Origin of the sequence: Halosubterraneus shenae (genome assembly GCF_050510935.1) — an archaeon.
In the GTDB taxonomy this organism is placed as follows: domain Archaea; phylum Halobacteriota; class Halobacteria; order Halobacteriales; family Haloferacaceae; genus JBDGPU01.
In genome coordinates, this window is the sequence record NZ_JBNLVO010000004.1 from 109,411 (window position 1) to 164,176 (window position 54,766).

Below are 54,766 nucleotides of genomic sequence, written 5' to 3' on the forward strand. Positions count from 1 at the left end.
GACGGTAGCCACGACACCACGCTCTCCTCGAGGCTGTCGAGCGCTTCCTCGACGCTGAGCGCCTCGGTGTCGAGCTCGAGGTCGGCGTGCGGGCGCTCGAACTCCGACTGGATCGAGTAGACGCCGCGTTCGGAGATGGGGTCCTGCCGCTGCCGATTCCGGCGGAGGCAGGTGTCGTTGGACGCCTTCACCCACACCTCGAACACGCGGTCGAGCCGGTAGAACTGGTTGCGCCACTCCCGCTTATAAAAGGTCCCGTCGAGGATCCAGTCGCCGCCGGCGTCCGCGACGTGTTCATACAGCTGCTCGTAGGTACGCCGCGAGAAGTCGTCGGAGTGGAGCAGGTCCACGGTCAGGTCCCGCGCCGCGAGTCGCCGCTGGAGGCCCGTCGCGAGCGTCGTCTTCCCCGACCCGGGGAGGCCACAGAGGATGACGATCACTGGCTGAACGATTTCCGCAAGCCAGTAAAGATGTTGTGCCCGTCGAGTCCGCGTGCCCGGGGCCACCACGAGCACAGCGACCTCGGCCGTCCACCTACGACCGAGTCGCCTCGTGCTGCTGGTCGAGGGGGTCCTCGATCTCGCCCATGACGCTCTCGAGCGCGTCGGTCGCGGTGATAAGCCCGACGACCTCGCCTTCCGAGAACACCAGCGCCAGCTCCTGGCGCTCCGCCTGGAACTGGTCGATGGCGTCGCTGACGGTCGTGTCCGCCGAGATCGTCATCGGCGGCGCGGCGATCTCCGCGAACGTGGTTTCGCCGCTCCGGAGCGCGTCGATCTCGTCGAGCACCGCCGGGACGTAGACGATGCCCTCGAACTCCGACGGCTCCTCGCCGACGAGCGGATAGCGCGTGTGCGGTGCCGACGAGAGCCGACCGAGGTTCTCCTCGACGGACTCCTCGGTCGAGAGGAATACCACGTCGTCGACGTCGACCATCACCTCGTCGACAGTCTGGCTTCCCGCGGTCAGCGCGCTCAGCACCTCGCCGTGGCGCTCCTCCGAGAGCTCGCCCTGTTCGAGGACCGAACTCAGGCGATGCCGGAGCTGCGCCCGCGACTCGATGACCTCCTCCTCCGTCTCGAGCCAGGCGCCGGTCATCTCGATGCCGAACAGCCCTAGCGTCCACTTCGCGACGGAGTCGCCGACGGACATGATCGGACGGATGAGCCACGCGAACCAGTACAGCGGCGTCGCGCCGTACCGACAGACCATCTTCGTGCGCTCGACGCCGAGGTACGTCGGCGTCTGCTCGCCGTGGGTCAGGTGGACCAGGTTGATGATCGCGAAGCCGATCAGCCCGCCGGCCCCGACCGCCGCCAGGGCCGTGTTCGCGAACAGCGGTTCGATGAGCGCCGCGAGCGCGGGCTCCGCGACGATACCGACCGCGATACTCGACGCAGTGATGCCGACCTGACAGCTCGTCAGGTAGATCTCCAGCTCGTCGGTCATCTCCCAGGCGCGACGGAGCCCTGGCTCGTCGAACTCGGCCTCGGGATACTGGCGTACCCGCGTCAGTGCGAACTCGATCGCGACGAAGAACCCGTTCGCGAGGATGAGGAGGATCCCGGCCAACAGCCGGAACGCGATATCGATTGGCGTCATCATGGAGCGGTTTCACGAGGCAGAGGGAAGATTCCTGTGGCGATCGGGGCAACAGGGACACCTCCGGGAACTGCAATCGCTCGCCGCAGGTCCCGCCAGACGGTATCGAAGCTTACGCCCGTTTTCGGTAAGCTATCGGAAACGTGTGACAGCGGCCCTCAGTCGTCGGCGCTCGGCGCGACCGGCTCGTCACCGGACTCGTCGACCGCGTCGTCGGCTCGCGGGAAGTTGCCGATGGTCTCGGCGCGGAACGCCGCCTCGTCGAACGTGTACTCGTCGTCGAGGAACTCCATGAGGGTGTGGGTGTCCCGCATCGCGTTCTTCAGGCACGTCGACGCGCCCGGCGAGGGCGTGATGTTGAACACGATGTCCTCGCCCGTGAGCTTCGCCTCGCCCATGTCGAGGGACTTCTCGCTCGTGTCGACGATCTGCGGGCGGACGCCGCCGTACCCCTCGGCGCGCTCGATGTCGTCGAGGGTCGCGCTCGGCACGACCTTCTGGACGTGCGGGAGGAACGCGCGGGTGCCGACCTCCGGCACGTCGTACACGAGGTTCCGGAGGACGTACGGGAGCAGCACCCGGTCCGAGAGGATGTTCGCGTAGCTCAGGAACGAGGCCGCGTTGAGCCCGAAGACGTCGAGGAAGTCGGTGACGGTCGAGATGCGGCCGCGCTCCAGCGTCGGGACGAGCTTCGCGGTCGGCCCGAAGCGCGTGATCGAATCGTCGTGGACGTCGGCGTCGCCGTGGACGGCCGCGAACGGGAGCTTCTTCATCTGGAGGGTGTACACCTTCCCGTTCAGGAAGTCCTCGGCGAGGAAGAAGCTCCCCGCGACGGGCAGGAGCACGAGGTCCTCGCCGTAGCCGAGCTCCTTGGCGATCTGGAGGCTGTGCGAGCCCGCGGCGACGACGGCCGCGTCACAGCTGTACGGGCCGTCCTCCGTCGTGATCGTGTAGCCGTCCGGGGCCCGCGTCACGTCTTCGACGCCCGCGCCCGTGTACACGTCGACGCCGGCCTCCTCGCGCGCCTGCTCGACGAACGTCTGCGCGACCCGGCCGTAGTCGACGACGTAACCGTCGGGCGTCTGGAGCGCGCGCAGCTCCACGTCGGGGTCGCGGCCCTCGACGACCTTCGGCTCGATCTCCGCGATCTCCTCGCGGTCGATGAGCTCCAGCTTGGGGAAGAGGTCGCCGAAGCCCTCCTCGTGGTAGCGGGCTTCCAGCTGCTCGACCTCCTCCTCGCCGACGGCGAGCACCATCTTACTACGACGATCGTGGAACGACCGGTCTGGGTCCTCGTTCTCGAGGAAGCCGGCGAGTAGCTCCGCGCCCTCCTTCACCTCCTCGGCCTTCTCGAGGGTATAGTTCGTCTCGATGTCGCCGAAGTGGAGCGTCTGGGAGTTGTTCGTGTGGTCGGAGTTGATCGCCGCGATCTCCTCCTCCTTCTCGAACAGCGCGACGCTCTCGACGTCGGTGAACTTCGAGACGGTGTACAACAACGATGCGCCACTGATGCCGCCGCCAACGATGATAAGGTCGTATTCTTCCGCCATGTTTGTCTCTCAGGGGGTTCGCGAGGGGAACTTCTTCCTGAGAAACGCGTGACTCAGCGTATAAAGGTGCTACTATCTGCCCCGGATCTGGACCGTGATTACCACGATCGTCGAACTTCCTCGGGCTATCTCGCCGACGGTGGACCGTCGTGCGTTCACCGGGATTCGGGCCCGAGTTCGTCCCGCAGCAGCGTTCGGTGACACCGCTTCTCGTCGGTGTTCTCGTAGCAGACCAGCACGACGTCGTCGCCGGCGGCCAGTCGCTCCCGCAGGTCGTCCATCGCCTCCCGAGCGTCGGGCGACGTCGCGAGGTGCCGGCGATAGCGGGCGTCGAAGTCGACCGCGTCCCACGCCTCGTTGTGGGCCGCCCGGTCCGATCGGCCCTCGTCTTCCAGCGTCGACGCGTGCGCCTTGAACTCGTCGAGGAGATCTTCCGGCGGGGCCAGCGCCGGTCGGTTCTCGTCGACCTGCCCGTGGAACCACGAGTGCGGTCGGCGGACGACGCCGACGAGCTGCTCGTCGCCCGCGAGGTCGACCTTGTCGTGCTGGATGGCGGCGACGTAGGTGTCGCGCACCCGGCCGCGTTCGGTCATGGGTGGCGTTGGGACTGGCGGGTCATCGGGTTTTGGGTGAAAACGGCCTCGGCACTCATAGGGCTCGTCGTCACCGGTGCCGAGCCGGCTCGGAGCGGTGCTTCGTCATCGGCCACGCGGGCCTACGCCGCGCGGCTTTTTAAACGCTCAGACCTCGCGCCGCCTAGCGCACGACCTGGTTCTCCCCATCGGTCGTGTTCGGGAGACGCTTCGTCGCTGTCGTGTCGAACGGCGACGGCGACGCCGCCACAGCCTCCGCCGCGGTAAGCGAGCCCACCGTCGTCTCCGGCGTCGCGTCCGCCACGGCGGGATGGGCCTCGGCGGTCGCGTCGGTGAAGTCGTCGCGCGCGGCGGTGCTATCGGTGGCTGTCGCGTGTGTGGACATCTGAGAGGTCGGTGTATCGGTCAGCGAACGCTGCTTGCGGGAGTCGGCGTCACTCTTGTACTACGGGTGCCTTCACAGTACCACCACCGGCCGAGAACGTCATAAAAGTTCATGTCGAACGGCTTCTTGCCACCGTGCCTGTCGCTACCGTGGGTATTTCTATTGTGGCCGCGTAGTTTTAGAATAGCACATGTCCAGACCGGAACTCGAGGCCGCGAGCGACGCGCTGCGAGAGGCTGCCGACGTCGCGTCGCCGGTGCTGGCCGACGACCTCGTCGAGAAAGCCGAAACGGTCGCCGACCTCGCGACCCGGAACGAGGAGCCGGACCACGGTCGGCTCGCCCGACTGGAGCACGCGCTGCGCGGATTCGTGGATGAGGGATCGGACGAAGTAGCCGAACGCGTCGAGCAGGCGCTCGACCACGTCAGGGAATACCGGAAGACGGTCGAGGGCGTCTGACTGCGAGGCCGCTGGCGACGACGACCGACCGACAACGACCGACCGACGACCGACCGACCCACGACGCCCGGCACGACACCCGGGCTAGCGAGTCGCCGTTGCTTCCGGCGGCAGCGCGTACGGCTGGCCACAGCCGTGGATCTCGAGGGTGCAGTCGGGGCAGGCGGTGTGCTTCCGGCGTCGGTGCGCGACCGACTGGCGCTGTCTGCCGCCGTCGGCCTCCAGCCGCTCCCGGACGTCGTCAGGCAGTTCGGTGAACGGGACGAGCTCGCCGCCGCACGATGGGCAGTCCATAGCACGTCCTTCGGCGGCAACGTCAAAAGCTCTCGGAGACGGTGCAAGCCTGTCCGCTCGCCGGGTGCGAAGGAAATCTACTTTACGCCTATCGCGCAAGACGGAGGTAGATGACCCCGCTCCCGCGCGACGGCCCCGGAGGTGCTCGCCGGCGTGAGTCGTGACGAGTCGACACCGACCGACGGACGGACGCCGCGTCCCGGCTCCGCCGCCGCGGACGGGGATCCCGCGGGTGCGATCCCCGACCCCCAGCTCGTCGTGGTTTGCGGGCTGCCGGGCGTCGGGAAGACGACCGTCGCGGCCAGGGCGGCCGAGCTGATCGGCGGCGACGTCCTCCGCACGGACGCCGTCCGCAAGGACCTCTTCCCGGACCCCGACTACACCGAGGCGGAGAGTCGCGCGGTCTACGGGGAACTGCTCTCGCGCGCAGCAGCGCGACTCGGCGACGGGGAGTCGGTCGTTCTCGACGCGACGTTCAAGCGCCGTCGCTCGCGACGGAACGCGCGGGGGCTCGCACGGGCTGCGGGCGTCCCGCTCCGAACGATCAAGGTCGAATGCGACGTGTCCGTCGTCGAGATCCGGATCGAGAACCGCGATGGGCTCAGCGACGCCGACTTCGAGATCCATCGCAAGTTCCGGCGTGAGTACGAGCCCCTGCAGATCGACCACAGCGTCGTCGACAACTCCGGGAGCGAGGCCGCGACGCTCGAGCAGGTGGACGCGCTTCTGGAGCCCGGCCGTGACGGGAACCTCTGACGGTTACGACAGCTCGACGCGCTCGCGGGCGGCGGCGACGAGCATCGGGAGCATGACCGTCGCGTCGCCGTAGACGGAGGCGTTGCGCGCATCTTTCTCCAGTTTCCCCCACGAGCGCGCTTCCTCCAGCGTCGCGCCCGAGAGGCCGCCGGTGGCTTCCGGATCCATCGTCACCTGCACGGCGTAGTCGTAGGCCCGCGGCGTGACGAGCATCGTCTGGAGCGTGAAGTTCTTCGGGACGCCGCCGCCGACGAGGAGGCAGCCGGCGTCGTCGGCGTCGAACGCCAGATCCGTCAGCGGCGTCATGTCCGCCAGGGCGTCGAGCGTGAACTCGCCCGTCTGGCTGTACATCCACGCCTGCAGGCCCAGCACGGAGTCCTGCACGGCGGGACAGTAGATCGGCACGTCGTGCTCGTAGGCCGCCGCGGCGATGCCGGGCGCCTCGTCGACGTCCTTCGCCGCGTTGACCTCGCTGTTGGCACGCCCGAGCTCCTCGCAGAGGCGGGCGATGGAGACGGTCCCCTCCTCGTCGAGGGCCGGGAACACCTCGTCGCGGAGGTGCGCCTCGAACAGCGCGAAGTGCTCCTGGGGGAGGTAGACGTTGTAGATGCGGTCGACCTCCTCGTCACGGAGCTGCTCGTCGTGCTCGCGGAGGGTTTTTTCAGGGTCGCGGTCGCGCCCGTGATGGTGTTTCCCGCCGATGGCCTCGATGGCGTCGTGCGTGAGGTTCGCGCCGGTCGTGACCAGCGCGTCGACGTAGCCGTCGCGGATGAGATCGGCGACGATGCGGCGCATGCCCGCGGGCACCATCGCGCCCGCCAGCGAGAGGAAGACCGTGCAGTCGTCGTCGCCGAACATCTCCGCGAGCACGTCGCCCGCCTCGTGGACCGATTCGGCACCGATGCCGGCGTGGCCGTACTGCTCGACCAGCTCGCTCACGGTCATCCCCGCGCGCGCCTCGGCGTGTGCGAGGGGGTCCTCGGAGAACTCCTCGCGGTGAGGGTCGTGGGGCGTCGCACTCGCGTCGCCCTCGCCGCTACCGTCGACCTCGTCCGGGTCGTGGTCGTCGCTCATACTCCAACCTGTTCCGGCACGCGTTTGAAAAGTCCGGTTCCGTCGCTGTCGTGGTCTCGGTGCGCGAGCGACGGCGACGAGCGAACCCTATCCGCCGCTGACCGGCGGGAACAGCGCGAGCTCGTCGCCGTCGGTCAGTTCGGTGTCGAGGCCCCCCTGGTGCAGGACGTTGTCGCCGTTGCGCAGGACGTTGACGTGGTCGGCGACCTCGCCGTCCTCCATGACGCGCGCTTCGAGGTCGGGACGATCGGCCAGCAGGGCGTCGAGGGCGTCGCCGACGGTGTCTCCGGGTTCGACGTCGACGTCGATCGTCCGGTCCCCGGCGACTTCCCTGAGGTCGGCGAACAGCTTCCACTCCATGCCCGAACATCCCGCTGCCGCGCCTAAGAGGATTGCGTCCCGCTCGCGTCTTGCCGGTCGATCCACGTTCGCGAGCGCCCGCGAGTGGTCGGTGCACAGCCTACGGTACGGTATCTGTGGAGCCGGAGGCCCGGTCTTCCGCACCCGGCTCTTCGGACGCCCCGTCGCCCGCCGACGGCGACGATTCCGGAGCCGCGGCCCCGGCCTCGAACCGCCTGAGTGCGTCCGGGCGGCCGACGAGGTAGACGAGGTCGCCCGCGGCGAACGTGTAGCTGCGGGACGGGATCGCGCGGATGGCGCCGTCCGCCGGTTTCACGGCGGCGACGACGGCCGACACGTCGTCGACGGTCGCTCCCTCGGCCTCGCTGCCCGCGGCGACCGTGATGGCCGTCATCGTCTCGTCGGCGTTCCGCAGCAGGGACGCGAACTCCCGGTCGGCTTGCGGCTCCGCGGGCAGCGTCACGAGCCGATAGGTCGTGGTCTCGTCGAGGTCGGCCGCGTCCGCCTCGTCGACCGCGAGCGTCGCCACGTCGCCGACGGTCGCGCGCAGCTCGGCGTTCGCGACGCGCTCGGGCGACTCCCCGGCCTCCCAGACCTGGACCACGTCACCCGGCGTCGCGCTGTTCGCGGGGTCCGCCTGGACGGCGACCGCCGCGGACCCGGGCGCGAGCGTCGGCCCGATGCCGGCCGCCCGCGACCCGACGGCGAAGTACTCGACCTCGCCCGATTCCGTCAGGTCGACGTCGACGTAGCCGACGCCGTAATCCTCCTTCAGCCGGGTGACGAGTCGGTCGCGCAGCTCCGCGACCGTGAGCCGGTTCGGGAACAGTAGCGTCTTCCCGGCCATCTCCGTCTTCTTGACCGGCGCGACCGGGTCGTATCCCTCCATGTCCTCGATCGCGTCTACGGCGGGGAGGGTGACCGCCGTGACGCGACCCACCGTCCGGACGACGCGGCTGACCTCGCCCTCCAGCTGCTTGACGCCGGTCAGCGCGAAGAGGTTCCGGCCCATGGAGTCACCGAGCCGACGGCCGACCGTGGCGACCGACCCGGCGAGCGCCAGCGCGACGACGTTGAAAAGCATCGTGTCGAGGTCGTACAGGGCGATCTCCTCGCCGCCGATCACGGCGCCCAGCGACGCCGTGTTGAGGTACAGGGCGACGACCGCGCCGCCGAGGATGATCGCGACGCCCTCGGGGACGACGTCGCGGAAGTACCACCGGTAGACGACCGCGCTCGCCGCCGCCGTGGCGACGGAGAGGATCGCGAACACCGCAAGGTAGACCCCGACCTCGACGAGCGAGGAGTTGAACGTCACCCCCGGGCCGCCGGCCTGCGCGATCCCGTCGAATGCGCTCACGACGACCGACGGCAGGGCGATCGGCGCCGCGCTCATCGTGCGGCCTCCGTGAACCGGTCCAGCGCCGCCGACGTGCCGACGACGAACAGCTCGTCACCCGCCGACAGCGCCATGCTCCCTCGTGGGGCGATCTGCCACTCCTCGTGGCGCGCGGCCACGATGACGACGTCGTACGCCTCCCGGACGTTGACCTCGCCGATGGTGGCGCCGTCGAGGGGGCCGTCGGGCACGACGGCCACCTTCCGGAACCGCTTGCCGGCCCGCCGAAGCAGCGACACGAGCTCGAACTCGCGGCGCGTCCCGCGCGAGAGCACCAGCGTGCGCCCGCGGTCGGCTTGCAGGAGTGCGCTCGCCGCGGACCGCTCGACGGCGACGGTGATGCGTCCCTCTCCGCCCGTCGTCGCGCCAGCTCGCAGCGCCGCGGTCGTCTCGGTCGCCTCGCCCGACGCCGCCGACGCACCGCCGTCCGTCCGGAGGTCCTCGTCCTCCTCGACTTCGGCCCCGGTCGCCGCTGGCGACGGCACGGCCGGTTTCTCCCCCGGCTTCCCGGTTGACTTCGCGGACAGCACGGTGCCCTCCACGGTGGTCGAGGGAGTAACGATACGCACGACCTCGCCGCGCGCGACGCCCGTAGGCAGCAGCGCGGAGACCGACACCGCTCGCTTCCCGGCCGGCACGCGTTTCGAGAGGCCGCCCATCGGCGGCGCGGCGTTGACCGTGGCGTGCGCGCGCTCGTCCAGCGTGACGCTCACGTCCGCGAGGCCGAGCTCCGTCTTCAGTCGGTCCTCGAACCGCGTCTCGATCTCCGGGAGCGGGAGGTCCGCGGGGAACGTCCACTCACCCTCGAGGATCGACTGGCGCGTCTCGGCGGGCAGCGCCGGGTAGCCCTCCATGTCGCCGACGTCGCCGGCGACGGTGACGCGGACCTGCCCGCGCCCCCCGACGCGCTCGATGACGTCGGCCGACAGCGTCCGGTCGCGGAGCTTCCGGAGCGAGAGGCGGCGCGGGACCGAGGCGCCCAGCTTGTCGCCCTGGGCGTGCGCGTACAGCGAGAGCATCAACACGACCATGATCGACGTCAGGATGGCCGGCGCGCGCTCCGAGGAGCGCACTGTCGGGTCGTTGAGCGCGAGCAGCCCGCCGTTGACCCCCGCGATCGCCAGCGCGAGGACGACGACACCGAACCCGGGGATCGTCACCCCGGTGAAGTATTTAAATACGAACCCGAGGATCCCAGCCACGAGCGCCGGGATGATCCCCGTCAGAACCCCGAGGTAGATCCCGAAGAGGATCTCGACCGGTAATGCCATACCAACGTCTCACGCGGGTGGGATAAACCAGTAACGACCACGGCGGGCTACTCCACGACGGCGACCCCGTGGACCACAGCGACCCCGTGGACCACGGCGGCCCACTCGACCACGGCCGCGGCGCACGACCCGAACGCGCCGCCGCGCGTATCGCCAGCCGGCAGCACCGTCCTTTTAAGTCGGTCCTCGCCGGAAGAGGTGGCATGGAGTTCAACCGGGAATGGATCACCGTCCGGGCTTCCATCGCGCTGACGTTCTTCGTCGCGCTGCTGTCGATCCTGGTCGGCCTGCTCCACATCGCCGGCGTCAGCGTCGCCGGCCCGCTCTCGCCGTTCATTCCCGACCTCGTGAAGCAGGCGGTCGGGTTCACCGGGACGCTCACCGGGTTCGCCATGCTCGCCAGCGGCTACGCCCTCAAGAGGGGATACCGGATCGGCTGGTACGCGACGGCCGTTTTGCTCCCGCTGACGGCGCTGCAGGGGCTCCTGCAGGTGTCGGTCGTCTCGCTCCCGCTGGTCCTGCTCTCGCTGCTCTCGCTGCCGGCGCTGGCGGTCAACCGCGGTCGGTTCACTCGGGTGGCCCGCCCCTCGCCGACGCAGCTCGGAGCCGGCCTCGCGCTGGCGACCGCCGTCGCGTACGGGACCCTCGGCTCCTTCGCGCTCCGCAGCGAGTTCAACGACATCGAGACGATTACGGACGCCTTCTACTACACCGTCGTCACGGCCTCGACCGTCGGCTACGGCGACATCGCTCCCGTCACCGGCATCGGGCGGATGTTCGGGCTCTCCGTGCTCGTCATCAACGTCGCCGCCTTCGCGGTGGCGCTCGGTGTCCTGCTGACGCCCGCCATCGAGGCGCAGTTCTCGAAAGCACTTGGAAAAATGACTGAGAAACAGTTCGACCTGCTCGAGGACCACGTCCTCGTGTTGGGCTACGGCGACCTGACGGAACCGATTCTCGACGACCTCGACGGCCGCGAAGTCGACTACGTCGTCGTCACCGACGACGAGGCGGCCGCGCGCGACCTCGACGACCGCGACGTGTCGGTCCTGGCGGCGGACCCGAGCGACGTCGACCCACTCGAACGGGTCCAGATCGCGGAGGCCCGCGCGGTCGTCGTCGCCACGGACGACGACGCCGCCGACGCGCTGGCGATCCTGACCGCCCGCCAGCTCAACCCCGACGTGCGGATCGTCGCCGCAGTAACCCAGCGCGAGAACGTCGACAAGCTGCGCCGCGCCGGCGCCGACCACGTCATCTCGCCGTCGACGCTCGGCGGCCACCTCCTCGTCGACTCCGCGTTCGGCGAGAACTCCGAGGCCATCGCGGACTCCATCGTCGGCGAGGAAGAGTAACGAGCGGCCCGCTGGCTACCACTCGCCGTGGGGCGCTCCGCGTCCTACCGAAGCGGCCCGCGCTCGACGATGCCGAGGTCGCAGTCGACCTCGGCGAGCGTCTCGAGGTCAGCCGGCGAGAACACGGACAGTAACGGCCCGTCGCCACGCGTCGCGCCGACGAGGATCAGGTCGTAGAACCCGGCCGCTGACGCACAGAACTCCCCCGGCGACGACTCGATCACGCGCGTTTCGATGGGCGTGGTCTCGGTTTCGGCCACCCGCGCCAGCTTCTCCTCCGCCCGGCGACGTTCCCGCTCGCTGTCGATGCAGGTGCAGACGCTCACTCGGCCGCCCTCGCCCGCCAGTCGGTCGGCGAAGTCCACCATCGCATGGGCGGTGTCGCCCGGGCGGGCGATCATCACGAGGACGCGGCGCCACGACTCGTGGCCGTCGGCAGCCCGGAGCGCGACCGCGTCGACGTCGCTCTCGAACACCTGCTGCACGAAGGGCTCGGTCGCGTCCGAGAACGGCGGCACGACGAGATCACAGTTCGCCTCGCGGGCCGTGCGGCGCGTCGCCTGGAAGGGGTCGCCCGACGCGACGGCGACCTCGCAGGCGACGTCGAACTCGCGACGGAGCCGGTCCGCGGTCGCCTCCAGTTCCGTCACTCGTTGGCGGACGCCGCTCGGTAGTGACTCCGTCGCCTTGGCCCCGGGATCGGCCGCAGCCGACTCGCCCGTGTCCGACCCGGACGATTCCCTCGTGTCCGACCCGGACGATTCCCCCGTGTCCAACCCGGACGATCCCTCCCCGGCGACGGCGGCCCGTTCCGCGGCCGCCACTTCCTGCTCCGAGACGACGTCGAGGAGAACGACCTTGCCCGCGTCGTGAGCGGCGGCGAGACGCCCGCCAAAGGCCGCAAGCGCGTCGTCGACGCCCTCGACCAGGGGAACGAGCACGTGGTCGTCCGCGCGAACGGTGCCGTAGAGGAACGTCGCCCGCTGCTGGTAGACGCGGCGACGCCAGACCGAGAACGCGACGGCGACGACCGCGCCGAAGACGGTGACGCTGACGACGTACGCCCGCGGACTCGCCTGCTCGGTGACGAGGACCAGCAGCGCCGTGGAGAAGGCGGCCGGCTCCTCGACATCGAACGCCCACGTCACGACCCCGACGAGGAAGATTGCCAGCCCGGCGCTGGTCGGGGAGATCACGCCGGTCGGCGACCCGCTGACCAGGAGCGCGGCCCACCCCGAGAGCGCGCCGAGCGTCAGCCCGGCGACGAAGCGACCCGGGGAGGCGTACTCGCCCTCCGGGTTCGCGAACAGCGTGTACGCGCCCGACGCGAGCGGGGGGAACAGCAGGAAGGAGAGCTCGGCGAGCGCGTTCGAGAGCCCCGTGACGACCGCGACGAGCAGGGGGACGAACACCAGCACCGAGACGTGGAGGAGGTTCTCGGTGTTCTCCAGCCAGCGACTGGCGGCCGCGAGGCGACGCTGGTAGGACCGCCGGAGGTGCCGGCGCTGGGCCGCGAGCCAGCCCGTGGCCAGCTCCGGGTCGAACCAGGGGATCCTGTCCGTCGGTGGTTCGGCGTCGGTGCCGGACGAGTCGCCTGCGGAGTCGGACACGCGTTAGAGGTTGGTGACGGCCTCGAGCGTCAGTCGGATCGCGCGCTCGACGTTGTTCTTCGCCTTGGCGGGCAGCTCCTGTCCCTCCTCGGTCTCGCCCTTCTGGGTCCCCTCGACGAGGTTCCCGTCGACGGTACAGATGGCGCCCGCGCGGAGCCCCTTCCGACGAGCCAGCGAGAACACCGTGGCGGCCTCCATCTCGACAGCGAGCAGATTGGCGGCCTCCCAGTCGTCGACGAAGTCCTCGCTCTCGTTGTAGAACGCGTCGTCGGAGACGATTGGGCCGACGTGGACGTCCTCGCCGTGGGCCTCCGCCGCATCGACGAGCTCGGTGAGAGCCTCGTAATCCGGCACGGCCGGGTACTCGACGGACTCGTAGCGCTTGGAGGTGCCTTCCTCCTTGGCTGCGCCGGACGCGACGATCATGTCGCCGATCTCGACGTCGGACTGGAGCGCCCCACAGGTGCCGCATCGCAGGAACGTGTCGACGCCGACGCGTGAAAGCTCCTCGACGGCGATCGCCGCCGAGGGGCAGCCGATCCCGGTCGAGCAGATGGTGAGCGGCACGCCCTCGTACTCGGCGTTGACGATCTTGTACTCGCGGTTCTCGGAGACGGTTTCCGCGTCGTCACAGAGGTCGGCGATCCGGTCCACGCGGCCCGGGTCGCCGGGAATGATCGCGATATCGTGGACGTCGCCCTCCTCGACGAGCAGGTGCGGCTGTTTTGCCATATCCTATGGCTCCCCGGCACGGGCCAAAAACGGTACGATACCGGCGCTGGGAACGCCGAGCTTCCGACCGACCCTTTTTCCCAGCTTCGGGGGGAGCGAACGAGCATGGACGAACGAGATGCGGACGAACCGGACTTCGACCTCGACGAGGCGGGCGGCCCCCTCGCGATCGGCGTCGTCGCGGTCCTCGCGGGGCTCTTCGTCGCGATCCTGGGAGTTCCATTGCTCGGCCTCGCGTGGAGGCAGGCCCTCGTCGTCGGCGTGGCTGGGGGCGTCGTCGCGGCCGTCGCGGCTGCGGTCGGGTCTCGCCACGCGACGCCGGAGTGATCAGGGGACTACTGGGACGGTCACGGGACCACGGTGACGATCACGGGACCACGGTGACGATCACGGGACCACAGTGACGATCGCGGGGACGCCGACCAGCAGGACCGCGCCGAAGAGCGCGGCGGCGCGGAGCCACTGCCCGTGAATCGCCGTCGCGCGGTCCTCGTAGACACTGTCGTCGACGCGGGGGAGGACGACCGCGGTAAAAAGGAAGTAGACGAATCCGACGACGATCAGCACGGCGAGCGCGTGCGGGATGGTTCGGACGCCGCCGACCAGCCACTCGGTCGGGACGAGCGCCGCGAAGGCGAACGAGAGGACGCTGTAGAGCCCGCCGACGAGGCCGCTAGCGACGTGGTGGGCCACGACCGCGTCGCGGAAGGGTACCTCGACCGGGGACCGGCCGGTGAGGACGGCGACCCCGACTCGCGCCGGCGCGAAGCCGTCCTCCTGCTGGGTCAGGAGCAGGTCCATCACGACGCCCCCGACGAGGCCCGCCGCGACACCGACGACGACCCACCCGCCCAGCCCCGAAGCGACCATGAGTATCTTTCACCGTTTCACCCGGGGTACTTAAAACCAGTCCGCACATGTGAGCGAGACGATCGGTAGGTGTGTCCGGGGGAGCCGCACGCTTCCGGGGCCTGCCTTACCCGGCGACAGTGAACAGCAGCAGGTTGTGAACGCCCGGCCCGAGCCCCACGGCGGCGATCAGCGCGAGGAAGAGGTAGCCCTCCGTCGGGTCCTCCTCGACGTAGTCCGCGAAGAGGACGACGACCACGCCAGCGATGGCGAGTTTGACCAGGACGAACAGCCAGCCGACGCCGAGGAGCTCGGCCGTCGGCAGCGTCCCGGCGAAGTGCATGATCGCGGCCGACAGCGGCGTCTGCTCCCCGAAGCCGAGCACGTCGATCCCGACCGCCGTCGAGATCCCGTCCAGCGCGTGGGCGAACACCGCGAGCAGCCCGGCGTGCCCGGTGACGGCGACTCGCGGCACGAGGCGTTTCAGGACCCCCCACGTCGCCAGCGCGCCCGGGATCGAGATCGCCATCGCGACGCCCGGCCAGAACGGTGTCAGCGTCCCCTCCCGTGCGCCCCACCGGAGCGCGGCGAGGACCACCGGCGTGAACGCAAGAATGCCCGACGCCGCAAGGACGGTCGGTAACCGGTCGCGCGTGGCCGCCGACGCGTCGGCGCCGATCCAGATCGCGCCGACGACGGCCGCGACCGTCAGGTACACCGACGGCGTGCCGGCCAGCGGGCGGACCGGCGCCGGGAGCGCGCCGACGGAGTAGAGGACGTAGAGCCCGGACCCGACGGTCATCCACGGTGCCAGCGCGACCACGTGCCGACTGGTTACCTCCAGCGACCGCCGGGAGAGCCCGTACGCGACCCCGGCCAGCGCCACGGCCAGTACCGCGAGATACGGGAGCGGCGGCAACGCGAACCCCTCGGGCAGAATCATTACTACCCCGAAAGAGGTTCCGACTCAAAGCGTTTTGGAACAGCGACCCGCTTTTTGGATCGATCGGTGCTCCTTGATCGCGATAGCACCCAGTATTCTTTAAAAGCCCATACCGCTGCGACGGTCGTATTTATAAATAAATTCGACCATCGCTGCTTTCGACATCACTCGGTACGCCTTGAAACCCCTAGCCGCTGACCGATCGTGTTTATAAGTAAATCGGTTATCGTCGTGAGCGACACCACTCGGCATACCCAGAAAGCCCCAGCCGCTGAGGCGGTCGCGCTGCTCGCTGCGCTCCTCACCCGGCTCGCTCACTCCGTTCGCTCGCCGGGGTTCCGGTGCTTACGTCGCAGGGCGTCCCGCTCAGCGGCTGCCCCTTTCAGTCCCGCCCGGGAGTGGTGGCCGGGCGTCGCTGGCGGCGGCTGGTTTGCCGATGGCGTGCGCCGGCTTTCCGGTGTGCGGTGCAGGGCGGCCGGCGCGCCCCGACCGAGGCTGGGGAGGACTGAGGTATTGCGGTGCTGTCACGGTCGCGGTGCTGTGCGGTTGCGGTGCCGTCGCTGTCCTGGCGGACTGAAAGGGCGACGGCCGGTCGCGCCGGAGGGGAGTCGCTGAGCAGGATATCTGCGCTCTCCGCACCGCCCGCGCAGATAGGGCCTCCTCAGCGACCGCGAGCGGCCGAGGGCTTTCTGGGTGTTTGCGGTGCTGGCAAGTGTAGCAACGTCTGCACCTGTTCATCCGGGTTATAATCAAGAGCGGCCGAGAGCTTTCAAAACGTCCGCGATACTATCGAGCGCGGCAGCCGATACAGCTTCAAGACAATTTCAAAGGAACCAGCCCCACCACACACATCAAACATGTGATATAAAGCGCAGTCTTGTCGCGTATCTTCAAGGCTTTACGTGCGGCCGTCAAGACCCCTGTATGAGCCGCAATATCCTTCTGCTCGGTGCCCCCGGTGCAGGGAAGGGTACCCAGAGCAAGAAGCTGGCCGAAGAGTACGACCTCGAACACGTGACGACGGGCGACGCGCTCCGCGCGAACAAGGACATGGAAACGGAGTACGGTACGCCGCGCTCGTTCATGGAGGCCGGCGAACTCGTTCCGGACCCGGTCGTCAACGAGATCGTCAAGGTCGCCCTCGAGGAGGCCGACGGCTACGTCCTCGACGGCTACCCGCGCAACCTCGACCAGGCCGAGTACCTCGACGAGATCACCGACCTCGACGCCGTCATCTACCTCGACGTCAGCGAGGAGGAGCTGGTCGACCGCCTCACCGGCCGCCGCGTCTGCGACGAGTGCGGCGCCAACTACCACGTCGAGTTCCAGCCGCCCGAGGAGGAGGGCGTCTGCGACGAGTGCGGCGGCGAGCTCATCCAGCGCGAGGACGACACCGAGGAGACCGTTCGCGAACGGCTGCAGGTCTTCTACGACAACACGGAGCCGGTCATCGAGCACTTCCGCGAGCAGGGCGACCTCATCGAGATCGACGGCGAGGCGACGCCGGACGAGGTCTTCAACCGGATCACGGACGCGATCGAGAACTGAGCTGCTGGCGAACGACCGCCGGCAGCCGACCGCCGGCTTTTCGCGTTTCCCGATTCGCGTCCCGAACAGCCGCAGCGCCGGTCGATCGCGGGAGCAGTAACCTAAAAGGTTCTTAACGGGTGGTCGCTTACTGGCTTCCAATGAGTAAGGTCGAACGGAAAGTCCGCGCCCTCGTCGCCGACGACGAGGAGATGCGGGACGCAATCGAGGTCGTCCTCGACAACGCCGGCGACGGCGAGGTCAAGTGGGTCGACGTCCGCGACGAGATCACCAGCGGACAGTGGGGCCGCCTCATCGAGAAAGGGGTCCTCGTCGACGGCGAGTCCGGGTTTGCGATTCCGGACCGCGAGGCCGTCGAGGCGGGCCTCGAATCGCCCGCAGCCGGCAGCGAGAGCGCGGGCGGCGACGAGGACGTGCCCGAGGGTAACGACTGGACGAAGTGGGACAAGATGGCCGGGCTCGTCACGGTCAGTTTCTTCGTCGGCTACGCCTACGGGCCCGTCCGGAACGTCATCGCGGGCATCGTCGACGTGTTCTTCGGGCCGCTCATCGAGATGGTCCCGTTCTACGTCGTCGTGATGGTCGTCGCGCTCGCGACGGGACTCTACTCGACGCTGCTGCGTGCCGGCCTGATGGACATGGAGACGATGGGGAAGTATCAGGACCGGATGAAGGACATCCAGGAGCGCCGGAAGGCCGCCAAGGAGCGTGACGACCAGGAGGCCCTCGACCAGATCCAGGAGGAGCAGATGGAGGCGATGGGCGACCAGCTCGGCATGTTCAAAGAGCAGTTCCGGCCGATGGTCTGGATCATGTTCCTCACCATCCCGGCCTTCCTCTGGATGTACTGGGCGGTCGGCTTCCGCGGGAGCACGGCCCACTACGAGCTGGGCCGGCTCGTCGTCCCGCTCGCCGGCGAGGTGAGCTGGACGGCCGGCATCGTCGGGCCCATGCAGATGTGGATCGTCTGGTACTTCCTCTGCTCGATGGCGTTCACGCAGATCATCCAGAAGAGCCTCAACATCGAGATGTCGCCCTCGTGAACCGCCCTGGGGTCAAGCCCCGAGGCTTCCCGTTTCGACGACGCGACTTGCAGGAACCGACGAAGACTGGCCTCCGTCAGTCCCCACAGCGGTCGCAGTCTCCACGGGCGTGACTTCGGTCTGTCCCAGACCTAACTCCTGAAGACCGCGAGTAAGAACGTTATACGACGCATTTGCGTCTCTGTCTGCTTCAAACTCACAACTCGGACAACTGTGTTCCCGCACCCACAACGGCTTCTCCGTCTCAACTCCACACTCAGCACACTCTTTTGTCGTCCCCGCAGGATCTACTTGGACGACGTGCGTCCCATACAGGTCGCCCTTGTACTGCAGCATCTCGATGAAGCCGCGCCACGCGGCGTCTTGCTTGTTCCGAGCGTTTCCACGCTGTTGAAGCATCCCTGAGACGTTCAAATCCTCCACGAACACGGCGTCATACGTCTTGACGAGCCATGTCGTGAGTTTGTGCTGGAAGTCCTCGACCTTTCGCTTGATTCTGCGCTTGATTTTGGCGGCTTCCCGGCGTTGTTTTTCCCAGTTGTTGCTACCGTGTTCCTTGCGGGAGAGACTGCGCTGTTCACGACGCAAGCGGTCGTACTCGTCGGAGAGATTGAGCCAGTCCACGCTATCGCCGTCATTCGTGTAGATGTAGTTCTGGATGCCAAGGTCGATACCAACGCAGTCCCCAGCATCCAAGTCATTCACGTCGGGTTTCTCTGGGAGTGTGGCGTCCTCGACTTCCAGGCCGAACGTGACGTACCACTCACCCGTCGTCTCCTTTTTCAGCGTGACTTCTTTGATAATGGCGTTGTCGGGAATTTCGCGGTGGTAGCGGATGGGGATGTCACCGATTTTGGAGAGCCATAGTGTCGCGTGTCGGTCACTCGTGTTTTTGAGTTCGAAGCCGGACTGCGAGTACGTCATGCTCTGGTATTCCCTTGGCGACTTCCACTTGAGCCATCCGACGTTGTGACCGTTCTGCTTCTTCTCAGAGAGGTTCGAGAGGTTGTCGTAGAAGCGTTCGACGGTCTTCTGCAACGCCTTCGAGTGGACTTCAGAGAACACGGGCCACTCGTCCTTCCACTCGGTAAGCCGTTTCTGATGTTGGTACACCGACCCGATGTTGTCTTCGTCGATGTCTAGGGCGGTGTATTCGGAGCGGGTATGGTTGTAGGCTTGGCGGTGGATGTCGATGTGGCGTTCCACTTCCGCAGCCACACCTGTTCGGTCGGGATAGGCGCGGAAGCGGTAGTCGTACCACATCTCAGTACCGTTATTATCGGCGTGTTTCTACTTAATAGTTAATGTCATCAACTTTCGGATTCAACCCCAGGGTCAAGCCCCCGGGCATTTTCCTTGCACTTCGATAAATCGGCGACCGATTCTTTCTCGTTCTTTTTAAATCCGCAGGCAAGGAGCGCCGGCTACGCTTCCGCTTCGGCGTCGCCGTCGGCGTCCGGCACCGCGTCCGCCGGCACGCGCTCGGGAACGTGCTCGCGGATCATCGACAGGACGCCCTCGACGCCGACGAAGCCGTCGGCGATCCGGTCGACCTCCTCGCCGTCGACGAAGAGGATGAGCGTCGGCACGCTCCGGATGTCGTGTTCGTCGACGAGCTCGATGTCGTTGCCGGGGTTCAGCGTCGCGACCTGCACGTCGGCGACGCGCGCGACGTTGCCGACGACCGGCTCCAGCGCGTCACACAGCGAGCAGCCCTTGGTCCAGAAGTCGACGAGGGCGACGTCCTCCTCTTCGAGCAGCGCCGCGAGATCGTCGCCGTCCTCGAGCGTTACGGGGCGCTCGTCGGTTGTTTCAGTCATACGCTCACTACGCGGTCGACACTGAAAAGTGGACACCTCCGACCCCCGAGGACTACCGAACTGCGAACCGCGAACCCGCGGCAGTTGCCGGGTTACTCCGCGAACTCGTACTTGCGCTCGTTCATGCGGCCCCAGCCGGTGAAGACGAACTCGCCGTCGGGCGCCGTGAACTCCTCGACCTCGACGTCCTTGTCGTAGTCGTGGACGTTGTGGACCTGCTCGTACTCGTCGAAGGTGAGGTCGTAGCGGGACTCGAGCTGCTCGTCGATGTTCAGCGCCTCGACCTCCTCGCGCCAGCCGTCGGCGACGACCTCCGAGTGGATCTCGGCCTGCGCGCCGGAGCCGTAGGAGGCGACGAGGAGCTTCTCGCCGGCGAGGTCCCGGTCCGTCTCCGCGGCGTGCCGGAGCGCGCTCGCGCGGGCGATGTGGACGGAGCCGGTGTACCAGTTGCCGACGTTCCGCGAGAGCTCGAGCGTGGGCTCGACGGTCCCCGCGTACCAGTTCTGGTAGAGGTCCGTCGCCTTCAGCTCGTCCATGTACTCGCTGATGGCCTCCTCGTAGGCGTCGCGGTCCTCGTAATCCTGCTCGCGGGGCTGCCGACCGATGGTCTCCGCGAGGTCGTCCTCGACGGGCGTGTTCCGGACGAGGCGCCGATACGCGAACAGGCCGGCCTTCCGGACCATCCCCGGGAAGGGGGTGTGGAACGGGCTGTACGCGAAGTCGTCGGGCTCGATCTGGCCCGCGATCGACTCGTAATCCTCCCAGGCCTCGCGCATGCGGGCGAGGTACACCTGCATCGAGCGCTTGCCGTCGACGGACGGGAACTGCTGGTTCGGCTTCAGGAAGTCCGTCTCGTCCATGCTGCCGTACCCCTGGTCGCCCGTCAGCTCGAGGACGTCCGGGTCCTCGTCGATGAGCAGGGCGACCGCGCCCGCACCCTGGGTCGCCTCACCGGGGTCGCCGCGCTCGTACAGCGCGGTATCGGTGGCGACGACGAGGGCGGCCTTGTCGCGGTTGCGGCCCGCCTTGATCCAGTTGTACGCGTCGTCGATAGCCTGCGTGCCGGCGACGCAGGCGAACTTGCGCTCGCCCTTGTTGGCGTGCCGGAAGTCGCCGTCGTACACCTGCTCGAGGCAGCCGGCGATGTACGTCGACACCGGCTTCGAGTGGTCGAACGCGGACTCCGTCGCCACGTCGATCCGGCCGACGTCCTCCGGCGAGAGGTCCTTCCGGTCCATCAGCCGCTTGGCCGCGTTCGCGCCCATCGTCACGATGTCCTCGTAGACGTCCGGGAACGAGGACTTCTCGAGGCCCAGCCCCTTCGTGTACTTCTCCGGATCGTCGCCCTTCACGGGCGCGAACGTGTTCGGCAGGTCGAGTTGCAGCTTCCCCGTCCAGATCTCCATGGCGTCGATGCCGACAGCTGTCATACACGGTTGTTCACGAAGGGGGCTTATGGGCTTGTCGATGAGATGGTACGTCGATCGTCGAAGCCCCGTTTCCGCCCCTGTCACCGGACGAAATCGGGGCGGTCCCGATCAGCCCGCGACGACCGTCCCGCGATAGACGACGCTGTTGCTCGGATCGTGGACGAGAACGACCGTGACCTTCTCGTCCGGGTTCGGGTCGATCCCGAGCGTGGTCCAGGCCGCCGTCCATCGGTCGGCGACGGTGAAGTCCCCGGTCGAAATGGAGCCGTCGGCGAACGCCGCGCGTCCCTCGTCGGTTCCGTTGCGAACGACGAGCCGGAGTTCGTCGACGGCGATCGGTTCGCCGGCCACGTGAGTCAGTTCAAGCGTTGTCGCATTGGCGGTCGCGTTGACCTCCGCGGTCGGCTTCGCGGGCTGGTCGAAGCTCAGGAAGAGGACGGAGCCGATGGTGCTAACGCCGATAACGACGATGGCGACGAGGAGGATGGTCCCGACGATCTCCGATTGCGCCCGCTCGGTCTGCACGGACGAACGGTCGCGGGCCGGCTACAAAAATCACCGCCCGGAGAAATCACCGCCCGCAGAAATCGCCAGCCGAGTAAATCGGCGGCCGAGTTCCCGCCGGAGCCGTCGGTGCGGGGTCGAAACGCGGGCAAGACCTTTTAGCGCCCGCTGGCCATCTACCGACAATGGACTTCCGCGGCGACGACCGAGCGCAGGCGCTGCAGGTCGGCGCAATACTGCTGTTCGGGTTCCTCATCCTCGGCCTCTCGCTCTATCAGGCGACCATCGTGCCTAACCAGAACCGCGGCGTCGAGTTCAACGCGTATCAGGATGCAGCGTCGGACCTGACGGAACTCAGGAACGACGTGATCGCCGCGGCGAGCAAGGACACGACGACCGGAACCAACGTCCGCACGGGGGCGGCGTACCCCTCCCGGTCGGTGTTCATCAACCCGCCACCGCCGATCGGGGAGTTGCGCACGACCGAACCCCGGAACGTCACCCTCGAGAACGTCACCGCCGTCGACGGCGAGTCGGCCAACACGGAACTGTACGTCGAGAACGCGATGGCAGGGCGCAACTACAGCACGCGCGACGTGCGCTTCACGCCCGACTACAACGTCTTCGACGGCCAGCCGATGGTCGTCACCGGCCAGGGGGCGTACCGCTACACCTCGGACGACGGCGGCCAGTTCCTCCCCATGACGGGGCAGACGCTCCTTCAGGGCGACCAGCTGAACCTCGTGTTCATCGATGGCGACCTCAGCGCGCAGGGGTCGACGACGACGGTCACGACGGAGCCGGTGAGCGCGTCGACGCGAACGGTCACGATCACCGGCGACGGCAGCGACATCACGCTCCGCCTCGGGACGCCGCCGGGAATCACCGCAGAGACCTGGGTCAACCGAACCGGCGAGCGACTGAACGCATCGAACCCCCGCGTACTCGACGTCGAGCCCGAGGGCAACCGGATCCGAATCGTTCTCGACGGGAGCGAGACGTACAAGCTCAAACTGGCCAAGGTCGAGGTTCGCGAGGAGAACGACGTGAGCGTCGTCGGCGACACGACCGCGGAGTACGTCGTCACCGACTCGCCCGCGACCCAGACCATCCAGCGCGGCAGTCGCACCGAACTGACCGTCGAGGTCCGCGACGAGTTCAACAACCCCGTCGCCGGCGAGCAGGTGACGTTCACGCGCGACCGCGGCGAGTTCGTCCTCGACGACGGGACGAAAACGAGTACGACGACCGTCACGACGAACAGCGAAGGGAAGGCGACCGTGGTCTACTCCGCGACGAACGGCGACGACGCCATCGAGGCCGGGAGCGTTACCGTCGACGCGAGCATCGGCGGCGCGAGCTATCAGACCGCGACGTTCGACATCGGTGTGACGGACTCGGGCGGTGGGTCCAGTTTGAACTTCGGAAACCTACAGGTTCTCAGCGGTGTTCCAGGCGGCCCGGATAGTGGTGACACGGGAGTCGTGCTCGACATCCGCAACAGCGGTACAGAAAATATCAATATCACTGGCATATCTATAAATAAAACAGACCATGGTGCCGTCCAACTCGCGGAAAGCAATGATACGACGGAGGGTCGCTGGAACCGAGAAGTATTCATCAACGTCAATAATACCGACCCGGACACGAAGGAACCAGACGATGGCTACTACGAGGATCCGGATAATGAACTTCCGTTCGGAACGAAAGCCGAGTTAAGTTCGGGTGCTGGAGAGAATGCAACAGTAGGGGCCGGCGAATCGGGGACGATTTACCTGTTCGAATTTGAGGGAACCGACGAAAAAGGAAAGGACATTAAAGCGCTCTCGATGGACGGCCACTACCTCAAACTCACAATTTATTATGAGGTCGGCGGCGAGCAGAAGTCGCTTACGACGACCGTCTTCGTCTTCTAACCGCTCTACTCCTCTTCTTCGACGACTTCCGGGTCCTCCATCGCAGACTGGAGGGAGTCGAGGCCGTTGACCCACTCGGAGACGAGGCCGTACTCGAGCTCGTCGACGAGGTCGATGTCGAGCTTCGCGCCGTCGATGATGCGCGTGCCGGCCTGCACGAGGTAGCCGAGCGCCGCGTCGAGGTCCTCACCCTCCTCGGCGTCGGCGGCCGCGCGGACGAACTCGTCCACGTCGCCCTCGGAGACGCCGCCGACAATGTACTCCTCCGCGGAGTAGAAGACGGGCACGAGCGACGTCTGGACGCCGTCGATGAGCATGAGCTTGTCCTCGTTCTCGAAGTCGACCTCGGCGAGGACGATGTCGCGGACCTTCTCCAGCTCGTCGAGTGCGCGGTCCTCGTCGATGGTGCCGTCGTCGTAGGCCGCGATGATCTTCGCGACCGCGATGGCGGCGTCGTCCTGCAGATTCAGGAGCAGGCGCGCGGACTCCTCGTTCTCGGGATCGAGCTCTTCCTCCTCGACGCGGTCGAGCCAGTTCTGCCAGCGTTCCTCGGTGTAGAACGTCTCGACGGCCTCGTCCTCAGTCATGTGCAAAACGTCTCCCGGCCTACTCAAATGCCTTTCCTATCCGCGAGCGCCGAGAGAGTGGCTCGCACCCCCGGAGGCGACGACCACATACGCCAGCGCGCACGCCCGGATTGCTCACTCGTCGAGGGTCGCTTCCGTGTCGATCCCGTAGACGTCGCGGGGGGTCTCGACGTGGGCCCTCCGGACGGCGTCCTCGTACCCCTCCTCTAAGAGCCAGCGCACGCGACGCGGGACCGTCTTCGGCCCCAGCACGGCGCCCGGCTTGTCCGGGTCGTCGACGAAGTCCGTCTCCATGAGGAACGGCTCGTCGCGCTCGGCCGCGCGCTCGAGCCGGTCCTTCTCGCTCATCACGCTCGGCGTCGGGCCCGCGAGCTTGCCGGCGGCGTAGTGCTTGACGACCTGCGTGCGCGAGAGCCCCCGTTCCTCCGCCCACTCCGCGATCTCGGTCAGGTCCTCGCTCGCCTCGGTGTGAAGCTGGACCGCGCAGTCGTGGTCCGCGCCGAGCGCGAAGGCGTGGCGCATGACCTCGTTCGAGGCCGCCCAGACCGCGTCCGTGACCTCGTAGTGCGGGCGCCCGGACTTGAGCGCGAGCGCGCGCCCGTCCGCGACGTACTCGGCGGCAACCTCCAGGCCGCCCTGCATCAGGTCGCGCGCTTCCTCGGGAGCGAAGCCGCGCTCGTCGACGAGGCGGCTGACGAGCCCGGGATGGACGCCGAGGACGGGCCACGCACGACCGGGGAGAACCTCGGTGGCGTCCGCGACGGCCGCGATGGTTTCCTCGAAGACGACCCGGAAGTCCTCGGGCTCGTCGGCCTCGACGCCGAGGTGCCAGGAGGGTTTGTTGACGACAAGCAGGTGCGTCCCGCCGACGCGGGCGAAGTCCTTCACCGCCTCGATCCCGCGACCGTGCCGCGGGTCGAGGTGCAGGTGGTTGTCCAGCACCGGGGTCGGAAGCGTGCCGTCGCTCATGCGTCCTCGGTAGCGTCGCGATCGGCAAAGGAGACGCGGACTGCGGTCGCCGGTTCCGATTCGTCGGCTTCGCCGCCTTCGCCGGCTTCGTCGACCGCACAGTCGAGCCCGCGGAACGACTCGTGCAGGCGGTCGTACGTGCGCGCGACGGCCTCGACGATCACCTTCGTGTCGCTGATGACGGGCATGAAGTTCGTGTCGCCGCCCCAGCGCGGGACGACGTGCGTGTGGACGTGGTCGTCGACGGAACCGCCGGCCGCGCTGCCGCCGAGGTTCATCCCGGTGTTGAACCCTTCGGGGCCCATCGCGCCGCGCATCGCCTCCATCGTCGCGGCCTTCAGCTGGCCATGTTCGAGCATCGTCGCGTCGTCGAGCGCACCCCACTCGCCAGTATGGTCGTACGGGATGACCATCGCGTGACCTGGGTTGTACGGATAGTTGTTCAGGAGGACGAAGTTGTGCTCGCCGCGCGCGACGATGCGGGAGTCGACGTCGGCGTCGCGGTCGGGAAGCACACAGAACGGGCAGCCCTCGACCGGCTCCTCCTCGCGTTCGACCCAGTCGATCCGCCACGGTGCGAACAGCTCGTCCATGTCCATACTGGCCGCCGGCTCGTCTTGAATCCCGCCCTTGCGGGCTCCGACCGGGAACAACTATTGATCGTATAAATGGGTATTCCCAGAGGGCCGCGACTAGCTATGGACATCCAGAGGAATACTGATCGGATCGGCGGAAAAGGCGTAGAAAGTCGACTGACGAACCAAAACTGTCGGGTTAGTTATGCGAGTCTTTATCGCCGCATTGGGTGTATCGTGCTATATGGCAACGCAGCCCACAGACTCTGACAGCATCCGGGAGCAGTGCCCCAGCTGTGGTGGGAACACTCCGCACGAGGTCCGGGTGGAGATCCGGACCGAGAGCAGGAAGGACGAAAACGTGGCGTTCTCGCGGGAGCCGTACCGCATCGCGGTGTGTGAGGAGTGCGGCGCGGAGACGGCGACGCGGATGAACAACGCGTAGGTGCGCAACAACGACAGCCTACCGGCCGCCAGCGTGGACTGCCGGCCGCCAGGGTGAACTGCCGAGCAGCTCGAGTCGCGGCCGAACTGAACGCCGGCTCGTCTGGAGCCTTGCTCGGCTGGAGCCTTGCCCGGCTGGACCTACCCCGGCTGGGCACCGCCATGCTCGGCGGTCGAACCGATCAGTCGAAGTCGTGGATGCCGGCCGTCGTGACCTCCACACCGTCCTCCGTTACGAGCAACGTGTGCTCTGCCTGGCTCACGAGCGTCCCGCTGTCCTCCTTCAGCACCGGGTAGCCCTTGACGACGTTCTGGCGCTTCAGGCGTCGCAGTGCCATGTCGGCGCCGTCGACGTCGAGCCAGCGCGCCGCGAACGGGAGTCCCTCGAACTCCTCGATCTGTTCGAGCGCCTGGCGCGCGCGGCGGTCGCGGACGCTCTTCTCGCGCTGGAGCTCGTAGATCTCCTCGGTCGTCCCCTCGCCGACCTTCCCGTTCCCGTCCGTCGCGAACGGCTCGATGGCGACCGCGTCGCCGACTTCCAGCTCGACGGAGCGGTCGACGCCGCGGTTCGGGACGTTCGGCCCCGTGTGCGCGTCGTACTGCTCGACGCCGTGCCCGGAGAGGTTGAGCACGGGCGTGTAGCCGTAGCCGCGGATGACGTCCTCGATCGCTTCGCCGATGGTGCCGACCTCGACGCCCGGCCCGGCCTCGTCCAGCGCGGCCTCGAGCGCCTGCTCCGACGCCTCCGCGAGTTCGGTGTTGCCGGTGAAGTCCACGGTGACGGCGGCATCGGCGATGTAGCCGTCGACGTGGACACCGATGTCGAGACAGACCATGTCCTCGCCGAACTCCGTGTCGTCGTCGACGCCGGGGGTCGCGTGTGAGGCCTCCTCGTCGATGCTGATGTTGACCGGGAACGCCAGCCCGGCGTCCTGCTCGCGGACGTAGTCCTCCGCCCACTCGGCGACCTCGAGGTGGGTCACGCCCGGCTCGATCATCTCGCGCGCCTCGTTCATCGTCTCCACGAGGATCTCTCCCGCCTCCCGATAGCTCTCGACCGCGTGGTCGTCGAGGGAACCGTCACTCATGCGCGCTGGTTGGCGGACGGTTCGGAAAGAGGTTGCGGGTATGGGTCGTTTGGGTGTGAACTGGTGGTGTTGTTGGACTGCACTTTGACGTTCGAATTCGAGATGTCTCGACGGCCGTCGATCGCTATCGCTTATAAATCGGATGTGATTGTGTAGACGTTGCTCCACTGGGTCAGAGTAGCGGGAACGTCCTCGGCCGCTCTTGCTTATAAACTGTATGAACAGGTGCAGACGCTGCGACACTTGACAGCACCGCAGACACCCCGAAAGCCCTCGGCCGCTCGCGGTCGCTGTCCTCGAAAATCGGAGATTTTCGGGCTCCGAGAAATCTTCGATTTCTCGCGAAGCGACATATCCGCGCCTCTCGGCACCGCCCGGCGCGGATAGGGGTCGGCTCAGCGACTCCGTTACACCGCGACCGGCCGTCGCCCTTTCAGTCCGCCAGGACCGCACTGCCCCGCAACCGCACGGCACCCTGACTGCACAGCAACCGCAAGCCTCTGCCCTCCCCAGCCTCGGCCGGGGCGCGCCGGTGCCGCACCGCATCGGCGCGCCACCGGCCTCCCTCGCACGCGTTGCTCGCGCGCGCCGACCGCCCCCGATCCGCACACCGGAAAGCCGGCGCGCGACGACGGAGAGCCAGCCGCCGTGAACGACGCCCCGGCCACCACTCGTGGGCGGGACTGAAAGGGGCAGCCGCTGCGCGGGACGCCCTGCGACGCTAGCACCGCAATCCCGGTGAACGAGCGACCGCAGGGAGCGAGTGAGCCGGGTGAGGAGCGCAGCGAGCAGCGCGACCGCCTCAGCGGCTGGGGCTTTCGAGGCATGCTGAGTGGTGTTGCGGGCGACGCAACTGTCTCTATTTATAAGCACTCAAAATCTCAGAACCGCCGAACCCACAAACGACTCAGAAGTCGGCGGCGACGCTCGTCTGCATCCCGTCGGTGTTGAAGGCGCTGCCCGCGCCCTCGTCGTCAAGGACGATGATGCCGGCGCCCGACCCGGTGATCTCGCCGAACTCGTCCATCGCGCGGTCGGCAGCTGCCTGGGCGGAGAGGCCCTCCTCCATGTGCCGGACGGCGCGCCGCGTCAGGGTGACGCGGGCGATGTCCTCGCCGGCGCCCGTCGCGCTCGCGCCGCCGGCCGGGCCGCAGTAGAAGCCGGAGCCAACCTGGGGGACGTCGCCGACGCGGCCCGCCAGCGCGAAGGAGCGGCCGCCGGTCGACGTCGCCGCGGCGAAGGTGTCGCCGTCGTACGCGACGGCACCGACGGTGTCGTGATCGGGTGCCTCCTCCTTCGACGCACTACCTGCACCATTGCCGGTGCCACCCGCCTGGTCGCTGCCGGAGCCGAAGCGCGTCTGGAGCCAGTCGAGGTGTTCGCGCGGGCCGCCCTCCGGCGGGTTCTCCTCCTCGTACCGGTTCCGGGTCTTCTCGGTCATGAGGTCGACGCCCGTCTCGACGCCGTACTCCGCGGCGAGGTCGACGGCGTGCTCGCCGGAAACGAAGACGTGCGGCGTGTTCTCCATGACGACGCGCGCGGCCGAGATCGCTTTCTCGACGCCCGCCATCGAGCTGACAGCGCCGATCTCCCGATCCGAGGTCATCACGCCCGCGTCCGTGCGGACGACGCCATCGGACTGGACGGCGCCGCCGATCCCGGCGTTGAACCGCTCGGAGTGTTCGAGGACGTTGAGCGACGCCTCCACGGCGTCCAGCGGCGTCGATGCGACCGATCCGGCCTCGGCGGCCTCGTCGAGTACTGCCTGTCGGGGCTCGGGTTCGTCCGGCGTGCTGCCCGCGCCTCCGTGGACGATGACTCGCATACGTGGTCGCTCTCCGGGACGAGTGATAAGGCCGTGGGAACCGGACGAGAAGGACGGGCTCCGGACCCGGGCACTGACAGGCCGTAACAAGGGCTTAAGCCTGCTCACCACTAGCTCCTGCCATGCCATCCACTCTCGTCCACGTCGGGTTCGCGGCGCTCATCGGGACGGCGCTGCTCGCCGACCGCTTCGACGCCAGGGCGCTCCTCGTCGTCCTCGCGTTCGCGGTCCTCCCCGACCTCGACACCTTCGTCGGTCTGTGGCTGTTCGAGGGCGGCCACCGAACGGCGCTGCACAACCTCGTCCTCCCGACCGTGCTCCTGGTCGGCGTCTGGGCGGACGCGCTCCGTGGCAGGGACTCGATCCTCCGCTCGCGCTGGGGGCCTGGCGCCTATCGGGTCGCCTGGGTCGGGATCCTCGGCGGCTGGATCGTCGCCGGCGTGCTGCTGGACGCCCACCACAACGGCGCCAACCTGCTGTGGCCGCTCCACGACGAGTACATCGACCTTTCCGGACACCTGCTGATCTCCGACCAGCGCGGCATCGAGCAGACGTTCGTCTCCTTCGAGTCCGGTGCCGACGGCGGGACGACGGTCGCCGACAGCGACTCGAAGGGTGCCTCGACCGAGACGCATTACTACACGGGCGCCGACCCCGGGCCCGACGCGGAGCCCGACGCCGAACGGTGGTTCTACCTCTTCGACCGCGGCGAGTTCCTGCTGCTGGCGCTCTCCGGGTACCTCTCCGCCGGGTGGCGACTGTACGAGGAACGGACGCCGGACCTCCCCGCGTAACCGGCGAAATCGACCGCTTCACCCCCGATTCGCCGCGTCGTTTTCGGAAAGCGGTACTCACTTTAGGAGGGTACGAGAAGTCCGACGCGCTATGAGCTACGACAAGGTTGACGTTCCCGAAGACGGCGAGCGCGTCGAACTCGCCGACGAGGAAACCGGCGAACTCGACGTACCGCAGAATCCCATCGTGCCGATCATCCACGGTGACGGTATCGGCACCGACGTCGGGCCCGCCGCACAGAAAGTTCTCGACGCCGCCGCGGAAGCGACTGGCCGTTCTATTGCCTGGATGCGTGTCTACGCCGGCGAGTCCGCCCGCGAGATGTACGGCGAGAACCTCCCCGAGGACACCGTCTCCGCGATCCGCGACCACCGCGTCGCGATCAAGGGCCCGCTGACGACGCCCGTCGGCGCCGGCTTCCGCTCGCTCAACGTCGCCCTCCGGAAGACGCTGGATCTCTACGCCAACGTCCGGCCGACCTACCACCTCGACGGCGTCCCGTCGCCCGTCAAGGAGCCCGAGGCGATGGACATGGTCACATTCCGCGAGAACACGGAGGACGTCTACGCCGGCATCGAGTGGGAGGCCGGCACCGACGAGGTCGAGCAGGTCCGCGAGTTCCTCGAGGACGACATGGACGTCCCGGACGTCATCCACGACGGCCCGGTCGGCATCGGCGTCAAGCCCATCTCCGAGTTCGGCTCGAAGCGCCTCATCCGCGAGGCCATCGACTACGCCATCGAGCAGGACCGCGACACGGTCACGCTGGTCCACAAGGGCAACATCATGAAGTTCACCGAGGGGGCCTTCCGCGACTGGGGCTACGAGGTCGCCGAGGAGGAGTACGGCGAGGACGTCATCACCGAGGACGAGCTGTGGGAGGAGTACGACGGCGAGCAGCCCGACGGCACCATCGTCGTCAACGACCGCATCGCCGACAACATGCTCCAGCAGCTCCTCACGCGCACGGACGAGTACGACGTCATCGCGACGATGAACCTCAACGGCGACTACATGTCCGACGCCGCGGGCGCGCAGATCGGCGGCCTCGGCATCGCGCCCGGCGCCAACTACGGCCACGGTCGCGTGCTCGCCGAGCCGGTCCACGGCTCCGCGCCGAAGTACGCCGGCGAGGACAAGGTCAACCCGACCGCGATGATCCTCTCCGGCCGCGAGATGCTCGATTACCTCGGCTGGGACGAGGCCGCTGACCTCGTCCGCGATGCCGTCGAGGAGACCATCGCCTCCGGCAAGGTCACCTACGACCTCCACCGCCAGATCGAGGGCGGCGAGAAGCTCGCGACGAGCGAGTTCGCCGACGCCGTCGTCGACAAGATCGACGAGCTGGCGTAGACGGGTTCCCCCTCGACGCCGACAGGAATCGACCCAGTTCTTCGAACCCCGGCTCGCGCCGGTCGACCCTTTTGCCGTTCTTTTCGGCGGAAGACTCATCGGGCCAGCCCGAGAGATCCATCCATGCTATCCGCAATCCTCCTCCAGCCCGGGCCTGGCATCCTCACGTCGGTGTTTGGCCTGCTGTCGTTGCTGGTTCACGTGGCGATGATCCTCTGGACCTACTCGGACGCCGGGAAGAACAGCAGCCATCCGGCGGTGCTCTGGGCACTCATCGTCCTGTTCGCGCCGCTCATCGGGTTCGTCCTGTACTTCGTTATCGGCCGGAACCGGTAGGACCGCGGCGACGGAATCAGGACAGTGCCGACAGCCGAGCGCGACGCCTCCTTTTAAATAAGCCGCGTACTCAGTCCTGCCAGTCGGGGTTGGTTCGCGGCGGCGAGAAGATGTCGTAGCCCTCGACGGGGACGTCGCCGTCGTTGTACGCGGCGTGCGGCTCGTCGCTGGGGATGTTGTACGAGTCGCCCGCGTGCACGAGGTGCTCGACGCCGTCGATGACGAACGTCAGGGTGCCCTGCGTGACGACGCCCGCCTGCTCGTGGTGGTGGCTGTGCTCCGGGACCTCGGCGCCGGGTTCGATGAAGAACTCCTGCACGCTGGTGTCGTCGCCGGCGGCGCCCTGCGACAGGTGCACGCCGTCGACGGCTTCGGTCCGGTCGATCGCGTCGTGGTCGACGATCTCCATGTCCGGTGGAGTGGACCGATCCCTCTTAAATACGCGGGACGCCGGCACCGTGCGCCGGCTCCGTGCGCCGGCACCGTCCGACGTGGGTCCGAGGATTCAAATCCAAGGACGGGGAAACCCCGCCCATGTACGCGGTCGTCGGCTGCAACGAGTGCGGGAACATGTGGCTCGTGACGGACCCGCGGACGAGCGAGACGGCGAACTGCTCGCGCTGCGGGAAGACCCACCGGACGGCGAAGCTCAAGACCTTCTTCGAGTCCGACGACCGGACCGCCGCCCAGCAGGCCCGGTCCGCGTTGCTCGCGAAGAAGCACGGCGACAGCGCCGAGTTCGCCGACGTGGCGCACGTCGCGGAGCTCGAGGAGCAGGTCGACGAGGCCGGCGTCGACGACGCGGACTATCTCGCGGAGTCCGGGCTGGACGCCAACGAGGTGTTCGCGGCCGGCGAGCGCGCCGCCGGCGGTGGCGACGCCTCGCGCTCGCAGGACGAGATCGTCCGCGACGCGGTCAGCGAGCTCTCCGCGCCGACCGAGGAGGCAGTCGTCGAGTACGCGACGGACAGGGGGGTCCCCGCGGATCGGGCTCGCGAGCTGCTCGACCGGCTCGTTCGCGGCGGGGAGGCCTCCGAGTCCGGTGGCGAGTATCGGCTCTTATAAACCGTCGCCGGCGATGGGACAGCGAGCGGGTGTGACGCCGCACGGTCCGCGACAGCCTGCGATCCACCCTCCCGCATGCGGAGGGCAGACGGGCGTCTGACTGACGGTTTTACGTTGGGTCTTCGAAAGGGTGACTCGATGTACAGTCGGGGGCGAGTCGCCTTCGGAACCGGCGTGCTGGTCGTCGCGACCGCGCTGGCGGTCGTCGCGTCGCGGCTGGCCAGCCCCGGCCTCGGCGACCCCGTGATCGTCCGGATCCTCCTCGCGATCCTGACCGTGTTCTACGCGGGCATCGCGCTCGTGTACACCGCCGACGGGTATCCGAAGCAGGCCGCGGGCCACGTGCTCGCCTGCGTCGGGTTCGGCGTCGTGGCCGCCAGCGGCGACGGGACCGCTGCCTGGGTCGGCGTGGTCCTGCTGGCGGTCGGTGGCGGGGTCCTACTGTTCGATGCAGTCAGGCAGGGCGGGCAGGGACGAGCCCGGCCGTAGGTTTGTTTATAAGGCGGGCTATCGCCCGAGGTCGGCGTGCGCGGAGGAGAGGTGTCGCGAGCCGAGGGCGGCGAGCAGCGAGAGCTCGCCCGCGAGCGCGCCCGTCGCGATGGCCTCCGCGAGCGCGTCGGCGTTGGCGCCGGCGGGGTCGCCGCCGCCCCGGATCCCGAGCACGTCGAGGCCCTCCGCCTGCGTCGGGAGCTTCGTGCCGCCGCCGACGGTGCCGACCTCGAGGCTGGCGATGGAGACGGAGACGTAGAGGTCGCCGTCGCTCGTCACCTCCGCGGTCGTGATGGCGTTCGCGCCCTCGACGACCTGCGCCTCGTCCTGGCCCGTCGCGAGGAACATCGCGGCGACCGCGTTGGCGACGTGGGCGTTGAACCCGAGCGAGCCGGCCTTCGCGGAGCCGACGTGGTTCTTCCGGGTGTTGATCTCCGCGATGGACTCCGGCGTCGTGTCGAGGCGCTCCACGACGGTCTCCCGTGGCAGGGTCACGTCGGCGGTCACGGACCGGCCGCGCCCCTCGATGGCGTTGATGGCGGCCGGCTTCTTGTCCGAGCAGAGGTTCCCCGAGAGGGCGACGAGCGCCGCGTCCGTCTCCTCCTCGATCAGGTTACAGGCCTCGCTCGTGGCGATGGTGGCCATGTTCATCCCCATCGCGTCCTTCGTGTCGTAGCGGAACCGCAGGAAGACGGAGTTCCCCACGACGTACGTCGCGATCCCGAGCAGCTCGCCGTGGCTCGTCGTCGACTCCGCGGCCGCCGCGAGCCGACCCTCGTTGTCGCCGACCCACTCGGCGAGCGCCTCGGCCTCGGCGACGTCGTCGACCTTGAACACCGGCGCGCGCGTCATCCCCGAAGCGGTCACACGCGCGGTCGACCCCCCGGCGCTGTTGATGACCGAGCAGCCGCGGTTGATCGACGCGACGAGCGCGCCCTCCGTCGTCGCCAGCGGGAGGTAGCGCTCGCCCTCGAGCGCGTCGCCGTTGACCTGGACCGGCCCCGCGACGCCGAGCGGCACCTGCGCGGCACCGATCATGTTCTCGACGTTGGTGCCGGCCGCCTCCTCGGCGGGGAACGCGTAGTCGCCGACGGTCTCCAGGTCGGCGCCGGACTGCTCCTCGACGAGCAGCCGGCGCGCGGCCGCGGCGGTGTCGGCGTCGGCTTCCTCGCCCAGTTCGTGCAGTCGCAGCTCGCCGTCCCGGACTCGGTCCGCGAGGGCTTCGGCGGTCGTCATGGACGGGTCTGGAACGGGCGGGCGCTAAGGCGTATCGGTTCCGGGTGCGACGGCGACAGCGGAAAAGGGACCGGCGCCAGCTCAGCGCGCGTCGTGCACGACGTCGCCGTCGACGACGGTCATCGCAACGTCGATCTCCTTGATGGCGTCGGCCCGCTCCCACGGCGAGTCCTCGAGGACGACGAAGTCGGCCTTCTTGCCGGGCTCGACGGTTCCGAGCCGGTCCTCGTCGAAGCCGGCGTAGGCGGCGCCGAGGGTGTACGCTCGGAGTGCCTCCGTCACGCCGAGCTGCTGGCTCTCGGCCGGTGCGTTGACCGTCCAGTGGACGCCGAGGAGGGGGTCCATCGGCATCCCGTCGGAGCCGAACGCGAGGTTCGCGCCGGCGTCGAGCAGCGCCGGGTAGCGGTTCGTCTCCGCGGTCCGGTCGCCGATGCGGGACTCGTAGAGGCCGCCCTCGTCGGCCCACTTTAGGAAGTTCGGCTGGACGCTGGCGACGATGCCGCTCTCGCCGAAGCGCTCGATGGCCTCGTCGCTGGCGAGCTCGACGTGCTCGACGCGGTGGCGGGCCTCGCCGGCGTCGGCCTCGGTCTCGTAGGCATCGAGCACGGCGTCGACGGCGGCGTCGCCGATGGCGTGGGCGGTCACCTGGTAGCCGGCGTCGTCCGCGCGGGCGACGATCTCCGCCAGCTCGTCGGGGTCGACGACCCACTGGCCGGTCTCCCCGGGCGCGTCGTCGTAGGGCTCCGTGAGCTTCGCGGTGCGCCCGCCGAAGCTCCCGTCGGTGTACGACTTGATCGCCCCGGTCTCGACGAACTCGCTGCCGGCGTTCGTCGGGAGGCCCGTCTCGAGGAGCGCGTCGAGGTGGTGGCTCCAGTAGTTGATGCGCACGCGGGCGGTGAGCTCGTCGGCCCCGTCGAGGTCGCGGTAGACGCGCGGCGCGTGGGAGTCACGGACCATGTCGTGGAAGCCGGTGACCCCCTTCGCGTTGACGTCCGCGATGGCGGCCTCGACGATTTCCCGCGTCTCCTCCCGGTCCGGCTCGACGGCCTCGTACACCGGGTCGATCGCCGCCTCCAGGAGGACGCCCGTCGGCTCGCCGTCCTCGGTGACGACGTCGCCGTCGGGCACCGCGTCGCTCGCGAACGCGTCCGCGAACTCCTCGAGGGCGACGGAGTTGACGGAGGCGACGTGCATGTCCTCGCGAAAGGCGACGACCGGGCGGTCCCGGGCCACCTCGTCGAGGTCCTCGCGCGTGAGGTAGCGCTCCTCGACCCAGGTCGACTCGTCGTAGCCGTAGCCGAGGACCCAGTCGGCTTCTTCGGCGTCCGCTTGTGCTTCGAGCAGTTCCACGGCCTCCTCGGCCGAGTCGGCGGCCGAGAGGTCCGCGTTCACGAGGTAGCGCCCGACGGTCGTCAGGTGCGTGTGCGCGTCGATGAACCCCGGAAGCAGCACGCGCCCGTCGAGGTCGACGACGTCGGTGTCGACGCCGGCAAGAAACTCGACGTCGTAGTCGTTGCCGAGGCGGACGATCTCCCCGTCCCGGACGGCGACGGCCTCGTACGTCTCGTCGGGCTCCGTGAGGGTGTGGATCTCCCCGTTCAGGAACACCCGATCGGCGGCTTCGGTCATGGTCGTGTTCGGCGGCGCGGGGAGGTTAATCGTTCGGGAACCGGGCGGCGGTGCGGATGGTCGGCACGAGAGAGTGGGGACGCTCGCCTTCCGTGCCACCGATCCACACGACAGGCTTAAAACGATGTACAGACTTGTACATTACAAGACGAACCTATACATTGGTGACCACAATGGATTTCCAGGACACAATCGGGCGGGTGACGGACGGCGAGGATCTGACAGTCGAGGAAGCGCGCGAGGCGGCACGGACCGTCTTCGAGGACGCCACCGAGGCGCAGATCGGCGCGCTGCTTGCGGCGCTGCGCGCGAAGGGCGAGACGGAGACCGAGATCGCCGGCTTCGCGAAGGGCATGCGCGACGAGGCGCGCACCATCGAACCCGACAACGACCTGCTGGTGGACACCTGCGGGACGGGCGGGGACGACTACGACACGATCAACGTCTCCACGACGTCGGCCATCGTCGCCGCCGGCGCCGGCGTGCCGGTCGCGAAGCACGGCAACTACTCCGTCTCCTCCTCCTCGGGGAGCGCGGACGTGCTCGAGGTCGCCGGCGTCGACGTCGAGGCCGAACCGCCCGCCGTCGAGGACGCCATCGAGTCGGACGGCATCGGCTTCATGCTCGCGCCGGTGTTCCATCCCGCGATGAAGGCCGTCATCGGCCCGCGGAAGGAGCTCGGCATGCGGACCATCTTCAACGTGCTCGGGCCGCTGACGAACCCCGCCGGCGCCGACGCGCAGGTGCTCGGCGTCTACGACCCCGAACTCGTCCCCCAGATCGCCCGGTCGCTCGCGCACATGCCCGTCGAGCGCGCGCTCGTCGTTCACGGCTCCGGCATGGACGAGATCACGATCCACGACGAGACGGTCGTCGCCGAGGTCGACGGCGAGGACGTGACGGAGTACACCATCACGCCGGAGGACCTCGGGCTGGAGCAAGCCCCCATCGAAGCAGTGTCAGGCGGCTCGCCGCAGGAGAACGCCGAGGACCTCCGCGGCATCGTCGAGGGGACGGTCACCGGCCCGAAGCGCGACCTTATCCTCGCGAACGCGGGCGCCGCCATCTACGTCGCCGGCGAAGCTGATTCCCTGTCGGGGGGCGTCGAGGTCGCCGCCGAGGCGATCGACTCCGGCGCGGCCGCGGCGAAGTTCGCGGCGCTGTGCGGCGAGGACGCCGAGGGCGACACGGATAAGGGCGAGGCGACACCGGACGCCGACCCCGAAGCGCAGGTCGACGACTGATGGCCCGCGTGAAGATCTGCGGGCTGACGCGCCACGCCGACCTCCGCGCCGCGATCGACGCCGGCGCCGACGCCGTCGGCGTCATCTCCGAGGTGTCGGTCGACACGGACCGGGAGGTTGACCCGGCGACCGCCGCCGACCTGCTCGCCACGGTCCCGCCGTTCGTCACGGGCACGCTGGTCACCATGCCCGAGACGGCGGAGGACGCCGTCGACCTCGCGCGGACGGTCGGCCCGGACGCGCTCCAGCTCCACGGCGAGTGGACCGCCGACGAGGTCGCGTTCATCCGCGCGGAGACGGACACGAAAGTGGTCATCGCCGTCGACGCCGAAGAGGAGGCCGCCGCTCGCGACCTCGACGAGGCCGCGGACGCGATCCTGGTGGACTCGACGACCGAATCGGGCGCCGGCGGCACGGGCGAAACGCACGACTGGGAGGCCACCGGCCGCCTGGCCGACGAACTCACCTCGCCCGTGATTCTGGCGGGGGGACTGACGCCCGAGAACGTCGCCGAGGCCGTCGCCGTCGCCGACCCGTTCGCGGTCGACGTCGCCTCGGGCGTCGAGCGCGAGGCGGGGAGGAAGGATCACAACGCCGTCGCCCGCTTCGTCCGCAACGCCGGTCGCGAGGTCGAGCTGGCATGACCGGGTCCGCCGAGGAATCGGCTGCGGAACCCACCCCTGACGGCGCCCCCGCGCTCTCCATCGACCGCGAGGCGTTCGTGGAACACGCGTCCGAGGCTGACCGCCCCGCCGTCATCCGCGTGGCGGCGCCCATCGCCGCCGACGTGACGCCGCTGGCGGCCTACGAGGCGCTCGCGGACCGGAGCGAGCACAGCTTCCTGCTGGAGTCCGCGGAGAAGATCCCCTCTAGCGACCCGGACGGCGCGTTCGCGGCCGGCACCGACGCCGACCGGCACGCGCGTTACTCGTTCGTCGGCTACGACCCCGAGGCCGTTCTCTCCGTCTATCCGGACCACACCGAGCTGGAGCAGCTCGGCCCCGGCGCGGAGCTGCTCGAGGAGGCCGGCGGGCCCGACGCGGGCGACACACTCGACCGCGTCAGCGACGCGTTCCCGGACGTCGAGCGCCGCGCGTTCCCGGAGACGAGCCGCCAGACGCTCTCGGGCGGGTTCGTCGGCTTCCTCGCGTACGACGCGGTCTACGACCTCTGGCTCGAGGAGGTCGGCGTCGAGCGTCCCGAGGCGGTCGTCCCCGACGCGGAGTTCTGCCTGACGACGCGGACCCTCGTCTTCGACGACGTCGACGACAGCGTCGAGCTCGTGTTCACGCCCATCGTCCGCGACGGCGACGACGCGGGCGCCATCTACGACGAGATCGCGACGGAGGCCGCGAGCGTCGCCGCCGACCTCCGGACCGCGACGGTCCCGGAGCACGACGGCTTCGTGCAGACGGGCGAGACGGCCGGCCCGCAGGACGAGTACGAGGCCGCCGTCGAGCAGGCGAAGGAGCACGTCGTCGACGGCGACGTGTACCAGGCCGTCATCTCGCGGACGCGCGAGCTGACCGGCGAGGTCGACTCGCTGGGCCTCTACGAGGCGCTGCGCGACGTGAACCCCTCGCCGTACATGTACGTGCTGCGCCACGGGGACCGCTCCATCGTCGGCGCGAGCCCGGAGACGCTCGTTTCGGTGCAGGGCGACCGCGTCGTCTCGAACCCCATCGCGGGCACCTGCCCGCGCGGAACGAGTCCCGTCGAGGACCGCCGGCTCGCGGGCGAGATGCTCGCGGACGACAAGGAGCGCGCCGAGCATACGATGCTCGTCGACCTCGCGCGCAACGACGTCCGCCGGGTGAGCGAGCCCGGTTCCGTCCGCGTCGAGGAGTTCATGAACGTGCTGAAGTACAGCCACGTCCAGCACATCGAGTCGACTGTCACCGGCACCCTCGCCGGCGACGCCGACGTCTTCGACGCGACACGGGCGGCGTTCCCCGCGGGGACGCTCACCGGCGCGCCGAAGGTCCGCGCGATGGAGATCATCGACGACCTCGAGCGATCGCCCCGCGGCGTCTACGGCGGCGGCGTCGGCTACTACTCGTGGACCGGCGACGCGGACTTCGCGATCGTCATCCGGACCGCGACGGTCGAGCACGACGTCGCGACCGAGCGCAGCAGCGATGGCGGCACCGAGCGCGGCAGCGACGGCGGCACCGAGGACCGGATCACCGTCCGGGCCGGCGCCGGACTCGTCGCCGACTCGGTGCCGGAATCGGAGTACGAGGAGACCGAGCAGAAGATGGACGGAGTGCTGACCGCGGTCGACCGGATTCGCGAGGAAGCGCCGGAGGACGGCGTCGCGAGCGACGACGCCGTCGCCGGCGACCGCGAGGAAGTCGCCGACGCCGCCAGCGACGGCGACGAAGCCGCCGACGCGGGAGGTGACCAATGAACGTCACGTTCGTCGACAACTACGACTCGTTCACGTACAACCTCGTGGAGTACGTCTCCGAGCAGCCGATCGCCGACGGCGTGGAGACGACCGTCTTAAAAAACAAGGCGTCGCTCGCGGACGTGGCCGACACCGACCCGGGCGCCATCGTCATCAGTCCCGGGCCGGGCCACCCAAAACACGACCGCGACGTCGGCGTGACGATGGACGTCCTCCGGGAGCTGTCGCCCGAGGTCCCGACGCTCGGCGTCTGCCTCGGGCTGGAGGCGGCCGTCTACGAGTACGGCGGCGAGGTCGGCCACGCGCCGGAGCCGATCCACGGGAAGGCGTTCCCCGTCGACCACGACGGCGAGGGCGTGTTTGCGGGGCTCGACCAGGGCTTCCGGGCGGGGCGGTACCACTCGCTCGTCGCGACCGAAGTGCCGGAGGAGTTCGACGTGACGGCGACGACGGACCACGAGGGCGAGACGCTCGTCATGGGCGTTCGCCACGAGGCGTACCCCATCGAGTGCGTGCAGTTCCACCCGGAGAGCGTGCTGACTGGGGCCGGCCACGACGTAATCCGGAACTTCCTGACCGAGGTTGCGTAGAAGCGTTGCGGGCGACGACGGCTCCGGAATCCCGTCGGCGGCGCCGCTTACACCGGACTCAGTCCGAACATCGACAGCAACAGTAGCAGGCCGACGATGACCGCCGCGATGGTCACGATCTTCCACGCCAGCGACAGCAGGAAGCGACCGATGATGAGTACGACGGCGATGCCGATCAGCGCGAGCAGGATCCGGCCGAGCGGCGACGCGAAGATGCCCGGCTGGAGGAGCACGGCTGGCAGTTCGGTTAGCATGTGCTGCCAAATGGGTAGCCACGGCATAAGTTTGTGGGCGCCGCTAGCCGGGGATTTCGCGATGATCCCCGACTATCATTGAAATCTGATAGGTATCGCTGTCTACGGGGGACGATCTATCCACGATCATCCAGCGGATCTGGTTCGGTACCATGGCCACACCTTGCACGGTCGTCGTTGGAACGCCCCCTCGGTTCGACTGTATATCAGGTCGCTGTCGCCTGATTTATCAGGTTCCATTTCTACTTTCACTCCGGTGGGGGCACCCTTTTGTACGCTCCACCCGCATTAGTTGAGTGTACGAGCGCGGAGTGCCGCGCACCAAGGAATCGATACTAAGCTATCGAACAGATCGCCGCCTACTGGACCGGGAGCGGAACGCTAAAGAGGTCCACTACACCACTACGAAACCACGATAGATGACTACTGTACCATACGGAGGGCGGTCCGCGCAATGAGCGGGACGGACCTCACAGCCGACGAGCTGGAACGACCGATCAAACGAGTCGAGGGCGACACGATGGAGGAGCGCCTGACGGACAACGCGTACCACAACATCCTCCCGGCGCGCTACCTCCGGAAGGACGCCAACGGCGACACCATCGAGAGCCAGGAGGAGCTGTTCGTCCGCGTCGCGAAGAACATCGCGCTCGCGGAGGCCGTCTTCGAGGCCGAGAAGCGCGACGTCGAGGTCACGGTCACGCCGGACCAGCTCAAGCCCGACCACCCGCGTCGCGACGAGCTCGCCGAGGAGGTCTTCGGCACGGGCACCGCCGTCGACGACGACGTCGAGACGACGCTGACCGCTCACAACGTCAACAAGTTCGCGTACGACACCATCGTCCCCGAGCTCGACGACGAGATCCGGGCCCACGTCGAGGACGTTGCCGACCAGTTCCGCGAGGGGATGGAGAACCTCTCGTTCATGCCGAACTCGCCGACGATCATGAACGCGGGCGACGAGCTCCAGCAGCTCTCCGCGTGTTTCGTCGACTCCCCCGAGGACGACATCACGAACATCCACCAGACCGCGAAGGAGGCCGCCGAGGTCTTCCAGTCCGGCGGTGGCATGGGGTACGCGTTCTGGAAGCTCCGGCCGTACGGCGACTCCGTCGGCTCGACCGGCGGCATCGCCTCCGGGCCGATCACCTTCATGCGGACGTTCGACCAGATGTGCGAGACGATCGCGCAGGGCGGCGCGCGCCGCGGTGCCCAGATGGGCGTCATGCGCGTCTCGCACCCGGACGTCATCCAGTTCATCCACTCGAAGAACAAGGACGTCTCGCTGGCCCACTCGCTGCGCCTCAACGACCCCGACGACTACACGCACAACTCCTTCAAGGAGGCGCTCGAGGAGGCCCGCGAGCTCATCGACGACGAGGGGCGCGTCCCCAAGCACCTCCGGAACGCCGTCGAGGGCCACCTCTCGAACTTCAACATCTCGGTCGGCGTCACCGACGACTTCATGGAGGCGCTGTACAACGACGAGGAGTTCACCTTCACGAACCCGCGCACGGGTGAGCCCCACATCGCGACCGCGGAGACGAAGGAGCTGTACGACATGTTCGGGCTCGGCGATTACGTCGAGGTCGGCGAGGAGCTCTCCATCCCCGCCCAGGAGCTGTGGGACGACATGATCGAGGGCGCCCACGAGAACGGCGAACCGGGCGTCATCTACCTCGAGCGCGTCAACAAGAAGCACTCCTTCGACGTCGAGGAGCACCCCGAGCACCGCATCCTCGCGACGAACCCGTGCGGCGAGCAGCCGCTGGAGGAGTACGAGGCCTGTAACCTCGGCCACATCAACCTCTCCACGCTGGCCGACCTCGACGCGCCCGACTGGCGCGTCTGGTCGGACGAGCACGGCGACGAGTACGACACCCAGGAGGAGGCCGTCGCGGCGTACCTCGAGAACGCCATCGACTTCGAGGAGTTCGACGACCGCATCGAGTACGGCACGCGCTTCCTCGAGAACGTCGTCACGATGTCCGACTTCCCGGTCGACGAGATCGAGCAGAAGGTCCGCGACATGCGGAAGATCGGCCTCGGCGTCATGGGTCTCGCGCAGCTGTACGTCCAGCTCGGCGTCCGCTACGGCTCCGACGCCGGCAACGAGATCGCCCGGCAGCTGATGACCCACATCAACCACCGGTCGAAGGACGCCTCCCACGAGCTTGCCCAGGAGCGCGGCACGTTCAACGACTGGGCGGACTCCAAGTACGCGAACCCGACGCAGTACCCCGACTGGTTCGAGCACCACACGGGCGAGGACCCCGAGGACTGGGCGGACGGCTACCCGATCCGCAACCACAACACGACGACGATCGCCCCGACGGGGACGACGTCGATGATCGGCAACACGACCGGCGGCTGTGAGCCGATCTACAACGTCGCCTTCTACAAGAACGTCTCCGACGACGTCCAGGGCGACGAGATGCTCGTCGAGTTCGACGACTACTTCCTCCGCACGCTGGAGGCCAACGACGTCGACGTCGACGCCGTCAAGAAGGAGGCCCAGGAGCAGATGGCCGCCAACGAGTTCGACGGCGTCGACGGGCTCACGACGGTCCCGGACGCCATCGGCGAGCTGTTCGTCGTCACCGGCGACCTCTCCGGCAAGCAGCACGCGGCGGTCCAGACCGCCTGCCAGGAGGGCGTCGACTCCGCCATCTCGAAGACCTGTAACTTCCCGAACTCGGCATCGCCCGAGGACATGGACGAGGTGTACCGCTACATCTACGACAACGGCGGCAAGGGCGTCACCGTCTACCGCGACGGCACGCGCTCGAAGCAGGTCCTCACGACTCGCGCGAAGAACGCCGAGTTCGCCGACGAGACCGAGGCCGCGGAGACCATCGTCGACCAGATCAACGAGGTCTTCGGCGGCGTCGAGGCGTTCCTCGACAACGAGGACGTCCAGGCGCAGATCGACGAGGAGATCTCGGACCTGCTCGAAGCGACCGAGCAGCCGAACGTCGACTACACCGAGACGCGCCCGCGTCCGGACTCGCTGAACGGCGTCACCCAGCGTATCGAGACGGGCTACGGCAAGCTCTACATCACGATCAACGAGGGCGAGGCCGGCCAGCCGTTCGAGCTCTTCGCGAACATCGGTCACTCCGGTGGGTACACGAACTCCTTCACCGAGGCGCTCGCGAAGGTCATCTCGACGGCGCTCCGTTCGGGCGTCGACCCCGAGGAGATCGTCGACGAGCTGCAGGGCACCCGCAGCCCGAAGGTCGCCTGGGACAAGGGTGAGCAGATCCAGTCCATCCCGGACGCCATCGGCACGGCCCTGCGCCGCTACCTCGACGACGAGGTCGACAAGGGCATTCCCCAGCAGCAGCAGCTCGACGAGGTCGAGAACCCTGACGAAGCCGACGCCGCACCCGGTCGCCAGACCGACGGCGGCGCGGCCGTCGACTCGGAGCCCGCCGCGGGCCCGAGCGCGGGCGAATCGACCGGTGACGACCAGCAGAGCAACGTGCAGGACCTCATCGCGGCCGGCGAGGCCCCCGAGTGTCCGGAGTGCGGCGGCATGAACCTCTACTACTCGGAAGGCTGCAAGACGTGCGAGTCGTGCGGCTGGTCCGAGTGCTAAGTTCGGGCGTTCGCTAAGCTGATTGCGGTTTTCGCGTCTTTCTTCGTTCTTTCGAGTTCGATAGTGGCGTCTGCGTTGGTGCTGATCCTGCTACACTGATTTACAGCAGCCGGAAATCCTGCCGGTCTTTATAAGCGAACGGTTGGACAGGTGCAGACGCTGCTGCGCTTGCCAGCACCGCAAACACCCAGTAGGCCCTCGGCCGCTCGCTACGCGCAGGTTTGGACAGGTGATACGATCTTGCTCTTGACAGCACCGCAGCCTCCTCGAAAGCCCTCGGCCGCTCGCGGTCGCTGAGCAGGATATCTGGACCTCTCCGCACCACCCGGTCCAGATAGTGCCTGTCTCAGCGACTCCCCTCCGGCGCGACCGGCCATCGCCCTTTCAGTCCGCCAGGACCGCGAAAGCACAAACCGCGACAGCAACGCGACCGCACAGCAACCGCAAGCCTCAGCCCTCCCCAGCCTCGGCCGGGGCGCGCCGGGACCGCAACGCGCGGCGCGCCCCGCCCTCCCTCGCACGCGTTGCTCGCGCGCGCCCGAACCTGCGCCGCGACTGCCCAGCAGCCGCCGCGAACGACGCTCGGGCCACCACTCCCGGGCGGGACTGAAAGGGGCAGCCGGCGAGCGGGACGCTCTGCGACGCTAGCACCGCAATCCCGGCGAGCGAACGCAGTGAGCGAGCCGGGTGAGGAGCACAGCGAGCAGCGCGACCTCTCGCCGGCTGGGGCTTTCTGGGTGTGCTGAGTGGTATGAGAAGCGTCGATAACTGACTTTATTTATAAGCTCGACCGCGCAGCAGCCCGACATTTCTACGTATACTGAGCGTGTCGCGGACGAGAACGGACAGCCACCCGAGCCACTAGGAACAGTCGACGAAGAAACGCGTCTACGAGACAGCAACGGAGAAGAGCGTTAACTTTCAGTATCGAGCGTCACGCCGTCGGCGAGTTCGCCTTCGACGCTTCCACGATCCCAGCTCCGCACCGCGTCGCCGTCGACCTCGGCGTGGATCTTCTCCTCGAGGAGGTTCACGGCGACGCTGTTCGCGCCCTCGGGGATGATCAGGTCGGCGTGCTTCTTCGTCGGCTCGATGAACTGCTCGTGCATCGGCTTCACCGTGGAGAGGTACTGGTCCATGACGCCCTCGAGGTCGCGGCCGCGCTCGACGACGTCGCGGTCGATGCGCCGGAGGATGCGCACGTCCGCGTCGGTCTCGACGTACAGCCGGAGGTCGAGCATCTCGTTGATCGCCTCGTCGTACAGCGCGAAGATGCCCTCGAGGACGATGACGTCCGTGGGCTCGACGGTGACGCGCTCGTCCTTGCGGTTGTGGATCTCGAAGTCGTACTGGGGCATCTCGACCGACTGCCCCTCCAGCAGCGCCTCGAGCTGTTCGCGAAGGAGGTCCCACTCGAAGGCTGATGGGTGGTCGTAGTTCACGTTCGCCCGCTCCTCGAAGTCGAGATGCGAGAGATCCTCGTAGTAGTTGTCGATCGGGATTCTGGTGACCGAGTCGTCGACGTTCTGCGTGACGAGCCGCGCCACCGTCGTCTTCCCCGCGCCGGTGCCACCGGCGATCCCGATCACGAACGACGGAATGGCCATATCTCCGACTGAGGGCGGGACGCGTTTGAACCCTGCTTTTTGCACCCGACTGGGGCTCAACTCTCAGCGGCGACGCTCGACCGTGTCGCTCAGTACTCACAAACCCGACCGCGAACGCGGTCCGCCGCATCGAACTCGAAGCTTACGCGGCAAGCGGTATAACTCTACTGTAGGCACTTTTTACACCTCTCACGCCGTTCCTTTTAGTATGCGTGACGGTACCACGGTTCGCGACCTGATGCACCGGGAGTTTCTGGGCGTCAGCGAGTCGGACGATCTCGCCGACGCCGCCGAACTCATGCTGAGCGAGGGCGCCGATTGTCTGGTCGTGCTCCGCGGCGGCGAGGCGGTGGGCTGTCTCACCCCGCGGAGCGCGCTGACCGCGCTCCTCGAGGACGGGCAGCTCGAGGGGGCAACCGTCGGCGACGTGATGGAACCCCCGGTCCCGACGATCGAGGCGGACGAACAGGTGGCCGTCGCCGAAGAGCGGCTGGTGACCGAGGGCACCGGCCGACTCATCGTCACCGTCGACGAGGAAGCCGTCGGCGTCGTTACGGAGCGGGACGTGCTCGCGGCGACTCCGATGCGTCGCGCGCCCGAGCGGGAGATCCAGCGCGAGACCGGCGCCGAACGCGAGGCCGCCACCTCGACGCAGGAGGTCGGTGACACTGCGGGCGTCGTCACCCAGAGCATCTGCGAGCAGTGTGGCGCGCTCACGGCCGACCTGGATCGGTCCAACGGAAAGCTGCTCTGTCAGGACTGTCTGGAGGTGTAGCAGCGACCTCCCGGTCGCTCCCCGCCGTCCGACCGGCGGCGTCGCACTATACGCCCGGTAACGAGAATTTCGTCAACGACACCGTGGATGGAGACCGGTGGAGCGGGACGCTGCCGACGAAAATCCGACAACAGTTTCCCCTTCGCTCCTCGAACCTACCACATGACAGTGGTAGGCCACCTCGGTCTCGAGCACCCGAACCTCGCGTGGATCCTTGCGAGCGCACTGATCGCCTTCGGCCTCGGTCTGGGACTCAACCTCCGTCGATCGCTGGGGGACGACTCGGTCGACGACGAGGTGCTGGCCGAGGACGGGTCGTAGTCGCGACAACAACCCGACGGCTCGGCGTTCTGGGCTTTTGAAACACGCCGAGGTCGCCGATGGCTCCGGAGCGACCCTGCCGAACGGTACCTTCGCGGCGACAGGTTCAATCCGCGCCCACACCTTCGGGCTGGTATGCGCCTGACGCCGGCGACGACGGACGACGTCGACGCCATCGTCGACCTCTGGGTCGACCTGGCCAGCGACCAGCGGCAACACGGGTCACACGTCCGCGCGGATCCCAGTCGGGGCGCCGTCCGGGAAACCGTCGGTCGGCAGGTCGTGACCGGCTACGTCACCGTCGCCCGCGACGACGACGCGGTCGCCGGCTTCGTGATGGCCTCGATCGACCGTGGCGGCTACGACCAGGACGTGACACGCGGCGTCGTCAACGCGATCTACGTCCGCCCCGAGTTCCGCGACGACGGCGTCGGCGGCGAGCTGTTGCGAGCAGCCGAACGCACGCTGGCCGAGGCCGGTGCGGACGTCGTCGCCCTCGAAGCGATGGCCGCGAACGAGGACGCCCGCCGCTTCTATCGCACGCACGGCTACGAGCCACACCGCGTCGAGCTGGAGAAGCCTCTCGACGAGCGAGCCAAAGGCGGAACCGAGAGCGGGACCGACGGAGCCGACCGCGACGAATCCCTCGACTCGACGTGAACTCGGCCGGAAACGATACTGACAAAACCGGGGATGCGTTACCTTCGCCTGCGCCAGGGGAGCATGGGCGGTTCATGCACTCGACTTGTAATCGAGACTTCCGGGGTTCAAATCCCTGCCCTGGCTTGGTCCGTTTTCCGACAGCTAGCGAACTGGTTTAAAACGCCGATAGCGACGCGTTCCGGTCCCCAGCCAGGTACGTGCGGATCCGCCCGCGGTCCCAGCCGAACGGGAGCGTGACGCTCTCGGCGGCCCGGATCAGCTGCTCGGCGTAGGCCTCGGCGTCGTAGTCCGTCGGGTCCTCGAACGCGAGACGGACGCGGGCGAGCTGGCGGTCCGCGTCGTCGTCGGTGACGACGTACTCCACGTCCTGTCCGGCGTGGAAAGTGACGGCGGTGTCCTCCGCACGCCGGAGCGCCGCTGCCGTCCGGGTGTTCCGGCTGTACTCCGCGGGCGCCTTCGAGAGGCGCGTCCGGATGGTCAGGTCCGCGGGGTCGACGGCGCCCGATCGAAGCTCCTGAAGCTGTGCCGACAGGCGGTCACAGACCGCTTCGGGCCGCGGGTCGCTGTCGAGCACGTCGATCAGCTCGCGCTGGCAGTCGGCGACAAACTCCGGTGTGCTGCGCTGGCGACACTCGATGCCGCGGTACTTGTACCCCTCGCCGGTGGCGGGGTCGGCGTCGACGCCGGCCTTCCGGCCGAAGTAGCGCGTCAGCGCGCCGCCGCGGCCGCCGACCGGGCCGCCGTCGTTGCGCCGCGGGAGCAGACAGAGCCAGTCGTACTCGGCCTCGACCTCCAGCTCGACGTCGACGGCGTCGGTCACGTCGGCGGCGAGATCGGCGGCGGGTTCGGGGTCGCGGGGAGCGCTCTCGGCGTGCTCGTCGTCCGGCGTCACCCAGAGGCTGTCGACGATGCCGTGAACGGCGCGCCAGCCGCCCGCCTCGAAGCGCTCCTTCGCCGCGAGGAGTACGTCGCGAGCGTACGCGTTGATCGCCTCGTGGCACTCGATGCGCCCGAACTTCGCGTTCCGGTAGCCCTGGTAGCCGAAACAGGAGACGAGGATCCACTTGATCGCGGCTGACTTCGCGCTGGCCGACCCCGCGAGGGCGTCGTCGCCGGCGCGCTCGGCCGCGGCGGCGACGCGCTTGAACCACGCGCGGTCGTCGAGCAGCGGGCCGAGCACGTCGCCGAGGAAGCCCGGCTCCTCGCAGATGGACCAGCCGAGCTCGGGGACGTCGGCGGTATCACAGCAGTCGCAGGCGACGGTCTCGGGGCTGACGTTGTACTCGCGGATGACGTTCGGGTACAGCGACGCGAAGTCCACCTCGCGGACGTTCTCGTATCGGCCGTGGTTCGGCGCCAGCGTCGCCCCGCCGCGGTCGCCGGCGTGCAGCGTCCCCACGTCGACGAACGCCTCGGGCTCCCACTTCTGCCAGGGGACGAGCACGCCCCGCGCGAGCGCCTCGCGGGTCTGGATCGCCGTGAGGATCGTCCCGATGCTCGCCCACGCCGTCTCCTGGAGCGGGCGCGCCGACCGGCGGGCGAGGTAGGAGAGCCCGTCGAGGCGCGCCTCCGCCCAGAGGAACGAGCTCGACGTGTCGACGATGGCCCGGCCGGGGACCGCGTACCGCGACGGGGAGTGGCCCGTTCGCCCGTAGCTCTCGAACGTGCTCCGCCCGGCGAGCTTCGCGTAGCTGTCGGCGCCGACGTCGCCGTCGCGCGAGAGCGGGAGCGAGACGTCGTGCGCGACCGCGCGCTCCGCGAGCAGGGGGATCAGGTCCGCCGACGAGACGACGAGGACGTCCGGATCGCCCTCGCGGAGGCGACGCGCGAGCGTCCGGAGGCTCGCTTCGGGGCCGCCCTCGCCGCCGCCGGTGCCGCCACCGGTGCCGCTGCCGGCGCAGACCTCGCCGTCGATCCGGAGGGCCGAAACGTTCCGTTCCGCGAGCGCGTCTTTCCCGAGCCCGATCCGGAGTACGCGCAGTGACGCGTCCTCGCCCGGCATGGGGTCCGGTTCCGTCGCCAGCGCGTAGCGCAGTCCGGGCTCGAAGTCGACGTTGTATAGCTTCAGCGTCCCCGGCGCGTGGCGGTCCGGCTCGTACTCGTCGCGGATCCGCCGCGCGACCCGCGCCGGCGCGCCGATGGCGGTATCGATGCGGAGGACCGCCTCCCGCTCGTCCGGGTCGGCGTGGAGGCTGGTTCGCCAGCGCTCGGTGTCGACGCCGGCGACGGCGGGCCAGTCGGCGACGGTCTCGCCGAGCGCCGTCAGCGCCGCGTCCGGCCCCGAGACGTAGATCGTCGGGCAGTAGTCGTCGACGACGCGACGTTCGAGGCCCGCGTCCGTCCGGTGCCACTCGACGGCGACGGTGTCGTTCGGGCAGACGGGATTCAGGGCGCGGTCGGCAGCCGCGGGGCTCTCGGCGGCAGCGGCGGAATCGGCGGTATCGTCGCGGTCGCCAGCGCCGTCGCCAGCACGACCGCCGGCGACGTCCACGGCGCTCGCGTCGCGGAAGTCGACGGTGAACATCTCATTCCCCCGCCCGCTCCAGCTCGTCGACGCACTCGCGGAGCTGCCGGAGCTCCCGCTCCTGGGAGAGCAGGATTGACACGAGCACGGCCATCTCGGGGTCCGTCGCGTTCTGGTGGCTGGCGGCGTCGGCGTGGTCGCGAACGCGCGCGAACAGGCGGTCGAAGTCGTCGCGATGGCGCTTCCGGAGCGCGCGCCGGTAGGCGCTCCAGCGCGCCTCGTAGCCGTCGAGGAAGTCCCGGAAGGTGGGGTTCGTCCGGCCCATCAGACGGCCCCCCAGTCGGCGTCCGTGCGGTCGAGCAGCCCGGCGGTGTCGATCTCGGGCGCGATGGGCGGGTTGGCGCCGACGAGGTCCGGGTCCGCGCTGGCGACGGAGGGACGCATGGAGTTGCCGAGCACGGCCGGGCGGTCGACCGCCGGCGTCGTGCCGCAGACGTCCACCCAGTACGGGACGGTCGTCTGCCAGAAGCCCGTGCCCCAGTAGCCCGGCGTGACGTAGTCGTCGCCCTCGAAGGCGACGCCCTCGGCCGTGGATCTGGCCTCGAGCTCGCGGTCGGCCGTGGCGAGGATGCGCTCCGTCGCGTGGTCGTCGCGCTCGACGGTGACGAGGACCGCGGCGTCGACGGCGGCCGCGAGTTCCGCGAGGATGGACAGCGTCGAGCGCAGGAGCCGCGTCGCGCGCTCGTCCGGGAGGTCGGGGTCGCGATAGAGGCTCGCGAGGCAGGGGGCGACGACGAGGTCCGTCGCCGGCGTCGCCTCCGCGACGAGGCGGCGAGCGATGCTGTGGTGCTGGTAGGCCGTGAAGGCGCGGGCGATGCGCAAGTCATCGAGGCGCGCGGTGCCCGGCGCGAGTTCGTAGAGGGTGTACGTCGAGGCGTTGTTGCGCGCGTCGAGCCAGAGGGCCTCGTCGGCGCGCCCGAGCTCGTCGACGACGAGCCGGTGGAGCGAGCTGTCTCGGGGCGATTCGCGACGTAACGCGGTGACGTCGCCGGCGTCGAGCTGCGGCAAGTCGGGGTGCATGGGCGGACGTACGTGGGCCTCGGAAAAAGGCGCGAGCCATACCCCCCCAGTGGAAGTGAAACTGGAAGCGGGGCGGTGGAGGTAGTGTTGGCGGCTCGACCGCGGCCGCCACGCGGCAGCGACGGTGTCGCACACCGGCGGGCCGTCGTAACGCTATTCTCTCTCGGGGGAGACGCTTCGAGTATGACCACGCGCGAGATCGGCGACATCACCCTCGAGAAAGTGCGCGAGCACGTCTGGGAGATCCCGCAGGCCGACGGGATGAACGTGCCCGCTCGCGTGCTCGCCTCGGAGGCGCTGCTGGACGAGATCGGCCAGGACAAGACCCTCCAGCAGCTCCGGAACGCGACGCACCTCCCGGGGATGACGTCGCACGCGATCTGCATGCCCGACGGCCACCAGGGGTACGGCTTCCCGGTCGGCGGCGTCGGCGCGACGGACGCCCAGAACGGCTGTATTTCGCCGGGAGCGGTCGGCTACGACATCAACTGCCTTCCGGGGGACACCGACGTCCTCCTCTCGCACGGTCGCCGGCGCCGTATCGAGGGACTCTGGGATCGATTCGAGGACGAATCGGCGGTCGTCGCCACGGGAGACGACGCCGTCGCGTCGGACATCCGCCTCTTTACGATGTCGAAGCCCGAAACCGTCTACGAGGTTGAGACGGAAACGGGCGACACGGTAGAGGCGACCGCCGATCACCCATTTAAAACGGCGGACGGAATGGTGGAACTCGACGACCTCGAGGAGGGTGACGACGTCTACCTCCATCCGTTCGAGGGGCTTCAGGACGAAACGCCGCCGGAGTTCACACTGCTGGACGAGTCGGACTTCGAGGAAGAAAATCCACAGTTAGTTCGCGCGCTGAAAGACCGCGATCTCCTTCCCCTGAAATCCACCGACGAGGCGTTCAATCGCCTGTTGAAACTGGTCGGCTATCACACTGGCGACGGCTCCTTCAGCGGGAACCAGTCGTGGTTCTACGGCGAGCCGAAGGATCTCGAACGGATCCAGGAGGACATTGCTGCCATCGGGTTCGACCCGTCGCGGATCTACGAGCGAGAACGGAACCACGAGATCGACGGCAACTCGTTCGAACGAGTTGAGTACAGTGCGCGCTCGACGGCGAAATCGTTCCGCAAGCTGCTGGTGAAGCTCGGTGCTCCGGAAGGGAGGAAAGTCGAGTCGGGATTCACGGCCCCCGAGTATCTCGACCGACTTGCGGACTGGCAGAAGGCGCTGTACCTGTCGACGTTCTTCGGCGCCGAGATGAGCGCGCCCGACACCGTCTCGGCGAAGAACTTCTATGCGCCGTCCGTCTCACACAATCGCCTCGTCGCCGAGCGGGACGCCGGAGAGACGTTCCTCCGGGACCTGATGACGCACCTGAACGACCTCGGAATCTCGACGAACGCCCTCGAGGAGGTCGAAAGGACGGAAACGACCGTCGGCGAGACGGTGCGGTTCCGCTTCGGTATCAGCACGGACCCGGACAACCTCATCCGGTTCTTCACCACGGTCGGCTACCGGTACGCACGCGAGAAGCAGAAGGAGGCGATAGCAGCAACGCAGTACCTCAAGCACAAGGAACGCGTCATCGACGCGCGAGCCCGGATCGCCGAGGAGGCTCGCGCGCTCGCCGACGGCGGCGTCGCTCCGAAGGAAATCAAGAAACGGTTCGACATCAACGACCGGTTCGTCGAACGAAGCCTGTACGGAGAACGAGACGGTCGTCCCCGTCCGCCGGCTGACTTCCCGGATTACGACGAATACCGGGATGAAACGATCGTTCAGGACGACCTGTCAGTAACTGCCGAGGTCGTCGACATCGCGGAGCGGGGGGAGAAGCCGGTTTACGACATCGGTGTTACACACGACGCACACAATTTCGTGGCCGATGGGTTCGTCGTCTCGAACTGCGGCGTCAGGATGGTGAAAACAAATCTCACCTACGAGGACGTCCGCGGGCGCGAACGCGAACTCGTGGACGCCCTCTTCGACGCCGTCCCGACCGGGCTCGGCGGCGGCGGCATCGTCCAGGCCGACAGCGACACGATGGGCGACATCCTCGAGTATGGCGTCGAGTGGGCCGTCGAGAACGGCTACGGGATCGAGAGCGACCTCGACCACTGCGAGGACGAGGGGCGCCGGCCGGACGCGCGGCCCGAGTTCGTCTCGCAGAAGGCGAAGGACCGCGGGCGCAACCAGGTCGGGTCGCTCGGCTCCGGGAACCACTTCCTCGAGGTCCAGCGCGTGACGGACACGTACCGCGAGGAGGTCGCGGACGCGTTCGGCCTCCAGGAGGACCAGATCGTCGTGCTGATCCACTGCGGGAGCCGCGGGTTGGGCCACCAGACCTGCACGGACTACCTGCGGGACATCGAGCAGGAGCACGCCGACCTGCTGGAGTCGCTACCGGATACGGAGCTCGCCGCGGCGCCGGCCGGCTCGGAGCTGGCCCACGAGTACTACGGCGCGATGTGTGCCGCCATCAACTTCGCGTGGGTGAACCGCCAGCTCATCATGCATCGCACGCGGGAGGTGTTCGGCGACGTGTTCGACGCCGACCCGGTCGAAGACCTCGACATGGAGCTGCTGTACGACGTCGCGCACAACATCGCGAAGCGGGAGACTCACGACGTCGACGGCGAGGACCGCGAGCTGTTCGTCCACCGGAAGGGCGCGACGCGCGCGTTCCCGGCAGGCCACGAGGAGGTCCCGGCCGCCTACCGCGACGTGGGTCAGCCCGTGATCATCCCCGGGAGCATGGGCGCGGGCTCGTACGTACTCCGCGGCGGCGAGAACTCGATGGACGTCTCCTTCGGATCGACGGCGCACGGTGCCGGCCGCCTGATGAGTCGCACGGCGGCGAAACAGGAGTACTGGGGCGGCGACGTGCAGGACGACCTCGAGGAGCAGAACGAGATCTACGTGAAAGCCGAGAGCGGCGCGACCATCGCCGAGGAGGCGCCCGGCGTGTACAAGGACGTCGACGAGGTCGTCCGCGTCAGCGACGCCCTCGGCATCGGCGACAAGGTCGCGCGGACGTATCCCGTCTGCAACATCAAGGGGTAGGGTCGGACTGCATTCCCGGAAGGACTTTGAGATGTGCCGGGGAACCCACAGGGTATGATCGACGAGACAGTCGCCGAGATCCGGGCGATGGAGTCCCACAGCTCCTCGGAGGTCGCGGAGATCGCGACCGAGGCCCTCGCGGAGCTGCTCGACCGCGAGTACGCCTCCGTCCAGGAGTTCGAGCGCGACCTCGAGCACAACGCGGGCGCGCTCCGGCGGTCGAACCCCTCCCACGCGACGCTGCACACTGCCCTCCGGGAGGTCGAACGCCGGGTCGTCGGCGACGCGACGAGCATCGAGGACGCGAAGCGGCTACTCGGCGACGCGATCGAGGACGTCGTCGCGGGCATCGAGCGCGGCAAACGCGAGGCCGCGGCCAACGCCGCCGAGACCCTTGCCGACGGCGAGACGTTCCTCACCCACGACTACTCCACGACCGTCTTCGAGGCGGTCGAGCAGGCGACCGACGACGGCCTCGAGCTCGACGCCTGGGTCACGGAAGCCCGTCCCCGATTCCTCGGGCGGCGCTCCGCGCGCCAGCTCTCCGAGAACGACGCGCTCGACGTGACGATGGTCGTCGACAGCGCGATGGGCCATGCTCTCAAGCAGTGTGACCGCGTCATCCTCGGGATGACCTGCATCACCGACGACACCTACTACAACCGCGTCGGCACGCTCCCGCTGGTCGTCACGGCGAATCACCTCGACGTGCCCGTCACCGTCGTCGGGTCGAGCGGCAAGGTGATCGAGGGGTTCCACTTCGAGAACGACTTCCGCGACGCCGTCGAGGTCGCCCG

54 protein-coding genes, 1 tRNA gene and 1 pseudogene (2 of these 56 running past the window's edge) are annotated in these 54,766 nt (G+C 68.1%); 25 read left to right on the top strand and 31 right to left on the bottom strand.

What is annotated here, in order from left to right:
• From ACQE3M_RS09625 to ACQE3M_RS09645, 5 genes are all read right to left on the bottom strand, one after another.
• On the bottom strand, positions 1-440 hold the 5' portion of the coding sequence (locus ACQE3M_RS09625) for an AAA family ATPase (RefSeq protein ID WP_430505388.1). Its footprint begins 37 nt before the window's first position; the window shows 440 of its 477 coding nt (coding positions 1-440); the start codon lies at positions 438-440; the stop codon falls past the left edge of the window.
• Between the two features lie 94 nt (positions 441-534).
• Positions 535-1,602 (bottom strand): CNNM domain-containing protein, encoded by a 1,068-nt coding sequence (locus tag ACQE3M_RS09630; RefSeq protein ID WP_430505762.1) that lies wholly within the window; start codon positions 1,600-1,602, stop codon positions 535-537.
• Positions 1,603-1,760: 158 nt separating this feature from the next.
• Positions 1,761-3,152, bottom strand: a complete 1,392-nt coding sequence (locus ACQE3M_RS09635; RefSeq protein ID WP_430505389.1) for an FAD-dependent oxidoreductase — start codon at positions 3,150-3,152, stop codon at positions 1,761-1,763.
• A gap of 155 nt (positions 3,153-3,307) precedes the next feature.
• A complete protein-coding gene (locus tag ACQE3M_RS09640; protein ID WP_430505390.1) occupies positions 3,308-3,745 on the bottom strand; it encodes a DUF488 domain-containing protein in 438 nt (145 codons plus the stop codon).
• A 163-nt stretch (positions 3,746-3,908) separates the two neighbouring features.
• On the bottom strand, positions 3,909-4,130 hold the full coding sequence (locus tag ACQE3M_RS09645; protein ID WP_430505391.1) for a hypothetical protein: 222 nt from the start codon (positions 4,128-4,130) through the stop codon (positions 3,909-3,911).
• A 190-nt stretch (positions 4,131-4,320) separates the two neighbouring features.
• Here ACQE3M_RS09645 and ACQE3M_RS09650 point away from each other — a divergent pair, with 190 nt between their 5' ends.
• Positions 4,321-4,590, top strand: coding sequence for a DUF7553 family protein (locus ACQE3M_RS09650; RefSeq protein ID WP_430505392.1), 270 nt, complete (start codon positions 4,321-4,323; stop codon positions 4,588-4,590).
• An 84-nt stretch (positions 4,591-4,674) separates the two neighbouring features.
• Here the strand turns inward: ACQE3M_RS09650 and ACQE3M_RS09655 are convergent, their stop codons facing one another.
• Positions 4,675-4,884, bottom strand: a complete 210-nt coding sequence (locus ACQE3M_RS09655) for a hypothetical protein (protein ID WP_430505393.1) — start codon at positions 4,882-4,884, stop codon at positions 4,675-4,677.
• A gap of 153 nt (positions 4,885-5,037) precedes the next feature.
• Here ACQE3M_RS09655 and ACQE3M_RS09660 point away from each other — a divergent pair, with 153 nt between their 5' ends.
• Complete coding sequence (locus ACQE3M_RS09660; RefSeq protein ID WP_430505394.1) at positions 5,038-5,640, top strand: P-loop nucleotide/nucleoside kinase family protein; 603 nt, start codon at positions 5,038-5,040, stop codon at positions 5,638-5,640.
• Positions 5,641-5,643: 3 nt separating this feature from the next.
• Here the strand turns inward: ACQE3M_RS09660 and ACQE3M_RS09665 are convergent, their stop codons facing one another.
• The 4 genes from ACQE3M_RS09665 to ACQE3M_RS09680 all read right to left on the bottom strand — a co-directional run bounded on the left by ACQE3M_RS09665 (position 5,644) and on the right by ACQE3M_RS09680 (position 9,744).
• Positions 5,644-6,714 (bottom strand): deoxyhypusine synthase, encoded by a 1,071-nt coding sequence (locus ACQE3M_RS09665; protein ID WP_430505395.1) that lies wholly within the window; start codon positions 6,712-6,714, stop codon positions 5,644-5,646.
• Between the two features lie 87 nt (positions 6,715-6,801).
• Positions 6,802-7,074: a ubiquitin-like small modifier protein 1 gene (locus ACQE3M_RS09670; protein WP_430505396.1), complete on the bottom strand. Its 273-nt coding sequence runs from the start codon at positions 7,072-7,074 to the stop codon at positions 6,802-6,804.
• Positions 7,075-7,174: 100 nt separating this feature from the next.
• Complete coding sequence (locus ACQE3M_RS09675) at positions 7,175-8,470, bottom strand: TrkA C-terminal domain-containing protein (RefSeq protein WP_430505397.1); 1,296 nt, start codon at positions 8,468-8,470, stop codon at positions 7,175-7,177.
• Complete coding sequence (locus ACQE3M_RS09680) at positions 8,467-9,744, bottom strand: potassium channel family protein (protein WP_430505398.1); 1,278 nt, start codon at positions 9,742-9,744, stop codon at positions 8,467-8,469. The genes ACQE3M_RS09675 and ACQE3M_RS09680 overlap by 4 nt, the downstream gene beginning before the upstream one ends.
• 203 nt (positions 9,745-9,947) lie before the next feature.
• Between ACQE3M_RS09680 and ACQE3M_RS09685 the strand changes: the two genes are divergently transcribed.
• Positions 9,948-11,099 (top strand): NAD-binding protein, encoded by a 1,152-nt coding sequence (locus tag ACQE3M_RS09685; protein WP_430505399.1) that lies wholly within the window; start codon positions 9,948-9,950, stop codon positions 11,097-11,099.
• Positions 11,100-11,143: 44 nt separating this feature from the next.
• On the opposite strand, the gene ACQE3M_RS09690 is transcribed toward ACQE3M_RS09685, so the two are convergent.
• Both ACQE3M_RS09690 and ACQE3M_RS09695 read right to left on the bottom strand, forming a co-directional pair.
• Positions 11,144-12,709: an HPP family protein gene (locus tag ACQE3M_RS09690; protein WP_430505400.1), complete on the bottom strand. Its 1,566-nt coding sequence runs from the start codon at positions 12,707-12,709 to the stop codon at positions 11,144-11,146.
• Between the two features lie 3 nt (positions 12,710-12,712).
• On the bottom strand, positions 12,713-13,441 hold the full coding sequence (locus ACQE3M_RS09695; RefSeq protein WP_430505401.1) for a nucleoside phosphorylase: 729 nt from the start codon (positions 13,439-13,441) through the stop codon (positions 12,713-12,715).
• 105 nt (positions 13,442-13,546) lie between these two features.
• Here ACQE3M_RS09695 and ACQE3M_RS09700 point away from each other — a divergent pair, with 105 nt between their 5' ends.
• Positions 13,547-13,768: a hypothetical protein gene (locus ACQE3M_RS09700; RefSeq protein WP_430505402.1), complete on the top strand. Its 222-nt coding sequence runs from the start codon at positions 13,547-13,549 to the stop codon at positions 13,766-13,768.
• A 60-nt stretch (positions 13,769-13,828) separates the two neighbouring features.
• Here ACQE3M_RS09700 and ACQE3M_RS09705 read toward each other — a convergent pair whose 3' ends face one another.
• Positions 13,829-14,311 (bottom strand): hypothetical protein, encoded by a 483-nt coding sequence (locus ACQE3M_RS09705; RefSeq protein ID WP_430505403.1) that lies wholly within the window; start codon positions 14,309-14,311, stop codon positions 13,829-13,831.
• Between the two features lie 106 nt (positions 14,312-14,417).
• Positions 14,418-15,233, bottom strand: coding sequence for a DUF63 family protein (locus ACQE3M_RS09710; protein ID WP_430505404.1), 816 nt, complete (start codon positions 15,231-15,233; stop codon positions 14,418-14,420).
• 924 nt (positions 15,234-16,157) lie between these two features.
• Here ACQE3M_RS09710 and ACQE3M_RS09715 point away from each other — a divergent pair.
• Both ACQE3M_RS09715 and ACQE3M_RS09720 read left to right on the top strand, forming a co-directional pair.
• Positions 16,158-16,781 (top strand): adenylate kinase, encoded by a 624-nt coding sequence (locus ACQE3M_RS09715; protein WP_430505405.1) that lies wholly within the window; start codon positions 16,158-16,160, stop codon positions 16,779-16,781.
• Between the two features lie 140 nt (positions 16,782-16,921).
• Positions 16,922-17,824, top strand: coding sequence for a DUF106 domain-containing protein (locus ACQE3M_RS09720; protein ID WP_430505406.1), 903 nt, complete (start codon positions 16,922-16,924; stop codon positions 17,822-17,824).
• 12 nt (positions 17,825-17,836) lie between these two features.
• On the opposite strand, the gene ACQE3M_RS09725 is transcribed toward ACQE3M_RS09720, so the two are convergent.
• The 4 genes from ACQE3M_RS09725 to ACQE3M_RS09740 form a co-directional block, all read right to left on the bottom strand.
• Positions 17,837-19,087 carry an RNA-guided endonuclease InsQ/TnpB family protein gene (locus ACQE3M_RS09725; RefSeq protein WP_430505407.1) on the bottom strand — a complete coding sequence of 417 codons (1,251 nt, stop codon included), beginning with the start codon at positions 19,085-19,087 and terminating at the stop codon, positions 17,837-17,839.
• A gap of 161 nt (positions 19,088-19,248) precedes the next feature.
• A complete protein-coding gene (locus ACQE3M_RS09730) occupies positions 19,249-19,644 on the bottom strand; it encodes a thioredoxin family protein (RefSeq protein ID WP_430505408.1) in 396 nt (131 codons plus the stop codon).
• Positions 19,645-19,736: 92 nt separating this feature from the next.
• On the bottom strand, positions 19,737-21,074 hold the full coding sequence (gene hmgB / locus ACQE3M_RS09735) for a hydroxymethylglutaryl-CoA synthase (RefSeq protein WP_430505409.1): 1,338 nt from the start codon (positions 21,072-21,074) through the stop codon (positions 19,737-19,739).
• Positions 21,075-21,182: 108 nt separating this feature from the next.
• Complete coding sequence (locus tag ACQE3M_RS09740) at positions 21,183-21,599, bottom strand: type IV pilin N-terminal domain-containing protein (protein WP_430505410.1); 417 nt, start codon at positions 21,597-21,599, stop codon at positions 21,183-21,185.
• A gap of 164 nt (positions 21,600-21,763) precedes the next feature.
• Here ACQE3M_RS09740 and ACQE3M_RS09745 point away from each other — a divergent pair, with 164 nt between their 5' ends.
• Positions 21,764-23,494, top strand: a complete 1,731-nt coding sequence (locus ACQE3M_RS09745) for an Ig-like domain-containing protein (RefSeq protein WP_430505411.1) — start codon at positions 21,764-21,766, stop codon at positions 23,492-23,494.
• A 5-nt stretch (positions 23,495-23,499) separates the two neighbouring features.
• On the opposite strand, the gene ACQE3M_RS09750 is transcribed toward ACQE3M_RS09745, so the two are convergent.
• The 3 genes from ACQE3M_RS09750 to ACQE3M_RS09760 form a co-directional block, all read right to left on the bottom strand.
• Entirely contained in the window at positions 23,500-24,081 is a 582-nt protein-coding gene (locus ACQE3M_RS09750) for a DUF2150 family protein (protein WP_430505412.1), read from the bottom strand.
• 114 nt (positions 24,082-24,195) lie between these two features.
• On the bottom strand, positions 24,196-25,050 hold the full coding sequence (locus tag ACQE3M_RS09755) for a TatD family hydrolase (protein WP_430505413.1): 855 nt from the start codon (positions 25,048-25,050) through the stop codon (positions 24,196-24,198).
• Positions 25,047-25,643 carry an HIT family protein gene (locus ACQE3M_RS09760; protein ID WP_430505414.1) on the bottom strand — a complete coding sequence of 199 codons (597 nt, stop codon included), beginning with the start codon at positions 25,641-25,643 and terminating at the stop codon, positions 25,047-25,049. The genes ACQE3M_RS09755 and ACQE3M_RS09760 overlap by 4 nt, the downstream gene beginning before the upstream one ends.
• Before the next feature lie 226 nt (positions 25,644-25,869).
• On the opposite strand from ACQE3M_RS09760, the gene ACQE3M_RS09765 reads away from it, so the two are divergent.
• Positions 25,870-26,070, top strand: coding sequence for a DUF7835 family putative zinc beta-ribbon protein (locus ACQE3M_RS09765; RefSeq protein ID WP_430505415.1), 201 nt, complete (start codon positions 25,870-25,872; stop codon positions 26,068-26,070).
• A gap of 181 nt (positions 26,071-26,251) precedes the next feature.
• Here ACQE3M_RS09765 and map read toward each other — a convergent pair whose 3' ends face one another.
• Complete coding sequence (gene map, locus ACQE3M_RS09770) at positions 26,252-27,157, bottom strand: type II methionyl aminopeptidase (RefSeq protein ID WP_430505416.1); 906 nt, start codon at positions 27,155-27,157, stop codon at positions 26,252-26,254.
• A 907-nt stretch (positions 27,158-28,064) separates the two neighbouring features.
• Positions 28,065-28,982, bottom strand: coding sequence for an isoaspartyl peptidase/L-asparaginase (locus ACQE3M_RS09775; protein ID WP_430505417.1), 918 nt, complete (start codon positions 28,980-28,982; stop codon positions 28,065-28,067).
• A 122-nt stretch (positions 28,983-29,104) separates the two neighbouring features.
• On the opposite strand from ACQE3M_RS09775, the gene ACQE3M_RS09780 reads away from it, so the two are divergent.
• The 3 genes from ACQE3M_RS09780 to ACQE3M_RS09790 all read left to right on the top strand — a co-directional run bounded on the left by ACQE3M_RS09780 (position 29,105) and on the right by ACQE3M_RS09790 (position 31,466).
• The gene (locus ACQE3M_RS09780) at positions 29,105-29,776 is read left to right on the top strand and encodes a metal-dependent hydrolase (RefSeq protein ID WP_430505419.1); all 672 of its coding nucleotides are present in this window, start codon (positions 29,105-29,107) and stop codon (positions 29,774-29,776) included.
• 91 nt (positions 29,777-29,867) lie between these two features.
• Complete coding sequence (icd, locus tag ACQE3M_RS09785) at positions 29,868-31,130, top strand: isocitrate dehydrogenase (NADP(+)) (RefSeq protein WP_430505420.1); 1,263 nt, start codon at positions 29,868-29,870, stop codon at positions 31,128-31,130.
• 123 nt (positions 31,131-31,253) lie between these two features.
• Positions 31,254-31,466, top strand: a complete 213-nt coding sequence (locus ACQE3M_RS09790) for a PLDc N-terminal domain-containing protein (RefSeq protein ID WP_430505421.1) — start codon at positions 31,254-31,256, stop codon at positions 31,464-31,466.
• Positions 31,467-31,536: 70 nt separating this feature from the next.
• Here ACQE3M_RS09790 and ACQE3M_RS09795 read toward each other — a convergent pair whose 3' ends face one another.
• Positions 31,537-31,875, bottom strand: coding sequence for a cupin domain-containing protein (locus ACQE3M_RS09795; protein WP_430505422.1), 339 nt, complete (start codon positions 31,873-31,875; stop codon positions 31,537-31,539).
• Positions 31,876-32,000: 125 nt separating this feature from the next.
• On the opposite strand from ACQE3M_RS09795, the gene ACQE3M_RS09800 reads away from it, so the two are divergent.
• Together ACQE3M_RS09800 and ACQE3M_RS09805 are read left to right on the top strand one after the other, a co-directional pair.
• The gene (locus tag ACQE3M_RS09800) at positions 32,001-32,531 is read left to right on the top strand and encodes a DUF5817 domain-containing protein (protein WP_430505423.1); all 531 of its coding nucleotides are present in this window, start codon (positions 32,001-32,003) and stop codon (positions 32,529-32,531) included.
• Between the two features lie 138 nt (positions 32,532-32,669).
• The gene (locus ACQE3M_RS09805; protein WP_430505424.1) at positions 32,670-33,020 is read left to right on the top strand and encodes a hypothetical protein; all 351 of its coding nucleotides are present in this window, start codon (positions 32,670-32,672) and stop codon (positions 33,018-33,020) included.
• 18 nt (positions 33,021-33,038) lie between these two features.
• On the opposite strand, the gene hmgA is transcribed toward ACQE3M_RS09805, so the two are convergent.
• Together hmgA and ACQE3M_RS09815 are read right to left on the bottom strand one after the other, a co-directional pair.
• Positions 33,039-34,256, bottom strand: coding sequence for a hydroxymethylglutaryl-CoA reductase (NADPH) (hmgA, locus tag ACQE3M_RS09810; RefSeq protein ID WP_430505425.1), 1,218 nt, complete (start codon positions 34,254-34,256; stop codon positions 33,039-33,041).
• A gap of 81 nt (positions 34,257-34,337) precedes the next feature.
• On the bottom strand, positions 34,338-35,885 hold the full coding sequence (locus ACQE3M_RS09815; RefSeq protein ID WP_430505426.1) for an amidohydrolase: 1,548 nt from the start codon (positions 35,883-35,885) through the stop codon (positions 34,338-34,340).
• 173 nt (positions 35,886-36,058) lie between these two features.
• On the opposite strand from ACQE3M_RS09815, the gene trpD reads away from it, so the two are divergent.
• The 4 genes from trpD to trpG are packed head-to-tail and all read left to right on the top strand — an operon-like array spanning position 36,059 to position 40,129.
• Entirely contained in the window at positions 36,059-37,129 is a 1,071-nt protein-coding gene (gene trpD, locus ACQE3M_RS09820) for an anthranilate phosphoribosyltransferase (protein WP_430505427.1), read from the top strand.
• Positions 37,129-37,773, top strand: coding sequence for a phosphoribosylanthranilate isomerase (locus tag ACQE3M_RS09825; protein ID WP_430505428.1), 645 nt, complete (start codon positions 37,129-37,131; stop codon positions 37,771-37,773). The genes trpD and ACQE3M_RS09825 overlap by 1 nt, the downstream gene beginning before the upstream one ends.
• Entirely contained in the window at positions 37,770-39,539 is a 1,770-nt protein-coding gene (gene trpE / locus ACQE3M_RS09830; RefSeq protein WP_430505429.1) for an anthranilate synthase component I, read from the top strand. The genes ACQE3M_RS09825 and trpE overlap by 4 nt, the downstream gene beginning before the upstream one ends.
• The gene (gene trpG, locus ACQE3M_RS09835) at positions 39,536-40,129 is read left to right on the top strand and encodes an anthranilate synthase component II (RefSeq protein ID WP_430505430.1); all 594 of its coding nucleotides are present in this window, start codon (positions 39,536-39,538) and stop codon (positions 40,127-40,129) included. The genes trpE and trpG overlap by 4 nt, the downstream gene beginning before the upstream one ends.
• A gap of 47 nt (positions 40,130-40,176) precedes the next feature.
• Here trpG and ACQE3M_RS09840 read toward each other — a convergent pair whose 3' ends face one another.
• Positions 40,177-40,383: a hypothetical protein gene (locus tag ACQE3M_RS09840; RefSeq protein ID WP_430505431.1), complete on the bottom strand. Its 207-nt coding sequence runs from the start codon at positions 40,381-40,383 to the stop codon at positions 40,177-40,179.
• Between the two features lie 454 nt (positions 40,384-40,837).
• Between ACQE3M_RS09840 and ACQE3M_RS09845 the strand changes: the two genes are divergently transcribed.
• The gene (locus ACQE3M_RS09845) at positions 40,838-43,984 is read left to right on the top strand and encodes an adenosylcobalamin-dependent ribonucleoside-diphosphate reductase (RefSeq protein WP_430505432.1); all 3,147 of its coding nucleotides are present in this window, start codon (positions 40,838-40,840) and stop codon (positions 43,982-43,984) included.
• Between the two features lie 914 nt (positions 43,985-44,898).
• On the opposite strand, the gene udk is transcribed toward ACQE3M_RS09845, so the two are convergent.
• Positions 44,899-45,591 (bottom strand): uridine kinase, encoded by a 693-nt coding sequence (gene udk / locus ACQE3M_RS09850; protein WP_430505433.1) that lies wholly within the window; start codon positions 45,589-45,591, stop codon positions 44,899-44,901.
• A gap of 208 nt (positions 45,592-45,799) precedes the next feature.
• Between udk and ACQE3M_RS09855 the strand changes: the two genes are divergently transcribed.
• The 4 genes from ACQE3M_RS09855 to ACQE3M_RS09870 all read left to right on the top strand — a co-directional run bounded on the left by ACQE3M_RS09855 (position 45,800) and on the right by ACQE3M_RS09870 (position 47,473).
• Positions 45,800-46,366: a CBS domain-containing protein gene (locus ACQE3M_RS09855; RefSeq protein WP_430505434.1), complete on the top strand. Its 567-nt coding sequence runs from the start codon at positions 45,800-45,802 to the stop codon at positions 46,364-46,366.
• Positions 46,367-46,528: 162 nt separating this feature from the next.
• Positions 46,529-46,687 (top strand): hypothetical protein, encoded by a 159-nt coding sequence (locus ACQE3M_RS09860; protein ID WP_430505435.1) that lies wholly within the window; start codon positions 46,529-46,531, stop codon positions 46,685-46,687.
• Positions 46,688-46,822: 135 nt separating this feature from the next.
• Positions 46,823-47,347: a GNAT family N-acetyltransferase gene (locus tag ACQE3M_RS09865; RefSeq protein ID WP_430505436.1), complete on the top strand. Its 525-nt coding sequence runs from the start codon at positions 46,823-46,825 to the stop codon at positions 47,345-47,347.
• 52 nt (positions 47,348-47,399) lie between these two features.
• Positions 47,400-47,473: transfer RNA gene (locus ACQE3M_RS09870), tRNA-Thr, on the top strand.
• 31 nt (positions 47,474-47,504) lie between these two features.
• On the opposite strand, the gene ACQE3M_RS09875 is transcribed toward ACQE3M_RS09870, so the two are convergent.
• The 3 genes from ACQE3M_RS09875 to ACQE3M_RS09885 are packed head-to-tail and all read right to left on the bottom strand — an operon-like array spanning position 47,505 to position 50,894.
• Complete coding sequence (locus ACQE3M_RS09875) at positions 47,505-49,874, bottom strand: type B DNA-directed DNA polymerase (RefSeq protein ID WP_430505437.1); 2,370 nt, start codon at positions 49,872-49,874, stop codon at positions 47,505-47,507.
• Position 49,875: 1 nt separating this feature from the next.
• Positions 49,876-50,139, bottom strand: a complete 264-nt coding sequence (locus ACQE3M_RS09880; RefSeq protein WP_430505438.1) for a DUF8156 family protein — start codon at positions 50,137-50,139, stop codon at positions 49,876-49,878.
• Entirely contained in the window at positions 50,139-50,894 is a 756-nt protein-coding gene (locus tag ACQE3M_RS09885; protein ID WP_430505439.1) for a hypothetical protein, read from the bottom strand. Before ACQE3M_RS09885 ends, ACQE3M_RS09880 begins: the two co-directional genes overlap by 1 nt.
• Positions 50,895-51,077: 183 nt before the next feature.
• Between ACQE3M_RS09885 and ACQE3M_RS09890 the strand changes: the two are divergent.
• From ACQE3M_RS09890 to ACQE3M_RS09900, 3 genes and pseudogenes are all read left to right on the top strand, one after another.
• Positions 51,078-51,386: pseudogene (locus tag ACQE3M_RS09890) on the top strand (RtcB family protein); the annotation flags it as partial.
• On the top strand, positions 51,378-53,969 hold the full coding sequence (locus ACQE3M_RS09895) for an RtcB family protein (protein WP_430505763.1): 2,592 nt from the start codon (positions 51,378-51,380) through the stop codon (positions 53,967-53,969). The pseudogene ACQE3M_RS09890 and the gene ACQE3M_RS09895, both read left to right, overlap by 9 nt.
• A 54-nt stretch (positions 53,970-54,023) precedes the next feature.
• Positions 54,024-54,766, top strand: the 5' portion of a protein-coding gene (locus ACQE3M_RS09900) for an eIF2B alpha/beta/delta subunit family protein (RefSeq protein WP_430505440.1). 103 nt of this gene lie beyond the right edge of the window; the window shows 743 of its 846 coding nt (coding positions 1-743); it begins with the start codon at positions 54,024-54,026; its stop codon lies off the right edge, out of view.

Excerpts from the sequence above, each read along its gene's own strand:
- ACQE3M_RS09755 (WP_430505413.1), bottom strand. The coding sequence starts at position 25,050 with ATGAGCGACGGCACGCTTCCGACCCCGGTGCTGGACAACCACCTGCAC.
- ACQE3M_RS09700 (WP_430505402.1), top strand. The coding sequence starts at position 13,547 with ATGGACGAACGAGATGCGGACGAACCGGACTTCGACCTCGACGAGGCG.
- ACQE3M_RS09725 (WP_430505407.1), bottom strand. The coding sequence starts at position 19,087 with ATGTGGTACGACTACCGCTTCCGCGCCTATCCCGACCGAACAGGTGTG.
- udk (WP_430505433.1), bottom strand. The coding sequence starts at position 45,591 with ATGGCCATTCCGTCGTTCGTGATCGGGATCGCCGGTGGCACCGGCGCG.
- ACQE3M_RS09760 (WP_430505414.1), bottom strand. The coding sequence starts at position 25,643 with ATGGACGAGCTGTTCGCACCGTGGCGGATCGACTGGGTCGAACGCGAG.
- icd (WP_430505420.1), top strand. The coding sequence starts at position 29,868 with ATGAGCTACGACAAGGTTGACGTTCCCGAAGACGGCGAGCGCGTCGAA.
- ACQE3M_RS09675 (WP_430505397.1), bottom strand. The coding sequence starts at position 8,470 with ATGAGCGCGGCGCCGATCGCCCTGCCGTCGGTCGTCGTGAGCGCATTC.
- ACQE3M_RS09645 (WP_430505391.1), bottom strand. The coding sequence starts at position 4,130 with ATGTCCACACACGCGACAGCCACCGATAGCACCGCCGCGCGCGACGAC.
- ACQE3M_RS09730 (WP_430505408.1), bottom strand. The coding sequence starts at position 19,644 with ATGACTGAAACAACCGACGAGCGCCCCGTAACGCTCGAGGACGGCGAC.
- ACQE3M_RS09825 (WP_430505428.1), top strand. The coding sequence starts at position 37,129 with ATGGCCCGCGTGAAGATCTGCGGGCTGACGCGCCACGCCGACCTCCGC.
- ACQE3M_RS09710 (WP_430505404.1), bottom strand. The coding sequence starts at position 15,233 with ATGATTCTGCCCGAGGGGTTCGCGTTGCCGCCGCTCCCGTATCTCGCG.
- ACQE3M_RS09650 (WP_430505392.1), top strand. The coding sequence starts at position 4,321 with ATGTCCAGACCGGAACTCGAGGCCGCGAGCGACGCGCTGCGAGAGGCT.
- ACQE3M_RS09855 (WP_430505434.1), top strand. The coding sequence starts at position 45,800 with ATGCGTGACGGTACCACGGTTCGCGACCTGATGCACCGGGAGTTTCTG.
- ACQE3M_RS09815 (WP_430505426.1), bottom strand. The coding sequence starts at position 35,885 with ATGACCGAAGCCGCCGATCGGGTGTTCCTGAACGGGGAGATCCACACC.
- trpD (WP_430505427.1), top strand. The coding sequence starts at position 36,059 with ATGGATTTCCAGGACACAATCGGGCGGGTGACGGACGGCGAGGATCTG.
- ACQE3M_RS09665 (WP_430505395.1), bottom strand. The coding sequence starts at position 6,714 with ATGAGCGACGACCACGACCCGGACGAGGTCGACGGTAGCGGCGAGGGC.
- ACQE3M_RS09790 (WP_430505421.1), top strand. The coding sequence starts at position 31,254 with ATGCTATCCGCAATCCTCCTCCAGCCCGGGCCTGGCATCCTCACGTCG.
- hmgA (WP_430505425.1), bottom strand. The coding sequence starts at position 34,256 with ATGACGACCGCCGAAGCCCTCGCGGACCGAGTCCGGGACGGCGAGCTG.
- ACQE3M_RS09630 (WP_430505762.1), bottom strand. The coding sequence starts at position 1,602 with ATGACGCCAATCGATATCGCGTTCCGGCTGTTGGCCGGGATCCTCCTC.
- ACQE3M_RS09885 (WP_430505439.1), bottom strand. The coding sequence starts at position 50,894 with ATGCACCCCGACTTGCCGCAGCTCGACGCCGGCGACGTCACCGCGTTA.
- ACQE3M_RS09640 (WP_430505390.1), bottom strand. The coding sequence starts at position 3,745 with ATGACCGAACGCGGCCGGGTGCGCGACACCTACGTCGCCGCCATCCAG.
- ACQE3M_RS09880 (WP_430505438.1), bottom strand. The coding sequence starts at position 50,139 with ATGGGCCGGACGAACCCCACCTTCCGGGACTTCCTCGACGGCTACGAG.
- ACQE3M_RS09875 (WP_430505437.1), bottom strand. The coding sequence starts at position 49,874 with ATGTTCACCGTCGACTTCCGCGACGCGAGCGCCGTGGACGTCGCCGGC.
- ACQE3M_RS09865 (WP_430505436.1), top strand. The coding sequence starts at position 46,823 with ATGCGCCTGACGCCGGCGACGACGGACGACGTCGACGCCATCGTCGAC.
- ACQE3M_RS09775 (WP_430505417.1), bottom strand. The coding sequence starts at position 28,982 with ATGCGAGTCATCGTCCACGGAGGCGCGGGCAGCACGCCGGACGAACCC.
- ACQE3M_RS09715 (WP_430505405.1), top strand. The coding sequence starts at position 16,158 with ATGAGCCGCAATATCCTTCTGCTCGGTGCCCCCGGTGCAGGGAAGGGT.
- hmgB (WP_430505409.1), bottom strand. The coding sequence starts at position 21,074 with ATGACAGCTGTCGGCATCGACGCCATGGAGATCTGGACGGGGAAGCTG.
- ACQE3M_RS09635 (WP_430505389.1), bottom strand. The coding sequence starts at position 3,152 with ATGGCGGAAGAATACGACCTTATCATCGTTGGCGGCGGCATCAGTGGC.
- ACQE3M_RS09795 (WP_430505422.1), bottom strand. The coding sequence starts at position 31,875 with ATGGAGATCGTCGACCACGACGCGATCGACCGGACCGAAGCCGTCGAC.
- ACQE3M_RS09680 (WP_430505398.1), bottom strand. The coding sequence starts at position 9,744 with ATGGCATTACCGGTCGAGATCCTCTTCGGGATCTACCTCGGGGTTCTG.
- trpG (WP_430505430.1), top strand. The coding sequence starts at position 39,536 with ATGAACGTCACGTTCGTCGACAACTACGACTCGTTCACGTACAACCTC.
- ACQE3M_RS09765 (WP_430505415.1), top strand. The coding sequence starts at position 25,870 with ATGGCAACGCAGCCCACAGACTCTGACAGCATCCGGGAGCAGTGCCCC.
- ACQE3M_RS09750 (WP_430505412.1), bottom strand. The coding sequence starts at position 24,081 with ATGACTGAGGACGAGGCCGTCGAGACGTTCTACACCGAGGAACGCTGG.
- ACQE3M_RS09720 (WP_430505406.1), top strand. The coding sequence starts at position 16,922 with ATGAGTAAGGTCGAACGGAAAGTCCGCGCCCTCGTCGCCGACGACGAG.
- ACQE3M_RS09805 (WP_430505424.1), top strand. The coding sequence starts at position 32,670 with ATGTACAGTCGGGGGCGAGTCGCCTTCGGAACCGGCGTGCTGGTCGTC.
- ACQE3M_RS09745 (WP_430505411.1), top strand. The coding sequence starts at position 21,764 with ATGGACTTCCGCGGCGACGACCGAGCGCAGGCGCTGCAGGTCGGCGCA.
- ACQE3M_RS09860 (WP_430505435.1), top strand. The coding sequence starts at position 46,529 with ATGACAGTGGTAGGCCACCTCGGTCTCGAGCACCCGAACCTCGCGTGG.
- ACQE3M_RS09670 (WP_430505396.1), bottom strand. The coding sequence starts at position 7,074 with ATGGAGTGGAAGCTGTTCGCCGACCTCAGGGAAGTCGCCGGGGACCGG.
- ACQE3M_RS09705 (WP_430505403.1), bottom strand. The coding sequence starts at position 14,311 with ATGGTCGCTTCGGGGCTGGGCGGGTGGGTCGTCGTCGGTGTCGCGGCG.
- ACQE3M_RS09780 (WP_430505419.1), top strand. The coding sequence starts at position 29,105 with ATGCCATCCACTCTCGTCCACGTCGGGTTCGCGGCGCTCATCGGGACG.
- trpE (WP_430505429.1), top strand. The coding sequence starts at position 37,770 with ATGACCGGGTCCGCCGAGGAATCGGCTGCGGAACCCACCCCTGACGGC.
- ACQE3M_RS09685 (WP_430505399.1), top strand. The coding sequence starts at position 9,948 with ATGGAGTTCAACCGGGAATGGATCACCGTCCGGGCTTCCATCGCGCTG.
- ACQE3M_RS09845 (WP_430505432.1), top strand. The coding sequence starts at position 40,838 with ATGAGCGGGACGGACCTCACAGCCGACGAGCTGGAACGACCGATCAAA.
- map (WP_430505416.1), bottom strand. The coding sequence starts at position 27,157 with ATGAGTGACGGTTCCCTCGACGACCACGCGGTCGAGAGCTATCGGGAG.
- ACQE3M_RS09655 (WP_430505393.1), bottom strand. The coding sequence starts at position 4,884 with ATGGACTGCCCATCGTGCGGCGGCGAGCTCGTCCCGTTCACCGAACTG.
- ACQE3M_RS09695 (WP_430505401.1), bottom strand. The coding sequence starts at position 13,441 with ATGGCAAAACAGCCGCACCTGCTCGTCGAGGAGGGCGACGTCCACGAT.
- ACQE3M_RS09840 (WP_430505431.1), bottom strand. The coding sequence starts at position 40,383 with ATGCTAACCGAACTGCCAGCCGTGCTCCTCCAGCCGGGCATCTTCGCG.
- ACQE3M_RS09800 (WP_430505423.1), top strand. The coding sequence starts at position 32,001 with ATGTACGCGGTCGTCGGCTGCAACGAGTGCGGGAACATGTGGCTCGTG.